The 57,671-nt window shown below is 65.1% G+C and carries 47 protein-coding genes and 3 pseudogenes (2 of these 50 only partly in view); 23 read left to right on the forward strand and 27 right to left on the reverse strand.

What is annotated here, in order from left to right; genetic code table 11:
- A protein-coding gene (locus FHW94_RS09125) for a nicotinate phosphoribosyltransferase (RefSeq protein WP_168555307.1) crosses the window boundary here: on the forward strand, nt 1-1,295 show its 3' portion. The gene continues 88 nt to the left of window position 1, outside the view; only the last 1,295 of its 1,383 coding nucleotides appear in the window; its start codon lies beyond the left edge, outside the window; it ends in the stop codon at nt 1,293-1,295.
- Nucleotides 1,296-1,595: 300 nt separating this feature from the next.
- On the opposite strand, the gene FHW94_RS09130 is transcribed toward FHW94_RS09125, so the two are convergent.
- On the reverse strand, nt 1,596-2,561 hold the full coding sequence (locus tag FHW94_RS09130; RefSeq protein WP_246865938.1) for a LysR family transcriptional regulator: 966 nt from the start codon (nt 2,559-2,561) through the stop codon (nt 1,596-1,598).
- A gap of 68 nt (nt 2,562-2,629) precedes the next feature.
- Here FHW94_RS09130 and FHW94_RS09135 point away from each other — a divergent pair, with 68 nt between their 5' ends.
- From FHW94_RS09135 to FHW94_RS09150, 4 genes are read left to right on the forward strand one after another with little or no spacing between them, the layout of a single operon-like run.
- Complete coding sequence (locus FHW94_RS09135; RefSeq protein ID WP_349237473.1) at nt 2,630-3,391, forward strand: SDR family oxidoreductase; 762 nt, start codon at nt 2,630-2,632, stop codon at nt 3,389-3,391.
- Between the two features lie 45 nt (nt 3,392-3,436).
- A complete protein-coding gene (locus tag FHW94_RS09140) occupies nt 3,437-4,039 on the forward strand; it encodes an NAD(P)-binding domain-containing protein (RefSeq protein WP_168555591.1) in 603 nt (200 codons plus the stop codon).
- 29 nt (nt 4,040-4,068) lie between these two features.
- Nucleotides 4,069-4,470, forward strand: a complete 402-nt coding sequence (locus tag FHW94_RS09145) for a nuclear transport factor 2 family protein (RefSeq protein ID WP_168555308.1) — start codon at nt 4,069-4,071, stop codon at nt 4,468-4,470.
- A gap of 28 nt (nt 4,471-4,498) precedes the next feature.
- A complete protein-coding gene (locus FHW94_RS09150) occupies nt 4,499-5,581 on the forward strand; it encodes an alkene reductase (protein WP_168555309.1) in 1,083 nt (360 codons plus the stop codon).
- Between the two features lie 515 nt (nt 5,582-6,096).
- On the opposite strand, the pseudogene FHW94_RS09160 reads toward FHW94_RS09150, so the two are convergent.
- Nucleotides 6,097-6,863 (reverse strand): annotated as a pseudogene (locus tag FHW94_RS09160) (IS5 family transposase).
- A gap of 84 nt (nt 6,864-6,947) precedes the next feature.
- Here FHW94_RS09160 and FHW94_RS09165 point away from each other — a divergent pair.
- Both FHW94_RS09165 and FHW94_RS23020 read left to right on the forward strand, forming a co-directional pair.
- On the forward strand, nt 6,948-7,346 hold the full coding sequence (locus tag FHW94_RS09165) for a hypothetical protein (RefSeq protein WP_168555310.1): 399 nt from the start codon (nt 6,948-6,950) through the stop codon (nt 7,344-7,346).
- A 184-nt stretch (nt 7,347-7,530) separates the two neighbouring features.
- A pseudogene (locus FHW94_RS23020) lies at nt 7,531-7,659 on the forward strand (IS3 family transposase); the annotation flags it as partial.
- A gap of 206 nt (nt 7,660-7,865) precedes the next feature.
- Here FHW94_RS23020 and FHW94_RS09175 read toward each other — a convergent pair.
- Genes FHW94_RS09175 through FHW94_RS09185 form a run of 3 tightly spaced genes read right to left on the reverse strand, consistent with a single transcriptional unit; the run spans nt 7,866 to nt 12,301 of the window.
- Nucleotides 7,866-9,335 (reverse strand): indolepyruvate oxidoreductase subunit beta family protein, encoded by a 1,470-nt coding sequence (locus FHW94_RS09175; RefSeq protein WP_168555312.1) that lies wholly within the window; start codon nt 9,333-9,335, stop codon nt 7,866-7,868.
- A 38-nt stretch (nt 9,336-9,373) separates the two neighbouring features.
- Entirely contained in the window at nt 9,374-11,518 is a 2,145-nt protein-coding gene (locus tag FHW94_RS09180; RefSeq protein WP_168555313.1) for an indolepyruvate ferredoxin oxidoreductase subunit alpha, read from the reverse strand.
- 6 nt (nt 11,519-11,524) lie between these two features.
- Nucleotides 11,525-12,301 carry a cyclase family protein gene (locus tag FHW94_RS09185; RefSeq protein WP_168555314.1) on the reverse strand — a complete coding sequence of 259 codons (777 nt, stop codon included), beginning with the start codon at nt 12,299-12,301 and terminating at the stop codon, nt 11,525-11,527.
- A gap of 102 nt (nt 12,302-12,403) precedes the next feature.
- On the opposite strand from FHW94_RS09185, the gene FHW94_RS09190 reads away from it, so the two are divergent.
- The 3 genes from FHW94_RS09190 to FHW94_RS09200 all read left to right on the forward strand — a co-directional run bounded on the left by FHW94_RS09190 (nt 12,404) and on the right by FHW94_RS09200 (nt 15,741).
- The gene (locus FHW94_RS09190; protein ID WP_168555315.1) at nt 12,404-12,868 is read left to right on the forward strand and encodes a MarR family transcriptional regulator; all 465 of its coding nucleotides are present in this window, start codon (nt 12,404-12,406) and stop codon (nt 12,866-12,868) included.
- A 100-nt stretch (nt 12,869-12,968) separates the two neighbouring features.
- Nucleotides 12,969-15,272, forward strand: coding sequence for a bifunctional salicylyl-CoA 5-hydroxylase/oxidoreductase (locus FHW94_RS09195; RefSeq protein WP_168555316.1), 2,304 nt, complete (start codon nt 12,969-12,971; stop codon nt 15,270-15,272).
- Nucleotides 15,273-15,312: 40 nt separating this feature from the next.
- Complete coding sequence (locus tag FHW94_RS09200; RefSeq protein ID WP_168555317.1) at nt 15,313-15,741, forward strand: thioesterase family protein; 429 nt, start codon at nt 15,313-15,315, stop codon at nt 15,739-15,741.
- Nucleotides 15,742-15,746: 5 nt separating this feature from the next.
- Here the strand turns inward: FHW94_RS09200 and FHW94_RS23695 are convergent, their stop codons facing one another.
- Nucleotides 15,747-18,314 carry a LuxR C-terminal-related transcriptional regulator gene (locus tag FHW94_RS23695; RefSeq protein ID WP_168555318.1) on the reverse strand — a complete coding sequence of 856 codons (2,568 nt, stop codon included), beginning with the start codon at nt 18,312-18,314 and terminating at the stop codon, nt 15,747-15,749.
- A gap of 327 nt (nt 18,315-18,641) precedes the next feature.
- Here FHW94_RS23695 and FHW94_RS09210 point away from each other — a divergent pair, with 327 nt between their 5' ends.
- The 4 genes and pseudogenes from FHW94_RS09210 (at nt 18,642) to FHW94_RS09220 (ending at nt 22,799) form a co-directional block, all read left to right on the forward strand.
- Complete coding sequence (locus FHW94_RS09210; protein WP_246865939.1) at nt 18,642-19,544, forward strand: LysR family transcriptional regulator; 903 nt, start codon at nt 18,642-18,644, stop codon at nt 19,542-19,544.
- A 79-nt stretch (nt 19,545-19,623) separates the two neighbouring features.
- Nucleotides 19,624-21,411 carry a M14 family metallopeptidase gene (locus tag FHW94_RS09215; protein ID WP_168555319.1) on the forward strand — a complete coding sequence of 596 codons (1,788 nt, stop codon included), beginning with the start codon at nt 19,624-19,626 and terminating at the stop codon, nt 21,409-21,411.
- A 711-nt stretch (nt 21,412-22,122) separates the two neighbouring features.
- Nucleotides 22,123-22,182 (forward strand): annotated as a pseudogene (locus tag FHW94_RS23700) (hypothetical protein); the annotation flags it as partial.
- Between the two features lie 47 nt (nt 22,183-22,229).
- Nucleotides 22,230-22,799, forward strand: coding sequence for an IS5 family transposase (locus FHW94_RS09220; RefSeq protein WP_246866045.1), 570 nt, complete (start codon nt 22,230-22,232; stop codon nt 22,797-22,799).
- Here FHW94_RS09220 and FHW94_RS09225 read toward each other — a convergent pair.
- Nucleotides 22,796-24,517 carry a hydantoinase B/oxoprolinase family protein gene (locus FHW94_RS09225; protein WP_168555320.1) on the reverse strand — a complete coding sequence of 574 codons (1,722 nt, stop codon included), beginning with the start codon at nt 24,515-24,517 and terminating at the stop codon, nt 22,796-22,798. The genes FHW94_RS09220 and FHW94_RS09225 overlap by 4 nt on opposite strands.
- Nucleotides 24,514-26,556, reverse strand: a complete 2,043-nt coding sequence (locus FHW94_RS09230) for a hydantoinase/oxoprolinase family protein (RefSeq protein ID WP_168555321.1) — start codon at nt 26,554-26,556, stop codon at nt 24,514-24,516. The genes FHW94_RS09225 and FHW94_RS09230 overlap by 4 nt, the downstream gene beginning before the upstream one ends.
- A gap of 201 nt (nt 26,557-26,757) precedes the next feature.
- Here FHW94_RS09230 and FHW94_RS09235 point away from each other — a divergent pair, with 201 nt between their 5' ends.
- Complete coding sequence (locus tag FHW94_RS09235) at nt 26,758-28,062, forward strand: cytosine permease (protein WP_168555322.1); 1,305 nt, start codon at nt 26,758-26,760, stop codon at nt 28,060-28,062.
- A 16-nt stretch (nt 28,063-28,078) separates the two neighbouring features.
- Nucleotides 28,079-28,453: a nuclear transport factor 2 family protein gene (locus FHW94_RS09240; protein ID WP_168555323.1), complete on the forward strand. Its 375-nt coding sequence runs from the start codon at nt 28,079-28,081 to the stop codon at nt 28,451-28,453.
- 14 nt (nt 28,454-28,467) lie between these two features.
- On the opposite strand, the gene FHW94_RS09245 is transcribed toward FHW94_RS09240, so the two are convergent.
- The 19 genes from FHW94_RS09245 to FHW94_RS09335 all read right to left on the reverse strand — a co-directional run bounded on the left by FHW94_RS09245 (nt 28,468) and on the right by FHW94_RS09335 (nt 50,396).
- On the reverse strand, nt 28,468-29,400 hold the full coding sequence (locus FHW94_RS09245) for a sugar phosphate isomerase/epimerase (protein ID WP_168555324.1): 933 nt from the start codon (nt 29,398-29,400) through the stop codon (nt 28,468-28,470).
- Complete coding sequence (locus tag FHW94_RS09250) at nt 29,397-31,082, reverse strand: GMC family oxidoreductase (protein WP_168555325.1); 1,686 nt, start codon at nt 31,080-31,082, stop codon at nt 29,397-29,399. The genes FHW94_RS09245 and FHW94_RS09250 overlap by 4 nt, the downstream gene beginning before the upstream one ends.
- On the reverse strand, nt 31,082-31,681 hold the full coding sequence (locus FHW94_RS09255; protein WP_168555326.1) for a gluconate 2-dehydrogenase subunit 3 family protein: 600 nt from the start codon (nt 31,679-31,681) through the stop codon (nt 31,082-31,084). Before FHW94_RS09255 ends, FHW94_RS09250 begins: the two co-directional genes overlap by 1 nt.
- A gap of 78 nt (nt 31,682-31,759) precedes the next feature.
- Nucleotides 31,760-33,859 (reverse strand): TonB-dependent receptor, encoded by a 2,100-nt coding sequence (locus FHW94_RS09260; RefSeq protein WP_168555327.1) that lies wholly within the window; start codon nt 33,857-33,859, stop codon nt 31,760-31,762.
- A 424-nt stretch (nt 33,860-34,283) separates the two neighbouring features.
- Nucleotides 34,284-34,721 carry a hypothetical protein gene (locus FHW94_RS09265; protein ID WP_168555328.1) on the reverse strand — a complete coding sequence of 146 codons (438 nt, stop codon included), beginning with the start codon at nt 34,719-34,721 and terminating at the stop codon, nt 34,284-34,286.
- A gap of 100 nt (nt 34,722-34,821) precedes the next feature.
- Nucleotides 34,822-35,115 carry a hypothetical protein gene (locus FHW94_RS09270; RefSeq protein ID WP_168555329.1) on the reverse strand — a complete coding sequence of 98 codons (294 nt, stop codon included), beginning with the start codon at nt 35,113-35,115 and terminating at the stop codon, nt 34,822-34,824.
- 167 nt (nt 35,116-35,282) lie between these two features.
- On the reverse strand, nt 35,283-35,690 hold the full coding sequence (locus FHW94_RS09275; RefSeq protein ID WP_168555330.1) for a RidA family protein: 408 nt from the start codon (nt 35,688-35,690) through the stop codon (nt 35,283-35,285).
- 30 nt (nt 35,691-35,720) lie between these two features.
- Entirely contained in the window at nt 35,721-36,212 is a 492-nt protein-coding gene (locus FHW94_RS09280) for a VOC family protein (RefSeq protein WP_168555331.1), read from the reverse strand.
- 114 nt (nt 36,213-36,326) lie between these two features.
- On the reverse strand, nt 36,327-37,739 hold the full coding sequence (locus FHW94_RS09285; RefSeq protein WP_168555332.1) for an FAD-dependent oxidoreductase: 1,413 nt from the start codon (nt 37,737-37,739) through the stop codon (nt 36,327-36,329).
- Entirely contained in the window at nt 37,736-38,038 is a 303-nt protein-coding gene (locus FHW94_RS09290) for a (2Fe-2S)-binding protein (RefSeq protein WP_168555333.1), read from the reverse strand. The genes FHW94_RS09285 and FHW94_RS09290 overlap by 4 nt, the downstream gene beginning before the upstream one ends.
- The gene (locus FHW94_RS09295; protein WP_168555334.1) at nt 38,035-39,258 is read right to left on the reverse strand and encodes an FAD-dependent oxidoreductase; all 1,224 of its coding nucleotides are present in this window, start codon (nt 39,256-39,258) and stop codon (nt 38,035-38,037) included. The genes FHW94_RS09290 and FHW94_RS09295 overlap by 4 nt, the downstream gene beginning before the upstream one ends.
- A gap of 2 nt (nt 39,259-39,260) precedes the next feature.
- Complete coding sequence (locus FHW94_RS09300; RefSeq protein WP_168555335.1) at nt 39,261-40,187, reverse strand: dihydrodipicolinate synthase family protein; 927 nt, start codon at nt 40,185-40,187, stop codon at nt 39,261-39,263.
- 160 nt (nt 40,188-40,347) lie between these two features.
- Nucleotides 40,348-41,793 (reverse strand): sodium:solute symporter family protein, encoded by a 1,446-nt coding sequence (locus FHW94_RS09305; protein WP_168555336.1) that lies wholly within the window; start codon nt 41,791-41,793, stop codon nt 40,348-40,350.
- Nucleotides 41,790-42,023 (reverse strand): DUF3311 domain-containing protein, encoded by a 234-nt coding sequence (locus FHW94_RS09310; protein ID WP_168555337.1) that lies wholly within the window; start codon nt 42,021-42,023, stop codon nt 41,790-41,792. Before FHW94_RS09310 ends, FHW94_RS09305 begins: the two co-directional genes overlap by 4 nt.
- Before the next feature lie 111 nt (nt 42,024-42,134).
- Nucleotides 42,135-43,052 (reverse strand): LysR family transcriptional regulator, encoded by a 918-nt coding sequence (locus FHW94_RS09315; RefSeq protein ID WP_246865941.1) that lies wholly within the window; start codon nt 43,050-43,052, stop codon nt 42,135-42,137.
- A 31-nt stretch (nt 43,053-43,083) separates the two neighbouring features.
- On the reverse strand, nt 43,084-45,669 hold the full coding sequence (locus FHW94_RS09320) for a glycoside hydrolase family 3 C-terminal domain-containing protein (protein WP_168555338.1): 2,586 nt from the start codon (nt 45,667-45,669) through the stop codon (nt 43,084-43,086).
- Between the two features lie 65 nt (nt 45,670-45,734).
- Nucleotides 45,735-47,987, reverse strand: a complete 2,253-nt coding sequence (locus FHW94_RS09325) for a TonB-dependent receptor (RefSeq protein ID WP_168555339.1) — start codon at nt 47,985-47,987, stop codon at nt 45,735-45,737.
- A gap of 282 nt (nt 47,988-48,269) precedes the next feature.
- Complete coding sequence (locus tag FHW94_RS09330; protein ID WP_168555340.1) at nt 48,270-49,193, reverse strand: fumarylacetoacetate hydrolase family protein; 924 nt, start codon at nt 49,191-49,193, stop codon at nt 48,270-48,272.
- 75 nt (nt 49,194-49,268) lie between these two features.
- Nucleotides 49,269-50,396: a cupin domain-containing protein gene (locus FHW94_RS09335; protein WP_168555341.1), complete on the reverse strand. Its 1,128-nt coding sequence runs from the start codon at nt 50,394-50,396 to the stop codon at nt 49,269-49,271.
- Nucleotides 50,397-50,513: 117 nt separating this feature from the next.
- Here FHW94_RS09335 and FHW94_RS09340 point away from each other — a divergent pair, with 117 nt between their 5' ends.
- The 7 genes from FHW94_RS09340 to FHW94_RS09370 all read left to right on the forward strand — a co-directional run.
- The gene (locus FHW94_RS09340; protein ID WP_168555342.1) at nt 50,514-51,470 is read left to right on the forward strand and encodes a carbon-nitrogen hydrolase family protein; all 957 of its coding nucleotides are present in this window, start codon (nt 50,514-50,516) and stop codon (nt 51,468-51,470) included.
- A 3-nt stretch (nt 51,471-51,473) separates the two neighbouring features.
- Nucleotides 51,474-52,136, forward strand: a complete 663-nt coding sequence (locus tag FHW94_RS09345) for a flavin reductase family protein (RefSeq protein WP_168555343.1) — start codon at nt 51,474-51,476, stop codon at nt 52,134-52,136.
- A 377-nt stretch (nt 52,137-52,513) separates the two neighbouring features.
- Nucleotides 52,514-53,368, forward strand: a complete 855-nt coding sequence (locus tag FHW94_RS23025) for a LuxR family transcriptional regulator (protein ID WP_210425495.1) — start codon at nt 52,514-52,516, stop codon at nt 53,366-53,368.
- Between the two features lie 113 nt (nt 53,369-53,481).
- Nucleotides 53,482-55,191: a thiamine pyrophosphate-dependent enzyme gene (locus tag FHW94_RS09355; RefSeq protein WP_168555344.1), complete on the forward strand. Its 1,710-nt coding sequence runs from the start codon at nt 53,482-53,484 to the stop codon at nt 55,189-55,191.
- Nucleotides 55,188-56,825 (forward strand): FMN-binding glutamate synthase family protein, encoded by a 1,638-nt coding sequence (locus FHW94_RS09360; RefSeq protein ID WP_168555345.1) that lies wholly within the window; start codon nt 55,188-55,190, stop codon nt 56,823-56,825. Before FHW94_RS09355 ends, FHW94_RS09360 begins: the two co-directional genes overlap by 4 nt.
- Nucleotides 56,826-57,212: 387 nt before the next feature.
- Nucleotides 57,213-57,569, forward strand: coding sequence for a ParD-like family protein (locus FHW94_RS09365; RefSeq protein WP_168555346.1), 357 nt, complete (start codon nt 57,213-57,215; stop codon nt 57,567-57,569).
- Nucleotides 57,566-57,671: the start of a zeta toxin family protein gene (locus tag FHW94_RS09370; protein ID WP_168555347.1), read on the forward strand. The gene runs 482 nt beyond the window's last position; only the first 106 of its 588 coding nucleotides appear in the window; its start codon is at nt 57,566-57,568; the stop codon falls past the right edge of the window. Before FHW94_RS09365 ends, FHW94_RS09370 begins: the two co-directional genes overlap by 4 nt.

The raw sequence follows: 57,671 nt of genomic DNA on the forward strand, positions 1-57,671 counted from the left end.
TCGAGGCGCGGCCGAACGACTTTGCCGACCGCGTGTTGTTCCTGGGGCTGCAACCCTACCTGATGGACTACCTCGGCCGTCCGGTGACGAGAGCCGACATCGAAGAGGCGGAAGCGATCTGCGCAGGCCACGGCGTGCCATTCAACCGCGCGGGCTGGGAAGCGATTGTGGCCGATCACGGCGGCTACTTGCCGCTGGATATTCGCGCGCTGCCCGAAGGCACCATCGTGCCCACCGGTACGCCCCTGGTGCAAGTGGAAAACACCGATCCACGCATGCCATGGCTGACCACGTTCGTGGAGACCGCCCTGCTCCGCGCGATCTGGTACCCCACCACCGTGGCCACGCTGAGCTGGCAGTGCCGCCAGATCATCCGCGCCGGGCTGGAAAGGACCAGCGAGGAGCCGGATGGGCAGTTGCCGTTCAAGCTGCACGATTTCGGTGCACGCGGCGTCAGCAGCGCGGAGAGCGCAGCGCTGGGCGGCATGGCCCACCTCGTCAACTTCATGGGCACCGATACCATGGAAGCTCTGCTCGCCGCGCGCCGCTACTACGGGGCGGACATGGCCGGCTTCTCGATCCCGGCCGCAGAGCACAGCACGATGACCAGCTGGGGCCGGGAGCGCGAGGAAGCGGCCTACCGCAATATGCTCGATGCTTTTGAGGGTGAAGGCCGCCTGGTGGCAGTCGTCTCTGACAGCTACGACCTTGATGCGGCGCTGCAAGGCATCTGGGGCGGCGCTCTGCGCGAAAAGGTGCTGGGCCGGAAAGGCACCGTGGTCATCCGTCCCGACAGCGGCGATCCGGTCGAAACGCCGGTGCGCACGCTGAAGACGCTGTGGGAGGCTTTCGGTGGCAAGGTCAATGCCAAGGGCTACCGGGTGCTCGACCCGCATGTGCGCATGATCCAGGGCGATGGCATGACCATCGCCACCATCGCGCAATTGATCGATCGCGTGGTCGCAGAAGGCTTTGCCATTGACAACATCGCCTTCGGCATGGGGGCCGGAATGCTGCAGAAGGTCAACCGCGACACCTTGCGCTTTGCCATGAAGGCCAATGCCATGCGCGATGCACAAGGCCTGTGGCATGATGTCTTCAAGAACCCTGCGACGGACCCCGGCAAGGCCAGCAAGGCGGGCCGCCAGGCGGTTGTCCTGCGCGAAGGCAGGATGGTTGCCGCACGGCGCGACGATACGGTGCCTGGCCAAGACCTGATGGTGCCGGTCTGGCGCAACGGCGAGATGCTGGTGCGGCACACCTTCGACGACATCCGCGCCCGGGCCGCAAAATGACCGGCAAACAAAACGTAAGGGCGCTGGTGGTCACACCGCCGGCGCCCTTGCCACCCCCCGGCGATCGGCTGCGCATATTCCTGGCGGGCAGCATTGATGGAGGGCAGGCGCCAGATTGGCAGGCCGACGTGATTACCGTGCTGGCCGATTGGCGATGTGGCCATCTTCAACCCTCGTCGCGCATCTAGGTCGTGAACTCATAAATGGCGCCCCGAGGCGGCAGTTTCCGACGCACAACCACCGGCCGGCTAGCGCCAACCAAGTTAGCCTTGGCACACAAAACAACCACAAGCCCGCCCACTATCCCAGACTGCCTGCAAACCGTTCTGCCAGACGACCAAGCTTGAAAGCCTCGGATACACAGTCAACGAACGCGCGGGTTTTGCCGGGCAGCAGCGTCCGCGAGGCGAAATAGATCGAGATCGCTCCCGCGTCGGCGTACCATTTCGGCACCAGTCGAATGAGGGCGCCGCTTTCTAGATCGTTGATGACATCGGCCACAACAAGCAGCGCAACGCCCAGGCCCAACAACGCGGATTGCCGCATCGCCGCCGGGTCATTGAAGACAAATGCCTCCTTAAGCTGGACTGGAATTTGCTCTCCAGCGGCGTCTCGCATGATCCAGTGCCGTACCCGTCCTGACTGGAGCGAGCGCATGACGATACCGTCCAGGTGAGCCAAATCAGCCGGGTTGGCGGGGAGGCTGCGTCCCGCCAAATAGGCCGGCGATGCCACCGCAATAATGTGAGCCGGGGCCAGATTGCGCGCCACGACGCCCGGGGACAATTCGAACCCGCCACCGATAGCGACATCGTAGCCTTCGGCGATGATGTCGACCTGCCTGTTCTCGAAATGCCATTCTGGACGGATGGCGGGATAGCGCGCGATGAAGGCGGGGAGAAGCGGCAGGATGTGCATGGTGCCCAAGGTCGGTGCCATACTCACCTTGAGCACGCCGGACGGCGCACCGCCGGCCCTCGCCACGCCTGCAATCGCCGCCTGTATGTCGCTCAGGCTTCCTGAAATCGCCTGTCGGAACGCTTCGCCCGCTTCCGTCAGCGTCAACCTGCGCGTCGAGCGGTGGAAGAGACGGACGCCCAGATTGCGTTCCAGCATGGCGACATTGCGGCTGACGGCAGCCGGAGTGATCGCGAGACGGCGGGCCGCTTCGGAAAAGCTGCCATGATCAGCGCTGCGAACGAAGGATTCCAGATTGGCGAGCGTCTCCATGGCTTCATCTTCAACCATCAATTGAAGATAATGCAAGCCATATACGGCTAATCGTTGATGTTAGCCTGGGTCATATTCCCTTCACCAACACAACTGGAGTGAAGATGATGACGACCACCTCCCAACCTCTCCTTGGCAAGGTAGCCTTGGTCACCGGCGGCACCCGTGGCATTGGCGCAGCCATTGTCCGCCGCCTTGCCCGCGATGGCGCAGACGTGGTGTTCAGCTATGCCGCTTCGGCGGATCAGGCTGCAGCCCTTGTGCAGGAACTCGAGGCCCTTGGTCGTCGCGCATTGGCCGTCCGCGCGGATCAAGCAGTCGCCGCCGAGGTCACTGCGCTCGTACGGGATGCACATGCCGCTTTTGGCCAGCTCGACATCCTCATCAATTCTGCAGGTGTCTTCGTCACCGGAATGGTCGATGATGCAGAGGCTGACCTTGCTGCGTTCGACCGTCAGATTGCGGTGAATGTAAAGGCAGTCGCGACAGCTGTTCGGGCGGCGGTGCCACTCCTCAGCGATGGCGGACGCATCGTCTCGATCGGCACGACCGGCGCTGTTCACGTCCCCTTTGCAGGCGCGGCGGACTATATTGCCACGAAGGCGGCGGTGGCAGCCTATAGCCGTGGTTGGGCACGCGACCTTGGTCCGCGTGGCATCACTGTCAACGTGGTGCAGCCCGGCGCGATCAATACCGACATGAACCCGGAAACCGGCGACTTTGCGGCCATGCTGAGCAGTCTTGCTGCGCTTGGCCGCTATGGCCAGCCGGAAGACATCGCCAATGCCGTCGCATTCCTGGCAGGACCGGACGCCAGCTATATCACGGGCGCCACGCTCAACGTCGATGGCGGCCAGCTCGCCTGAGCGCGCACTTCCCATCCACAATACGCACATCGAAGGATGAAAAGCATGACGAGCATCGGAATCATCGGTGCGGGGCAGATCGGCAGTGCCATCGCCCGCGCCCTGGCCAACAAGGGCATTCCCGCGTCGATCGCCAACAGCCGTGGACCAGAGAGCTTGCAGGATTTCCTTTCCGAAGTCGGCCCTACCATCACGGGCGGCACCGTCGCCGAGGCTGCCACGAAAGACATCGTCTTCGTCGCGGTAAACTGGTCGCGCCTGCCCGAGCTGTTCGCAACCCTGCCCGATTTTGCCGGACGGATCGTGGTGGATACCAACAATCCCATCGAGGCGCCGCTGTTCAAGCCGGTCGATCTGGGCGGGCTCGCCTCATCCGAGGTGGTGGCGGGGCTGGCGCGCGGTGCGAAGCTGGTCAAGGCCTTCAACCACCTACAGCCCCAACTCCTGTCCGGCGACCCGCACAGCGAAGGTGGCAGGCGCGTCTTGTTCTATTCCGGCGACGATGCACCAGCCAAGGGAGAAGTCGGCGCGCTCATCGACCGGCTGGGCTTTGCCGGAATCGATCTGGGTGCGCTCGCTATCGGCGCCCGCCTCGTGCAGTTTCCGGGGGGTCCGTTGCCCGCCCTCAACCTCGTCAAGTTTGGCTGACCTCCAGGCCGCCCAGAAAGGAATGTGCCATGACCGACACCACAGCCACACAACCCGCCGCAGAGCCAGACTATGACGCTCTGCTTCGCGCCAATCTTGAGCGCATCTTCAACGAGCGCGATCCAGCGCGACGCGACGCAGCCATCGCAGACCTCTATGTAGTCGATCCCGTCATGTACGAACCCGACGCCATCGTGGCAGGACGTCAGGCCATCTCGGACGTCGCCGGAAAGCTCCTCGACAACTTCGGCCCGGATTTCGCGTTCGTGCCGGAAGGCAAGGGTCTGGGCCATCACGGCATGGCAACGCTCCGTTGGCACGCTGGCACACCCGGCAATCCCGCAACAGTCATCGGCGCTGATACCGCAGAAATCATCGACGGTCGTATTGCCCGGCTCTGGGTGCTGCTCGATCTCTCTCCGAACAATTGAAACACGCTCTGCATAAGGACGTTTTCCCATGACCGATCTTTTCTCCCCGTATCGCCTGGGCCAACTCGCGCTTTCCAATCGCCTCGTCATGGCCCCGATGACCCGCAGCCGTGCGCAGGGCGACGGCACTCCCGGCGCGAGTGCCGCGATCTATTATGGCCAGCGCGCCAGCATGGGCCTGATCATCAGCGAGGGTACGCAACCGTCTGACGACGGGCAGGGCTATCTGACCACGCCCGGCATCTACACGCCCGCCCATGTCGCCGGTTGGCGCAAAGTCGCCAATGCCGTGCATGCCGGGGGCAGCCACCTGTTCATCCAGCTCATGCATGTCGGCCGGATGTCACATCCTGACAACACGCCGCATCACCGGCAGGCACTGGCCCCAAGCCCGATTGCGCCGGGCACGCCGATGTTCACGGCCAGGGGCATGCTGGATATTCCCGTTCCACGCGCCATGACGCAGGCCGACATCGACCAGACCATTTCCGATTTTCGGCATGCCGCGCGTAGCGCCATCGAAGCAGGAGCCGACGGGGTCGAGATCCACGGCGCCAATGCCTATCTAATCCATCAGTTTTTGGCGCCAAGCGCCAATGCCCGCACCGACCGCTACGGCGGACCGATCGAGAACCGCGCTCGCTTCGCCATCGCGGTTGCGGCGGCCGTGGCGGACGAGATTGGCGCCGAGCGCACGGGCATCCGCTTGTCACCCGGAATGGCGATGTGGGGCATTGATGAGGGGCCGGACAGCGCCGACCTTTATCGCCATCTGGTAGAGGAGCTCGACAAGCTCGATCTCGCCTATCTGCACATCACCCATAATGTGCCCGATGGCTTACTGCGCGAACTGCGAGCAGCGTGGCACCAGACCTTCATCCTCAATCGCCCCGGACGGGCGCGCGACACGATCGGTGCCGACATCGCGTCAGGCCTTGCAGACCTCGAATCATACGGCGTCATGGTACTGGCGAACCCCGATTTCGTTGAACGTGTCAGGGCAGATGCACCGCTCAACCAAGGCGACCGTGCGAGCTTCTTTGGCGGGAGCGATGCTGGCTATGTCGATTATCCATCGATGGGAAACGCCACCGAAGATCAGCACGGGTGACCTCCAGGATTCTCAATCTCGTGTCAGAACAACCATCATGACCAACTTCATCACCGGCGGCCTACGTCGCCCGCTATGGCATAGCGCAGTGCCACCGATCATGCTGAAGACTAAAGACTGAACACTACCCTGGCAGCCCGCCGATCAAGATCTTCGACGGCCTGCCTGCCGGACTTGCTGGCAACCGGGCGCAATTTTTCCGCGTCTCGAGTCGCATTTTAGGGTAGCCCGGCGCGCTGCCGGAGGGGGCACATGGCGGAGAGGGTGGAATCGAAAAAATCGTATAAGTAATTGTTTTGCAAATAAATAAAAAATCTTTCGCGCTTTACCCAACAATTCCGCCCCCTGATTGTCTATAATCGATAAATCACAACAACTTGTGCATTTTCCTCAGCCTTCAGACTGCCATGCCATCAGGCTCAGCAAGATCGCGATTTTCTGTTGGAAAGAACTTGGCCATGCTTCCTTCAAGCCGTTGACTCCAGTCTTTAGAAGCCATGGAAGGCGCCTAACAGCTAGGCCGTAGACTCATAAACTCGGAGCCAGAGGCGCATTGAGGCGAGTTGGACCATGGCGAGGAAGTTCTCGGCCAACTTGTCATAGCGGGTGGCAACCCGGCGGAAATGCTTGAGCTTGGAGAAGAAGCGCTCAATCAGGTTCCGCTCGCGGTAGAGCCAAGTGCTGAAATACGGCTTTGATCGGCGGTTGGACTTGGGCGGGATATTGGCGAACGCACCTCTTTCACGCAGAGACGCCCGGATGCGGTCGGCATCGTAGGCCTTGTCGGCCAGCACGATTGTTCCAGCACCGACATGATCGAGTAGGTCATCAGCAGCTTTACTGTCATTGCTTTGCCCAGCAGTCAGGCTCATCCGGATCGGGAAGCCTTGCCCATCGACGACCGCATGGATTTTGGTCGTGAGCCCGCCTCGGGAACGACCGAGACAATGATCTCGATCCCCCTTTTTGCCGTCGCGGCCTACTGATGGGCGCGAACGGAAGTGCTGTCGATCATCTGGATGTCGCCATCATGAGCGGCGGTGATGGCATCCATCATCCGGTCCCACACGCCAGCTTTACGCCATCGTGCAAAGCGGTTGTAGCAGGTGGTGCGCGGGCCATAGGGCTCGGGTAGGTCTCGCCACGGCGCACCAGATCGAAGTACCCAGAAAATACCGTTCAGCACGCGGCGATCATCGACGCGGGGGACACCTCGTGGCTTATTGGGCAATAGCTGCGCGATGACGCGCCACTCGAAATCGGTCAGGTCGTACCGGCTCATGCCGACACTGAATCATAAGTTAGCGCGATAGGGAAGGCATGCAGAGATGATTGCGGATGGCGTGCGAGAAGGTATGATGCTCATATGTGGCAGCTGGTTGTCTTTGCTTTAGCGTCTGCGGCTCCAGCCGAGCAACAGAACCTCACCTTCGATGGCGAAGCCTTCGGAGCGCGACGTTCTCTTACTTGCACTTGGTTCACCAACTTCGAGAACAGTCGGTTCGAGCAATGCCGGGATGCTGCGGGAAAATTGCTGCAAGATGGCGATGGCGCCTCGATCAAGTGCGTCCGAGGCCTATGCGAACAACTGGATGCGGCGGCCCGCAAGGCGATCGGATCGAAAAAGCCTGAGCCACCATGGGGAACTTTCACGGTGACGCTGGTCGGCCGCATCAGCCTCAACCCCCATGAGAAGCGCTACCTTGGGGACGCCACCAGAAACATCCTCATAGAGAAGCTCACAAGCGTTAGCTCGGCCAAATAGCCGCTCAGTTTATGGGTTCACGACCTAGCATCGCGATAACTATGCGGGCCAAGCGCAGCCGCCTTGCCTATAAAGAAGAGTCGGATCTGCCTTGGTCAAGACGCTGGCAGTACGATTCGCAGTAAGCCAGCGGGATTTCGCCATGATGGTACCAGTGGCGAGCCACTTTGCAGCAAAGACCTGCTCGATGGACTTCGTGGCCGACACGTTCGGCGCTTCCCGTCGGCTGCGCATCCTGGCGATCCACGATGGCGCCTGCCGCGAGAACCTGTGCCTGGTGAGGGACACCAGAAACTCGGGCGTGCAGGCAAGCATCTCGATTCTGCTGCTGCACTGCTGATCGCCGAGAACGGCAGGGTATCGCCCATACTGTTGGTCGATAGCCCTTACAGGCTCTCCAGCGAAATGGCCGCCTGTTCCCGATGCTACCGCAATTCGTTTGCATGGCCTTAGTGCTGGCCGCCGCGGCTTTAGCGCTGTTCTACCGGGACAGAAAAGCGGACTGAACGCCGTTGTCGCTCAGCGCGCCATCGCTTGCATGAGCGCGGTAGAGGTGTCGTCGGACAGCGCCAGGTCGCGCAGCCGGCGAATTTCTCCCGCACTGCGCGCTACCCGCCCATGTTCGGCCACGATGCGCTCATAATTGGCCAGACCGCGTTCGAATGTATCACCATAGCCTTTGATAAGGCGCTGGCACTTGACGAGCTCGAGCGCAGCCTCGCCGTCTCGCCGCAGTTCGGCCCGCACCAAATCGAGCCAGTGCTCGATGCGCGCCTGCTCTTCGGCGTAGCGCAGCGAGCGCCGGCGCAGAATACGCATGCTCGCCACCATATGCAGCACCAGGAACCAGCGCAGGCTTGTCGTTTCAACATGACGGCCTGCGCGGAAGAACCGGCCCAGCAGGTTTGACAAGCCCTGGCTGGCCAGAATGCGGCGGCCGATGCCTGCGGGCAGGGTTTCGCACACTTCCTGAAGGCGCGGGTGCATGAATTCCACGATCGAGACGACCTGGTCGGGCTGGGCCTTGATCTCGCCACGCACACGCGCGAAGCGGCTGCCCCGGATCTTGAGATCGGCCACCCGGATCGTGTCCTCGTAGGCCATCCACAGCGCCAGATGGCGTGCCGCTTCCGCCGTGACGGCATAGGGCGCCACGTCCAGCGCGGCGCAGGCCTCCAAGCGATCGAGATAAAGCGCAGCGTAGTCCGCGTCCTGATAGTCCATCAGCTTGGCCACGCCGTGCAGCGCATTGGTCCGCGCGGCATTCGGCAGCGTGCGGGTGATCCGCGCCGCCAGCACGCGGCCGCGATCGGTCGTCGGCTCGGGCGCGGCGTGGACCGGCGCATCGGGCACGGCAACGGGCCCCTGCGCCTGCTCGAACCCGTCCTGGAAACCGCGCAGATTGCTCTGCACGGCAATGCCGCTTTGCTCGATCGCCTGGCGGAAGGTTTCGACCCGGAACGGCAGGGCGCCGCTGCCGGCCAGGGCGCCGAACATCACCGCGCTGATCACGCTGCCCGATCGTTCGGTCGCCGCGTCCATGTCGAAGCCGACGAAACGCCTGGACCGCTTGTGCGCCGCCTCGATGATCTTGTCGCTATTGCCGCGCCCATCGCCCATCACCTGCTTCTCGCCAATGGCATAGATGCGGTGGGTGGAACCGATCAGCGTGGTGCGCGCGGCGGTGGAAAACCCGCGCAGCAAGGCGCGGCCCGCTTCCATGAGTTCGGACGCGATCACCACGTCCACGTCGCCCGGCATGGGCATCTGCGCAAAAACGGGCACGCGGCCCGAGCCATCGGGCCGCGCCAGTTCCACGTAATAGACGGTCGATCCCGTGCGCTGCGCCACGCCGGGCACCGACGTGCCCTGGGCCAGCCAGCCTTCGGCGCGGGCAACGTCCTGGACCCAGTCGGCCAGGACGCCCCCGCCCTGCCCGCCCAACGCGAGAATGGCGATGGTCAGGCGATCTTGTGTTGCGACGGACATGGTCATTCTCTTGCTAGGGGTGCCTGGGCGATGGCGTGTCAGAATGCGCGCGCGGCGCGGCCGCGTTCGGCGGCCGACTGCCGGCTGGCGATGATCGCGCCGCCGATCCGGGCCTTGAGCCGTTCCAGCCGGCCGGGATTGGCCACGATCTTCGCGCGGTAGAAGCTGGGGCAGAGCACGGCGGCATGGCTGATTTCGCCGCACAGACCGCAGCCCACGCAGGAATTCTCTACATGGGCCACTGGGTCCTGCCGCAGCGGGTCAGGGTTGGGCTTGATCGTCAGCGACGGGCAACCCGACAGGCGGATGCAGCTGTGGTCCCCGGTGCAGGTGTCGCTATCCACGCCAAAGCGTTCGCGCACGACCCGCTTGCCGGCCTTGAGCGCGGCAGCGGTGACCTTCTTTTCGCGGCGCTGCTTGTTGAGCATGCATTCCGACTGGGCGACGATGACCTTCGGGCCCTTTTCCGGCGTGGTCAGCGCCTCGCGCAGCAAGGACGTCATCCGCGCCAGGTCATACGTGCGGGTCGTTTCCCGAACCCATTTCGCGCCAACGCCACGAACGGCTTTGGTAATCGGATTGCGCGTTTCGCGACTGGCATTGTCGGCCCGCGACGACAGGATGTCCTGCCCGCCGGTGGCCGCCGAATAGCCGTTGTCGATGATCATCGTGACGGTGTCGTCCTTGTTGAACACCGCGTTGCCGATGCCGGACGTCAGGCCGTTGTGCCAGAACCCGCCGTCGCCCATGATGGCGATCGAGCGCTTGCCCCCTTCGCCGTCCTTGGGCTTGAATGCCGAAGCCCCCGCCGCGCCCAGGCCATAGCCCATCGTCGTGTTGCCGATGTTGAAGGGCGGCAGGATCGAGAACAAGTGGCAGCCGATGTCGGCCGAAACGTGCGAGGGGCCCAGATCGCGCTCCACCAGCTTCATCGCGGTGAAGATCGGTCGTTCCGGGCAGCCGGTGCAGAAGCCTGCCGGCCGCTGCGGGATTTCCTGGGCGACGGGCGCCTGCAGCGGATCCGGGGCGTCGGGGGCCGGCGCCAAGGCGGGTGCCTGATCCGCCAGGAACCGCGACAGGCCCTTGCGGATCACGTCGGCGGTATATTCGCCCGAGCGCGGCAGCATGTCCTTGCCCAGGATACGGGTGTCCAGCCCGGCGCGACGCACAAGCGTGTTGAGCTCGTGCTCGATGAATTCGGGCTGGCCTTCCTCGACAACCAGGACCGTACGCTTGCCCGCGCAGAACGCGGCTACTTCGTCGGGGATCAGCGGATAAGTGACGTTGAGGCAATAGATCGGCAGCTGCGCGGCGCCATAGGCATCGGCCAGCCCTAGGAGTTCCATCGCGCGGTTGAGATTGTTGTAGAGCCCGCCCTGGACGATGATGCCGATGCCCGCCTCGCTCTGTGCCGGCCCGAACCATTCGTTGAGCCGGTTGTCGCGGACATAGGCCACGCCGGCTGGCCAGCGCTGCTCGATCTTCTCCACCTCGTGGAGGAAGTTGGCGGGGGGCAGCACGATCCGGTCGGTATCGCGCACCGGCGCCGCGACCGCCTCACCCACGGTGAGCGGCGGGCGGCGGTTGTCCTTGGCCACGAACGAGCCGGTCATGTGGCACGATCGCACGCGCAGTTGCAGCATGACGGGCGTGTTCGACGCTTCGGAAAGGCGGAAAGCCTGTTCCACCGAATCCACGATGCTCGGCAGGTTGGGCCGGGGATCGATCAGCCACATCTGCGATTTCATCGCGAAGGCGTGGGTGCGCTCCTGCATGATCGAGGAGCCCTCGCCATAGTCCTCGCCCACGATGATCAGCGCGCCACCGGTCACCCCGCCAGAAGCGACATTGGACAGCGCGTCGGACGCGACGTTGGTGCCCACGACGGATTTCCACGCCACCGCCCCGCGCAGCGGATAGTTGACCGAGGCCGCCAGCATGGCCGCCGCCGTCGCTTCCGAAGCGCTCGCTTCGAAGTGCACTCCCAGATCACACAGCAGGTCGTTGGCATCGGCGAACACATCCATCAGGTGGCTGATGGGCGAACCCTGATACCCGCCGACATAGGCGACGCCCGACTGCAACAGGGCCTTGGTCACGGCCAGAATGCCTTCCCCGGTGAAGACTTCGCCTTCGCCCGCCGTCAGCTTGACCACTTCACGCTTGAACGACCGCTCCGCCATTCCGGGTTACTCCGCAACCAGCGCGAGCACGCGGAGCGGGCTGCCCGACCCGTCGCGGATCTTGAGCGGCGCGGCGATCACCACCGCGCCGGTCGCCGGCAGCTTGTCGAGGTTTTCCAGGCACTGCAGGCCGTACTTGCCCGCCCCGTGCAACAGAGTATGCGCCGGATACATCGGGTCCAACAGATGCGCCTGCCCAGCATCGGTACCGATTGTCTCGACGCCGAAGCCCAGCACGTCGCGTTCTTCGACGAGGTAGCGCACCGCGCAGACGTCGGGGCCCGGCGTATGGGCGCCGTCCTCGCGGCGATTTGTGTAGCCTTGCGCATCGCGCTTGGACCAGTCGGTGCGGAACAGCACCCAGCCGCCGGCGGGAATCGTGCCGTGCTCGGCTTCCCAGGCCTTGATGTGTTCGGCCTTGAGCAGGAAATCGGCGTCGACCGCACATTGCGCGGAGAAATCGAGAACGACGGCCGGCGCGACGAGCTTTTGCGCGGGCACCTTGTCCACCGTGTTGTCGGCCAGATCCTTGCCCGAAACCCAGTGCACCGGCGCATCGAAGTGGGTGCCGGTATGCTCGCCCACCGTAAAGTTGTGCCAGTGCCAGGCCACGCCGCGTTCGTCATACCGGGATATTTCCGTGCGCGAGAACGCTGCCGTCTGGCCGAATGGTTCGGGCAAGACCAGCAAGGGCGTGTCTTCGGACAGCGTCTGGGTCAGGTCCACGACAGCGATGTCGCCTGTGGCAATAGCATGTGTGAGGGCAGCGAGAACGTCAGTCATGGACTCGGGCTCCTTTTCGGACCATTACCCCAAAGACTATCCCCTTAACTTGCATATGCAACTAAAATGTTTTTGACCGCTGACTGCCGCTTGGAGTTTTGAATGAGTGAGGATCTGCGCCCCTTCGGCAATCCCGGATCGGAAAAATTCCGTCTCGATGCCTACCCATTTTACCTACTGAATCGCGCGGCCAGCCGTTACAACGTGGTCATAGAAGCGGAGCTGCGCACCGTAGGCATCGATATTCCGACCTGGCGCGTGCTGATGATCTTGGGCGAAAAGGCTCCACTCGCGATCGGCCAGGTGGCCAAGTCTGCCGTGATCAACCTATCCACGGTCATGCGCATCGTCGAGCGCATGGCCAAGGCGGACCTTTTGGTCTCCGCCCCCAGCGAACAGGACGGTCGCGTCACCGAGCTGGAGCTGACCGACCGGGGGCGCGAAGTGCTGGCCGCGGCGCGCAAGGTGACTGCGCCGCTCTACGACAAGATCATCAAGGGCTTCTCGGCAGCAGACTTCGCGCGCATGCTGGACATCCTCGCGAGGCTGCATGACAACTTGAATTGAAGCCGCCGCGATCGGCCGCAACGCCGGCGCAGAGCATCAATTAAACTTGCACATGCAAGTTTATCGATGTACGCCTGGGATCTACCCAGGAGGCGTGATCATGCGTATCGCTTGTCTCGGCGGCGGACCCGCCGGCATCTATTTCGCGATCTCGATGAAGTTGCGCGACCCCTCGCACGAGATACACGTCTTCGAGCGCAATCGCTCTGGAGACACGTTTGGTTGGGGCGTGGTATTCTCTGATCAGACACTGGCCAATCTGCAGGCGAACGACCCGGTGAGCGCGGCCACCATCGCCGACAGCTTTGCCCACTGGGACGATATCGACGTCACCGTGGGTGGAAGTACGGTAACGTCCTCGGGACACGGCTTCATCGGCATCGGCCGCAAGCGCCTACTCCAGATTCTGCAGGCGCGCGCGGCGCAGCTTGGCGTCGTGACGCATTTCGAAGCACAATTCGATGCCGACCTTTCGCGCTATGCCGATTTCGCCCTGATCGTTGCCGCCGATGGCGTCAATTCCATGATCCGCGCCGCCAATGCCGACAAGTTCGACGTCGACATTGAAACCCGGCGCAATACGTTCTCGTGGCTGGGCACCACCAAGCTGTTCGATGCCTTTGCCTTCATCTTCGAACAGACCGAGCATGGCTGGATCTGGGCGCACGCCTATCGCTTCGATGCCACGCATTCCACCTTCATCGTCGAATGCGCGCCGGAAACCTGGCGGGGCCTGGGCCTCGACACGATGGAGCAGGCCGAATCGATCGCGCTGTGCGAGAAGATCTTTGCCCGCCATCTCGACGGTCACCGGCTGATTTCCAACGCCACGCATCTGCGCGGGTCGGCCGCATGGATCAACTTCCGCCGCGTGATCTGCCGGCAATGGTCGTTCGACAATGTCGTCCTGCTGGGCGATGCCGCGCATACCGCGCACTTCTCGATCGGGTCGGGCACCAAGCTGGCGCTGGAAGACGCGATCAAGCTGGCGCAAGTGCTGGACCGGCCCGGGATCATCGGCCGCGAGGAACTGGCCGCTGCGCTTGCCGAATACCAGGCGGAGCGCCATGTCGAGGTGCTCAAGATCCAGAATTCCGCCCGCAATTCGACCGAATGGTTCGAGACGATCGACCGCTACCTCGGCTTCGACCTGCCCCAGTTTGCCTATTCGCTGATGACCCGCTCGCAACGCGTGAGCCACGAGAACCTGCGCCTGCGCGACCGCACCTGGCTGGAAGGCCTAGAGCGCTGGTTCTGGGCGGGTAACGAAGGGCGCAACACCCCCGTCCAGCCGATGTTCACGCCCTATGCCCTGCGCGGGCTGACGCTGCCCAATCGCGTGGTCGTGCCCGCGATGCTGACCTATTCCGCCGATCCGGACGGCTATGCCACGGACTTCCACAACGTGCACTATGGTGCGCGGGCCCTGGGCGGCGCGGGCCTGGTGGTGACGGAACTGCTCGCTGTGAGCCCTGAAGGCCGCGCCACGCCGGCTTGCCCCGGCCTGTGGCACGAAGGCCAGACCGAGCGCTGGGCCGCCATCAATGCCTTCGCGCATCAGCATTCGGCGGCGAAGACCTGCGCGCAGATCGGCCATTCCGGCGCGCGGGCGGCCTGCCGCGTTCCGGGCGAAGGCGTCGGCTACGACGTGCCGCTGGCAGAGCCCTGGACCACGGTTTCGGCCAGCGCCCTGCCATGGCGCCAGGGTGGCTTGGTCCCTCGCGCGCTTGCGCAGGACGAAATGGCCGGCATCGTCCAGCAATTCATCGCCGCCACCGAGCGCGCCCATCGCGCCGGTTTCGATATGCTGGAACTCCAGGCCGGGCACGGCAGCCTGCTGTCCAGCTTCATCACCCCGGTAATGAATCGGCGCGACGACGCATTCGGCGGCTCGCTCGAAAACCGCATGCGCTTTCCGCTTCAGGTCGTGGCCGCCGTGCGCGCAGCCTGGCCGGCGGACAAGCCGCTGGCGGTGCGCCTCTCCGCCAACGACTGGGTAGGCGAGGCGGGCGTCACGCCAGCCGAAGCGGTCGTCATCGCGCGGCTGCTCGGCGAAGCCGGCGTCGATATCGTCGATGTCTCGGCCGGCGAAACCGCGCCCGAGGCGCGCCCGGTCTATGGCCGCATGTTCCAGACGCCCTTTGCCGACCAGATCCGCAACGAAGCGCGCATTCCCACGATTGCGGTGGGCAACATCGCGGACGCTGACCAGGTCAATTCGATCCTCACCGCCGGCCGCGCCGATCTCGTGGCCCTTGGCCGCGCGCACCTGTTCGATCCGGTCTGGACGCTGCGCGCGGCCGTTGCCGCCGGCCACGAAGCGCAGCCGGTGCCATTGCCCTACGTGACCGGCCATGCCATGGCCCAGCGCGCCGCGCAGGCGCCTGCGGCCGTCCGCGCCTGAGCGCCATCGTCCCATCTCATCCGGTCCGGAACACTGACCCATGCCTTTCACCACCCGCGCACAAGTCCGTTTCGCAGACGTCGATCCTGCCGGCATCGTTTTCTATCCGCGCTACTTCGAGATGCTGAACGGCGCGGTGGAGGACTGGTTCGAGCAGGATCTCGGGATGGATTTCAAGACGATGCATCTTGAACACCATATCGGGGTGCCCACGGTCAGGCTGGAAACCGAATTCTTGACGCCGAGCAGCCTGGGCGACCGGCTGGACATCACGATCGCGCCCCGGCAGCTGGGCCGTACCAGCTGCGCGCTGTCGATCGAATTTGCGGGCAACGGCGTGACCCGGCTGCGCGCGCAGGTCGTGCTGGTGTGCATGGACCTGCACAGCCAACGCCCCATCGCCTGGCCCGAAACTTTGCGCACGGGGATCGAGCGAGGCCTGCCCGCGGCGATCGCGCCTGCGGCCTAAGCCTGTCAGATCAGCCGCCGGCGCAACGCCTCCGCGACGGCGGCCGAGCGCTTGTTGACGCCCAGCTTGCGATAGATATTGCCCAGGTGGAACTTGACCGCGCTCGCCGAGAGGCCAAGGTCGCGGGCGATCACTTTGGTGGAATGGCGCAGGGCGATCCCACGCAAGACGGACAGCTCGCGCGGTGCGAAGGCGATGCCGCCCGATGCATCGAAAGCATGCGCCGCGACGGTGCGCACCACGCCGGCGCAAAAACTGCGCACCCCCCGCCCCGCCGCGCGATAGGCCGGCACTGTCTTCATCGCATCGACCACCGGCAGCAGCGCCGGGCCCTGCTCTGCAAACGGCAGTACGATCCCTTCCGGTTGGGCCATCACGATCGCTTCGTAAAGGCGCTCGGCTGCCGCTTCGACGCGGTCCTGGTCGAACAGGCCCAGCGCCTGGATCACGAAAACGCGGATCGTCGTCACCGCGCGCCCGCTGTCCAAGGCCTGACGCTCCAGCCGATCCGCCACCGCGCGCAGCGCTTCGGCATCCTTGGCCAGCAGCGCGTCCTGCGCCTGAAGCAGCGCGGCCTCGTCGCGCGCGCGCCAGCCGACGCGGCTCGTGGCGATCGTGTCGGCCAGCGCCGGCACCAGATCGCGGCCCTGACGCCTATCCGCCACCACGCCCGCGTGCAGGATGCGGCAGAAGTGCTCGATATCGCCCAGCCGGCGCCCACGCATCAGGCGCATCGCGCGATCGAGCAGTTCCAGCGCGCGGGCATGGTCGTTGTGCATCAGTGCCGCCCGCGCGCCCACGCGATAGCCGATGACGAAGGCATCGGGCCAGCCGTCGTGCGCCTCCAGATCGCGCAGCGCCGCATCGATCCGGTCAAACAGGCCTTCGGTTCGGCCGCGCTCCAGCTCCACCTCGCACAGCACGCATTCCCCAACGGCCCGCAGCCCGACGTCATCGGGCAGGGTGCGCGCAAACATCGCGCCGGCTTCGGTCGCCAGGCGGCTCGCCCGGCTCAGCTTGCCTTGCGCCAGGGCAATCATCGCATCGACCAGCATGGCCGAACCAAGCCCGTAATGCGCCGTAGCGCTTTCGTATTTGCGGCACGATGCCTCGATCTGTTCCTGCGCCAGGGCAAAGCGGCCCTGGCGGAAATAGTGCAGGCTGCGCAGCGCATAGACGAAGGCGGCATTGATCCGGTCGTTGGTATAGGTCGACCAGAAGAAGCCCTCGGCCAGCTGGGCCTCGGTCAATTGGGTGTGCGAATGGAACGCCAGCACGTGCTGCGCGATGATGAAATCGGCATAGACCCGCGATTGCGACGGTGATTGGTAGGCCAGTTCCTCGGTCACATATTCGCGCGCTGCGTCGAGCAGGCGCCGCGCTTCGGGGAAATGCCCCTCCTTCATCAGCATCACCGCCTGGGTTATGGTCACCTGGCCGGACTGCGCCGCCTGCGGCTGCTCGGCAAAGTCGGGCAAGAGTTGCGACAGGGTATCCCGCACCCGCGTGTAGCCCGATGCGCCGAGCAATTCGCCGCTGGTAAAGGCTTCAAACGCCAGCCGCGCCAGGGCCTGGTCGCCGCAGTCCCGCACCAGCGCCATCGCCGCATCGGGCGCGCGCCGTTCGACGTGATAGTGCAGCGCCTCGCGATAGGCCTGCGCGCGGTCTGCCGGCTTGCCCTTGTCCAGTTCGCGCCGGGCAAACCCGCGCAGCAGCGCATTGGCGGAAAACCCGCCGTCCACGCCGCGCCGCACGCTGATCAGCGGCGCCAGCTGGCCCAGTTCCATCAGCACGGGAAACGCAAGGCGCGGTGCCAGCAGCCGGCCCAGGTATCGCTCGTCGACCCATTCGAGCATGGCCGTCTGCGTCAACGCCAGTTTGGCGTCCACGCTCAGCGCCTGCCAGATGCCTTCGCGCATGGCGGCTTCGAGCAGACCGCCGGCATGGTCGAGCACGGCCTCGACCGAACAGGGCCCGTCAATATCCGTCGCCACCGCTTCGGCCAGGGGCCAGCCGGAGGCAACCCCGGTACCTGGCCCAGCGGCAAGGTGCATCGCGGCATAGGCAGCCGCCTCGGCCGGATCGAACAGGAATTGCGCCGGGTCGAGGGAGCGGGTCAGATGGGGCGAGCGCACTTGCGCCAATAGCGCCGCGCAGGGGCGGCGCGAAACCAGCCAGACCTTGAAGCGTTCCGGCGTCCACAGCAGCAGCTGGCCGAGCGCCTGCCCCACGGGTTCGACATCCAGCGCGTTGGCATCGATCAACAGGATCAGCGGCCGCCCGTTCAGGCCGGCCAGAATCTGCCCGATGGCATCGGCCGTCGGCAAATCGCCACTGGCACCCACGGCCTGCGCGATGGCCCGCTCGAATACGCCGCCATCGCCCAGATCGCCGGCCCGCAGCGTCAACCAGCGGAACGAAGCCGCGCCTGCGGCTGGTCCGCGGACGTGGTTCGCGAGCAGCGTGGTCTTGCCCAGGCCCGTGGGCCCGAAGACCTGCACGATCCGCTCGCGCCCATCCGTCGCCAGCAGGTCGGCAAACCGCGCCAGGCGCACATCGCCGCAGATCGGCACGGGCGGCCGCGCGTGCTGCGGTGCAGCAGGCCATTCAGCTTGGTTTCCCCCGGGACCGGCTGTCTCCAAAGCTTCATCCGCTGCCGCTACCCGAACGGGAAGACCGCGCCCGGTCATGGCGTCTGGCACGCAAATGGGGGCAGGAGAATCCGCATGGGGCGGACACTAACGCCCCGGCGCGCGGCGCTGCAAGCGCGCGCTGGGCCGTGACTGGCCGAATATGCACGATCCTGTCCATTCTGGCCCGTGCCTGCCGCCCGGCGCACCCGCTATCCTGCACTGCGGCAGACGCGTTGCCGGGCAATGCGTGGGGTGATGGAGGCGCCGATGTTGATGGATGTGGCAATGCGCTATTTCTACGAGGCCGCGAACCAGGGCTCGATGCGGCTGGCCAGCGAGAAACTGGGCGTCGCCGTCTCCTCGATCAGCCGGCAGATCGTCCAGCTGGAAGGTTATCTCGGCGTCAACCTGATCGAGAAAGGTCGGCGCTCGGTCAAGCTCACCGAGGCGGGCGAGCTGACTTACGACTTTCACCGCACCCAGATCGCCGAACTGGACAGCCTGCGCACCAAGATCCAGGACTTGCGCGGCGTGCGCAAGGGCTCCATCCGCCTGGCGGTGGGCGAAGGTTTCCTGTCGAGCGCGTTCTTCCAGACGATCGACGCGTTCCACAGCAGGAACCCCGGCCTGCGCATCGAAACCCATGTCGGCTCGACCAGCGAGATCGTGCGCATGGTCCAGGAGGACGAAATGCACATCGGCCTGGTGCTCCAGATCGAGCCAGAACCCAAAGTGCGGGTGCGGCTCTCGCTGGCCCAGCCGCTGATGATCATGGTCCATCCCTCGCACCCGCTGACGCGCAAGAACACCGTCACGATCGCCGATCTGGCCCAGCACGACTTGTGCCTGCCGCCCCGGGGGTTTCGCATCCGCCAGATTGTGGGCCAGATGGAAGCGGTGGCGGGCATCCATCTCGAACCCGCGCAGACCACCTCCTCGATCGCGATGATGCGCGATCTTGCGGCCGAGGGACGCTTTGCCACCGTGCTGCCGCAGATCGCAGCGTTCGGGGAAGTGTCCACCCGCCGGCTGGTGGCCATCCCGTTCGAGGAGACCGAGGCCGATCCCGTCTCGGTCCACCTCATCACCCGCCTCGGCCGCCATCTGGAAGGCGCGCCCGCCAAGCTGCTGACCGTGCTCGAAGCCAAGATGCGCAGCTGGACGCACTGATCGCGCAACGAGATCGCCCCGCGCGCGCAATGAACGCGGCCTAGACTGCGAGGCGGACATGCGCGAAAAGGACGAGAACGTGAAGCCCGCATACTGGCCATCCGAACGGCGCGCGCCGCTGCCGCCCGTCCAGCCCTGGAGCGGCGCCAGCGAAGCGCTGATCCGGCCCGAAGACGATCCCTGGGTCTCGCCGGCGGAACGCTCGGATTTCGATACGACCCCAACGTATTCCGAAACCCTGGCATGGCTCGCTCGGCTGGCAGACGCGTCACCGCTGGTCCGCCTCTACGATTACGGGCTTTCGGCCGAAAGCCTGCCGCTGATGCTGGTGGTGGCCAGCACCGATCATCGGCGCATCGCAGCCCGCTTGCAGGGGCAGCGGCCGGACCTCTCCGCAGCAGCGGAACCGATCCGCGTCCTGAGCGAATGCGGCATCCACCCCGGCGAGATCGACGGCAAGGATGCCAGCCTCATGCTGCTGCGCGACATCGCGCTGGGCGGCAAGACGGACCTGATCGTCGGCTGCGACTGGTATTTCGTGCCAGTGCTCAATCCCGATGGCCACGAACGACGCTCTGCCTATAGCCGCCCCAACCAGCGCGGGCCCAATGTACAGGGCTGGCGGGCGTCGGCGCAGGGGCTCAATCTCAACCGCGATTTCGTCAAGGCACAGTCGCCGGAAATCCGCGCCATCCTGCGCCTGCTGGCCAAGATCGACCCCGACCTGTTCATCGACATGCACGTGACGGACGGGCTCGATTACCAGTACGACATCACTTTCGGTTTCCAGGACCCGCTCTATTCCGCCTCTCCGCAAATCAGCGCCTGGCTGGAGCAGACCTATCGCCCACAAGTGGATGCGCATATGCAGGCGCAGGGCCATGCTCCCGGCCCGCTGATCCTTGCGGCCGACGACCGCCGGCCGGAGCTGGGCCTGATGCTGCCCGCCTTCCCGCCCCGCTTCTCCCATGGATATGGAGACTTGCGCCATATCCCGACGGTGCTGGTGGAGAACCATTCGCTCAAAACCGTGCGCCGGCGTGTGCTCGGCACTTATGCGCTGCTCGAAGCATCGCTGCGCGCAGCCGTGATGCATGGCGCAGACTTGCGCGCTGCGCTGGCGGCCGATCGCGCCCGGCGCGAGCCGGAGCCGATCCTGGCCTGGGACATGGCGCACGAGCCGGTGCGCACGATCACCTTCCACCCCATTGCCTCGAAGTTCTACGAAAGCCCGGCATCGGGCGCGCAGGAAGTGCGCTGGCTGGGCACGCCCCTGCCGCCGGTGGAAACGCCGGTGTTCGGATCGACACCCGCCACCCGCATCCCCCGCCCGCGCGGCTATTGGGTGCCCGCCAGCGAATTCGACGCGCTCGACCGCCTGCGCGCCCACGGCATCGCCATGGACATCGCGCCCGACTGGATCGAGATCGAAGTCGACATGCTGCGCCTATGCGACCTCGAAGTGGCCGGTGCCGTCTCCGAACGGCGCGTTACGCTCAAGGCCGGCGTGGCGCAGATCGAGCGACGCCGCGAACGCTTTGCGCCAGGTTCCGCTTTCGTTACCACGGACCAGCCGCTGGGCGACCTCGCCATCCACATGCTGGAGCCGACCTGCGCGGATTCACTGTTCGCGCAGGGGCTGATCGCCGGAATGCTCGACCCGGTCGAATATCTCGAAGCCTATGTCGTGGCGCCGATGGCCGAGGAAATGCTCGCCACCGACCCGGACCTGCGCGCCGAATTCCAGGCAAAGCTCGCGGCCGACAACGCCTTTGCCGCCGATCCAATGGCGCGGCTTAAGTGGTTCTATCTGCGCTCCCCCTACCGCGACGAGCGCCACATGCTCTACCCCGTGGCGCGCTGCTGACCGGGGCCTAGGCCAATTCAACAGCGGTTGATTGGCCGAAACGGCCGGGAACGCCTCAAACAGCGTGACCTCGGATCAAGTCCGGGGTCCCGCTATTTCCACGCGCAACGCCTAGGCGGCGTGGACAAATTCCACGGCACCCTCGCGCTGAGCTATAACCGCGGCGTTTGCCAAAATCGCCGTTTGATTTAGAATTAGCGAGATGCAATTCCCAACGCTCCGCATTGACGTGTCCTCCCGCGTGATCGGCGTGTGGGCGCTGGCGCTGGCGCTACCCGGTCTGATGTTTGGCTCTCTCATCGTTGTGATAGCTACATTCTCTGTGCCCTTTTTGATTGCTGCCGCTGTCCTTTCCTTCTGGTTTGGGGACGCGATCCTGCGTCGCCCGATACCTTGGTCTCTGGCAGCGATAGCCGGTCCGCTATTTGGCGGCTGCGTGATTTTTGGCCGGGCAGGCTTGTTGTCTCTGGTCATAGCCGTACCAGCAGCCTGCTATTTCGTTGCGTCGCTTCGCATCATTCCACCGACACAAAGAGACCAGATTGACGTAGCCTCCCGTCGCTGATTCTAAGCAGCTTTTTGGAGGCAGGCTTGAGCAGGGGTGATCTAACTGAGGCGGAATGGCGCGTTCTGAAGGACTTGCTGCCAATCGAGCCTGAGAACCGTAGCCGAGGCAGGCCGCCTGAGTAGAACCGCTCCATCATCAATGGCATTCTCTGGCGGCTCCGCTGCGGAGCGCCATGGCGCGATGTCCCGCCCAAGTATGGCAGTTGGACCACCATCTATCGCCGGTTCTGGCGGTGGAGTGAGGCCGGGGTCTGGGAGGCCGTTGCCGTAACGTTGGTCGAGATCATGGCCGACAGCGGCCACTACAGCATCGACAGCATCACAGCCCGCGCCCACGTCTCGGCAGCGGGCGGAAAAGGGGGACTCATCGACGCGCTCTTGGCCGCTCGCGGGGCGGGTTCACCAGTAAACTTCACTGTCTGGCTTATGCCCTTGGTCGGCCAGTCGCGTTCCACCTGACGGGCGGCGAGGCCGCAGATTGCAAGGCGTATGATGATTTGATCGACCTGCCTGAGCAGGCACCTGACGCATTCCTTGCCGATAAAGGCTACGATGCCGATGCCATCCGCGCCGATCTTGTCGAACGAAAGATCAAGGCCGTCATCCCTGGCCGGTCAAACCGCCGTGTGAAGATCGAGTATGATCGAGCGCTCTACAAACAGCGCAATCGGAAACAGCGCAATCAGATCGACCGCATGTTCGGCCAACTCAAGATCAACCGCGCCATCGCCACCCGCTACGACCAGCTTGCCAACAGCTACCTCGACATGGTCCATCTCGCCACCGCCAGATACTGGATCAAATTTGTCCACGCCGCCTAGGCCCCACGCAGCGCCTCGGTCTCGGCCTCGTCCACTGCGTCTTCGGCGATCGCCACCTTGTAGACCGCTTGCGCTGCCTCGCGCGACACATAACCATCGCGCACGTCTGCCAGCACCGCTGCGGGGTCGCGCTCCACCGCCCGGCCATAGCCCGCGCCGCCCGCGCCGCGCGCGATGGCGCGGTCTCCCACTGCTACGGGCATGCGATAGGTGCCCACGCGCTTTTCCTCGGGCGTCCCGAGGCGCACGATCATCTCGTTGGTCTGCGGCTGTTCGCCGCCGGCCAGGGCCCAGGGCTTTTCCTTGGAGCGCTTGGTGATCGAGAGGAATTCGCCGTCCTGGGTGAAGCGAATCACTCGCTGCGTGCCCATGCCGCCGCGCTGCCGTCCGGCGCCGCCCGAATCCTGCTGGATTTCGAACTGCTCCATCATCATGCCGGTCTTCATCTCGATCACTTCGATCGGCGTGTTGCGCACCAGACTGCCGGAAATGTGGTTGGTGGCATTGATGCCGTCGAACCCGGCGCTGCCGCCCCAACCCACCGGCTCGTTGTTCGACACGGCGTACATCGCTTTGGTGACGGGGTCGGTACCAATCATCATGAAGCCCAGCGTGTCCCCACCCGAACAGGCCGCGATGCGCTCGGGCATTCCCTGCGCCAGCGCCTTGTAGACCAGTTCCAGCGCCAGGTGGGCCGGCCACTGCGTGAACGTGGCGGCGGGATAGACCGCGTGGAACAGGTTGCCTTCGGGCGCGATCACCTGAAGCGCGCGGAACGAACCGGCGTTGTTGCGCTGGGCGGCCGACGTCAGGGACTTGAGCACGAACTTGCAGACCGTTTCGGTCAAGCCGATCGGAATGTTGATCGGCCCGCGCACCGCCGGCGACGAGCCCGAGAAATCGCAGGTCAGGCCATCGTCGTCGATCGTGACTTTCACGTGGATAGGCACCGGATCATCGGTGATGCCATCGTCATCGACCACGTCGCTCGCTTCCCAGGTGCCGCGCGGCAATTCGGCGAGGGCGCGGCGGACCAGCGCATCGCTGGCCAGCTTGATGCGGGCGACCGCTTCGTCAAACGCGGCGCGGCCGAACTTGGCGAGCACGGCGTTGAGCCGTTCCACCCCGGTGCGCGTTGCCGCCACTTGCGCATCGAGATCGCCCATCACCGGGCCGGGCATGCGCGAATTGAACTTGATGATGTCGATGATGTCCTTCACCGGCGCGCCATCCTTGTAGATGCGGGTGCCGGGAAAGATCAGGCCTTCCTGGTGCATGTCGGTGGAATCGAGCACATAGCCCGGATCCTTGGCGCCCAGGTCCATCCAGTGCGCGCGGATGCAGGTATAGGCAAAGGGCTTGTCGTCCCCTGCGGCAAAGACTGGCGCAAACAGCGTGGCATCCAGCGCGTGCGCCGAATTCCAGTAGGGATAGTTCATGATGAAAATGTCGCCCGGACGCATCGTCTCGGCGCCGGCAAAGGCCACGCCCTTGCGGATCGCATAATCATTGGCGCCGAGGAAAAACGCCAGGCCCGGCGCATCGGCGATCAGTTCCAGACCGGCGTCGTAGATCGAGATGCCGAAATCCAGGACCTCGTAGATCACGGGATTGAACGCGGTGCGGATCAGCGTGCGGCGCATTTCCTCTGCGGCCGAAACGAGATAGCTGCGGATGACTTCGATGGTGGCGCCATCGAGCGGTGCGGGCTGGTTCACGCGATCCCCCTGCTGGAGATGATCAGATGGCCGTATTCGTCCACGGCAACGGTCTGGTCGGAATGGATGACGGTGGTGGTCGTGCCCTCTTCCACGATGGCCGGGCCATCGAAGCGGTGGCCCGCGCCCAGACGCCCGCGTTCGTAGACGGTGAAGGCGGTGCGCTGGCGAAGCGCGAAGCAGAACGCATTGCGCGTGCCCGTGCTCGCTGCGCTGGTCGGACCTTGCGCCGTGGCGATCAACGGCAGCGTCGGCTTGGGCATCACCGCACTGGCGCGCACCCGCAGCGTCACGATCTGCACCGGCCCGGCGATCGCATGGCCATAGCGTTCGCGATGCAGATCGTCGAAGCGGGTGCGCAGCGCGGCCAGATCCTCGCCTTCGCCCAGTTCGATTTCCAGCGCATGCTCCTGCCCAGCATAGCGACATTCCACCAGGCGCAGGTAGCGGCGCTCGGTGTTGCTGCCGGTCTGGCCTTCCAGCTGTCCGCGCGCTTCTTCCACAAGTGTTGCAAACTTCGCTTCGATCGCCTCTCGCGCGGCGGGTTCGAGCAGGCGCAGTTCGGTCAGCGCCACATCGGTGACGATGTCCGACATCAGCATGCCCCAGGCCGAGAAGACTGCCGGGGATTGCGGCACGATCAGTTCGGCGTTCATCACCTCGCGCGCGATGAGCGGGGCGATCATCGGCCCGGCGCCACCGAACGCCAGCATCGAGAAGTCGCGCGGATCGCGGCCCCGCTCCACGGTGATTTCGCGAATGGCGCCGGCGGTGCGGGCCACCAGCACGTCGAAGATGCCGGCGGCAGCGCGGTCGATATCGATGCCGAGCGGTGTGGCGACGCGATCCTGCATGCCCTGGCGCGCGGCCGGCACGTCAAGGTCCACGGTGCCGCCCAGGAACGTCGCGGGATCGAGGAAGCCCAGGATCAGCGCGGCGTCGGTGGTGGTGGGCTCCTGCCCGCCCCGGCCATAGGCGATGGGCCCGGGCTGAGAGCCCGCGCTTTGCGGCCCCACCTGGAGCAGGCCTTCCTGCACCCAGGCAATCGAACCGCCGCCCGCACCGATACAGCGGATGTCGAAGATCGGGATCAGGGCCGGCAGGTCGGCCAGCGGCGCCTCGTGCATGACCAGCGGCTCGCCATCCTCGATCACTGCGGCATCGAGCGAGGTGCCGCCATAATCGAGCGTCAGCACCCGGTTGCGTCCGATCGCCCGCGCCAGCTGGCCCGCGCCGATCAGCCCACCCGCCGGCCCCGACAGCACGGTGTAGATCGGCGCCTGGCGCGCGGTCTGCGCGGTCATTGCGCCGCCGGCAGACCGCATGATCAGCAGTTTGCCCGCAAAGCCCGCATCGACCAGCCCGCTTTCCAGCCGGCCGACATAGTCGTTGAAGATCGGGTTGATATAGGCATCGACCACGGCGGTCGCCGTGCGTTCGTACTCGCGATATTCGCGGGTGATCGCGCTGGAGGCCGAGACCGCCAGTTGCGGATAGGCCGCGCGGATCAGCGCCGCCGCGCGTGCCTCGTGCGCGGGATTGCGATAGCTGTGCAGGAAGCAGATCGCCACCGAGCGAATGCCGGCCTCCACCAGCAGGCGCGCCGCATCGAGCACGGCGGCTTCGTCCAGCGGCTCGATCTCCATGCCCTGCGCATCGATCCGCCCGCCCACGCCATGGCGGTGCCGGCGCGCCACGATGCTGGGCGCGTGCTGATAGCGATAGTCGTACATCGAAGCGGCGGGCACATCGGCGCGGCCGATCTCGAAGATGTCGCGAAAGCCGGCATTGGTGATGATGCCGGTTTCCACGCCGCGCCGCTCGATCACGGCGTTGAGGCCGAGCGTGGTGCCGTGCACGAACAGCTCCGTATCCGACAGCGCCACGCCCAGCCGGTCGAGCGCGGCCAGTACCCCGCGCACGGGTTCGTCGGGCGTGGTCGATGCCTTGGCCAGCCGGGTCGTGCCGGTTTCGGAATCGAACAGGATCGAATCCACAAATGTGCCGCCGATATCGACTGCCACACGAAATCTCTTCATGCACGCGCTTCCCGGATCTGGATGAATCCCTCGAATGCCGCGATGATATTGCGCAAACGGACCAAGAAGCGCCGATGTCGTTGCATCTGACGCAAGACCCGCTGCCCACCCTTGCCGCGGCCCACGCATCTGACACGATCGGGGGCACTATTCCCTTGGCCGGCCATGCTTTGGCGGCCGCCGGAGATCGATCGAATGCCCATGTTGAAGAGGATTGCCAGCATCGTCGAGCGCAATCCCGAGCGTCCCCCCGAAGCCGGCGCGCTGCGCAGCTGGCCGTTCCTGACCATGGTCCTGGTCGGGGTTTCGATTTCCGTGCCGTTCTTCGCGTTCGGCGGCACGCTGGGGCAACACGCCGATTTCCCGACCGTGGCCGCCGGCATCGTCATCGCCAGCGCGCTGCTGGGCCTGTGGGGCGTGATCACCGGGCATATCGGGCTGGTGGCGCGGCTGCCCACGGCGATGATCATCCAGCGCACGTTCGGACGGCACGGGTCGATCGCCATCGTGGCGATGATGGTGCTTTCCTCGTTCTGCTGGTTCGGGCTGCAGACGCAAATCCTGGTCAAGAGCCTGGCGGCCATCCTGCGGACGCAACTGAGCTATCAGCTCGACGAGCGGATCGGCGTGGTCCTGGTCGGCGCGCTGATCGCCTCGACCGCCGTGATCGGCGTCAAGGCCATGGGCAAAGTCGCGGTGGTCAGCGTGCCGCTGCTGCTCCTGGCCACGCTCGTGCCGCTCGGGATCGGGCTGGATCGCCACGGTCTGGGGCCGCTCCTGGCGATCCGCCCGATAGCCGAGCCCATGGGCCTGGGCATGATCGTGTCCACCGTGATCGGCGCCGAAGTGTTCGGCTGCTCGATCAACCCCGATCTCAGCCGCTTTCTCAAGACCTCGCGCGACAACGTGACGGCGATGACGATCAACTATGCCGTGGCCTTCCCGCTGCTGCTGATCCTCGCCGCCGCGCTGGGCACGATCTACAACAACGCCGATCTTGTCGCGACGATGCTGGCGGCGGGCATTGCCCTGCCCGGCAGCCTGATCATCATCCTCGCCACCTGGACCAGCAACGACAAGAACCTCTATGCCTCGGCACTGGCGCTTTCGGCGCTGTTCCCGAAAGTGGAACGCTGGCAATTGGCAGCCCTCGCCGGCATTCTCGGCACATGCCTCGCGGCCGCCGACATTCTCGGCCATTTCATCGTCATGCTCACGTTCATGGGCCTGCTGATCGCGCCCATGTCGGGCGTCTATGTCGCCGATTTCCTGCTGCGCCGCAGCCGCTACACCGACGTCGACGCGCCGGTGCCCGCGTTCCGCGTACCACAGATGCTGGCCTGGCTGTTCGGCATTGCCGTCGGCGTTTCCACGCTGCCGGTGGCCAATGTCGGCCTGGGTCTTGCGGAAATCACCCACGCCCCCACCATCGATGCCCTGCTGGCCGCGATGGTGTTTCTGTTCGCAGCCGATCGCGTGTCCCGCGCGCGGCCAGCCATCGCCTGACCATCACGGAGCGACCATGACCAGCACGCAAAGCCCCATCGCCCGCATGTTCGCGTGGTGGAACGAAGCCTATCGCCAAGACGCCTTCACGCCGACCGGCTTTGCGCAGCACTTCACCGAAGATGCGCCGTTCCTGGTCGATGGCGGTCTGCGCGGCACCGGGCCCACAGAAATCAGCGCCCATTTCGCCCGTATCCGCCAGGCAACCGATACGGTGGAATTGCAGCCGCCCATCGCCTTGCTCAGCGACGAGACGCAGGGCTTCGTCCACTATCGCTGCACCTTCACCGCCGACGGCCTCGCCGGTTCGGAAGTCTGCATGGCCCACGCGCGCTTCCGCGACGGCAGGATCGCGCGTTTCGAAGTGATGGGCCGACCCGAGGAGAACTGACGGCGCGCCCGCGATTACATCAGCGGCGCCAGGTACTTCTGGGCATCGGCCGCGGTGCGCAGCGGGTCGGTCGGCACGTCGTATTCCACGAAGAAGTGCTCGACTCCCGCGCGTTCGGCCGCCGGGATGATCCTGCGGAAATCGACCATCCCCGTGCCGGGATCACGCACGCTGCCGTCTGCGGCAATGTCCTTCATGTGAACCATGCGGAACCGACCCGGATTCCGCGCGAAATAGCCGCGCACATCCACCCGGGCCTTGGTTGCCCAGGCCAGGTCGAGTTCGAACTTCAGCCTGGCCGGGTCGGTATCTTTCAGGATCAGGTCATAGGGCACATCGCCGCCCAGCTTGCGGAATTCCTGGTCGTGGTTGTGGTAGGCCAGCTGGAACCCGCGATCGTGCGCGGCATCGGCGGCGCGGTTGAGCGCGGCAATCAGTTGCTTGATCTGCGCCAGCGATTGCAGCTGCGATGGCCAGGTGATCTGCCAGGTGATGTATTTCTGTCCAAGCGGGCCGGCCTGCTTGGCGCAGGCATCGATCAATCCCTCAACACGGGTAAAATCGAAGGCTTCGATGAACTTGCGCTCGAACGTCGCCCGGTCGATCCGGCCGGCCACACCATCGTCGAACACTTCGTAGAGGCCCGGCGGCATGATGTGCTGCGAGGGCGAGACCAGGCCATGCCGGTCGAACACCGCGCGCACGAAGGCGGGGTCGCGTCCGAAGCTGCCCAGCGTCTCGACTTCGCGATAGCCCATCGCCGCCACTTTGGCGATCGTGCCTTCGAAGTCGGCATCGAGCAGGGTCATCAGGGTATAGAGCTGGATGCCCAGCGGGCGCCGCGGCGGGCGAGCCAGCGTCGCACCGCCGCCCAGCAAGGCCGCCGCTCCCACTGCGGCAGTCCCGCCGATCAGGCTGCGGCGCGACATCGCGAAGGGGTTCATCATAGCGCTCCTTGCTTCATCTGGTCCGCGGCAAAGGCAGCGGCGCGCGCGGTCAGCGCCATATAAGTCAGCGACGGGTTCTGCGCGGCCGAAGCGGTCATGCAGGCGCCATCGGTCACAAAGACATTGGCCGCGTCGTGGCAGCGGTTGTGCGCATCGAGCACGGCCTGCGCCGGATCGGCCCCCATGCGCGCGGTACCCATTTCGTGGATGGCCAGGCCGCCGGGCCCAAGGTCGGCGCTGGTGACGATGTCGGTGCCGCCCGCGCTCTCCAGCATGGCCTTGGCCTCGGCCGCCATGTCCTGGGCCATGGCATGCTCGTTCGCGTGCCAAGTAAATGCCACGTCGAGCAGTGGGCGGCCCCAGCGATCCAGTTCCTTGCCCAGCGTGGCACGGTTGTCGGCATAGGGCATGCATTCGCCCATCGCCCCGATGAACATCTGCCACGGCCCCGGCCTACGCAGCCGATGCTTGAGCGCAGGGCCGATGTCCTCGCCCTCGCCGCCGCGCGTCCACATCTGGCGCGAGGCGCTGCCCTGATAGCCATAGCCGCGCCGGAACGGCCGCTCATCCGCGCCGCCCTGGTCCGACAGGTTCTGGAAGCGGGGAATGTAGATGCCGCTCGGGCGGTTGCCCAAGGGCATGCGGTCGGTAAAGCCGGGGATCGTCGCCAGGCCGAACGGCCCCATGACATGATCCATCAGATAGCGGCCCAACGCATCGGACCGGTTTGCGAAACTGCGCCCGCTGGCAGGATCGCGCGAATTGAGCAGGATCTGCGTCGTCCCCAACGTGGAGGCGTTGAGGAACACCACGCGCGCGCCCAGCGTCGTGCGCGCCTTGGTCTTGGCGTCGATCACCCGCACGCCGGTCGCCCGCCTTGTCGCGGGATCATAGACCAGCGAATCGACGATAGCATCGGTCATGATCTTGAGCCGGCCGGTGGCGCGCGCGGCGGGCAGCGTGGAACTTTCGCTGCTGAAATAGGATCCCGTCGAACAGCCGCGAATGCACGGGCCGCAATAGTGGCAGGGCTGGCGATCGCCGAGCGGCCGGGTGAGCACCGCGCTGCGCTCGTTGATCATCGGGCGCCCGGCGAACTTCTCGGCAAGGACCGCCTTCACATGCTCTTCCACGCAATTCATGCCGTGCGCGGGCATGAATTCGCCATCGGGCAGCGTGGCTATGCCGTCACGGTCGCCGTTGACGCCGATGAAGCGCTCGACATGCGCGTACCATGGCGCCAGATCGTCGTAGGTAATCGGCCAGGCAATGCCATGCCCGTCACGCCCGGCCTCGCTGAAGTTCAGCGGGCTGAGGCGGAACGACGCGCGGCCCCAGGTGATCGAACGGCCGCCCAGATGATAGCCGCGAATCCAGGCGAATTCGGCATCCGGGTGCGTCGCATAGGGATTGTCGACGTCATCGACGAACCAGTGGTCGTTGGCATCCGAAAGACCGGCCAGTCGCGATTGCACCGGCTTGCGCGCGGCATAGCGGCGGCGGTCGCCAAAGCCGCGATAGGGCAGCTGAAACGGCGCGAGATGTTCGGTGATATAATCGGTGCCAGCCTCCACATGGCGCCCGCGCTCCAGCAGCAAGACCGAAAAACCACGCTCGGTCAGCTCCTTGGCAGCCCAGCCACCCGAAATACCGGAACCGACGACGATGACGTCCGCGTCCATCACGCCGCTCCCTTCGCCGCAGGGGCGATCGCCGGCGGCGCGGCATCGGCGGCGCGCGGCCCCGGATCAAGCGAGAGCGAAATGCCCCAGACGTTGAGCGCGGGCGCCGGCCCGCCTGCGCCAAATGCGGCGCAGGCGTCATAGGCGCCAGGCACGAGGTTGAGATCAAGCTCCTCGGTCGCGCCGATCTCGCTGGTGTAATAGCCATAGACGGTCAGCTTGCGCAGCGTCGGCGCCTTGAACCGCCGCCCGTCGTAAAGCGCCACGGCCGGATCGCCGCCGGCCGCGAACGCTGCCATGACGAGATCCAGCTCGGCATCGCAGCGGCGCTGTTCCTCCGGGCTCATCCAGTGCTGGTGCATCATCTCGATAAAGCCGGTAACCCCGGCTTCCTTTGCCCCCCGCGTGGTGTCGGCCGGAATGATCAGGTCCACCAGGCGATCGAGCGCCGCATGGCGCGCAGGCGCAAAGGGGGTGTAGGCCGGCGGCGCCAAGGCAGAGGGGGCCGCATCGGCCGCCATGGCATGATGGTCATGCCCCGCCATCGCCCGCGCCGCGCCGGGCGCAACCAGCGCCGCGGCGGCAATCCATTTGAGCATTTCTCTACGATGCAACGGCAATACTCTGCTGGGGGAAAAGGCCGGCGGCGGGGAAAATCACCGCCGGCCTGAACCCGATCAGAACTTCACGCCCAGTTCCACGCCATACTGGCGCGGCGCGTTGTAGCTGGCCAGCGTGGACGTGCCATAGGCGTGGGCGCCCACCGCCATCGGCGTGCGCTCGTTGCTGAGATTGCGGCCGATCGCGGAGAGCGACCAGGCCCCGCGCTGCAGCGTGACTTTGGCATTGAAGAATGTCTTGGGCCCGGTTTCGAGCGAATTGGCCACGTCCCAATAGACATTGCCGCGGTGCGCCATGTCACCGTGCACGACCAGCGTGAATGCGTCCGACAGCGGCGCTTCGTAATCGATCCCCGCCTGGGCGGTGAAGCGGTAGATCTGCGGAATGACGTGGTCGTAATAGGTATCGGGGTCTTCGGGCAGGTACGATTTGATCTTCACGTCGGAATAGCCGACTGAACCCGACAGGCTGAGCCCGCGGGTGGGCCGGATCGTCAGTTCCGCCTCGGCACCCAGGACCTGCGTCTTGTTGATGTTCGAAATCGCGGTGTAGATGCCCACGCCTTCGACCACGCGCGAGGTGGAGAACTGTTGCCCGCGGAAATCGGTGTAGAACAGCGCCCCGTTCAGCGTCACCATGCTGCCGGCCAGATTGCTCTTGAAGCCCAGTTCGTAGTTGTCGGCCGTTTCCGGCTTGTAGGTCAGGAACATCTCCGCGCTGCTCGGGTTGAAGCCACCCTTGCGATAGCCACGCGAATAGCTCGCATAAGTGAACAGGTCGGGCGACCACTTGTACGATACCGAAGCCTTGCCCTGCGGTTCGGAGAACTTCTGCTTGAGCTGCTTGGGCCCGGTCGAGGCGGGATCGAGATCGTCGTAGGTCTGGTGCTCCCAGTCGTAACGGAAGCCGCCGGTCAGCTCGACCCGGTCGGTGATCTGGTAGGAAACCTGCCCGAACAGCGCGAAGGTCTTGTAGGTCCGCTTGGTATCGCTGTGCGAGAAGAACACCGGCGGATTGCCGGCATAGCCATAGTTGCTGGTGTAGAAACGCCGCTCATCCTGGTAATAGCCACCCACGTTCCACTTGAGCGGCCCGGCGCCGTTCGAAGTCAGGCGCAGTTCCTGCGACCAGGTTTCGTCGAGGAAGAAGACGTTCTGCGTATAGTTGTCGGCCGCCGAGAAATCGCCGTCCGCCGTGGTGTAATCCCGCCCGCGCGAATAGGCGGTGATCGCCGTCAGCGTGGCGAAATTGGGAATGGTCCAATCGCCCTTGAGCGAATAGGCGCGCAGTTTGGTCCGAACGATGCCCGGCTGGTTCTCGCTGGGATTGGGCACCGTATCGCGGAAATCGACATCGGGCACCGGAGCCAGCCACAGGCCGCCGACCTTGCTGTCGGTGGTCGAGGCGCTCAGCGCCAGCGTGAAGTCCGCGGTCGGCGTGAAGATCAGCGATCCGCGCGTGGTCACGCCCTCGCCGAAATCGGCATTGAGCGGGTTGGCCAGGTTCTTGATCAGGCCATCGCCTTTGTAAGCCGTGGCACCGAACGTGAAGTAGAGCTTGTCCTTCACGATCGGGCCGGAAATGCTGCCGATCGCCCGCTTCTCGTTGCCCGAGAGATATTGCGCCGAAACACTGCCGGTGAAATCGTTGGTCGGCTTGCGCGTCACGATATTGATCGCGCCGGCAATCGCACCGCCGCCATAGAGCGTGCCCTGCGGCCCGCGCAGGATCTCGATCTGCGAGACGTTGACCAGTTCCTGCTGGAAGAACATCTGGCCGGGCTGGACCACCCCGTCCACCACGGTGGCAAAGGGAAATTCGCCGTCGCGGCCCAGGGTGGTGAAGCCCCGGAACGATACCGTCTTGTACCCCGGATAGAGCCCGTCGAGCACGACGAGGTTGGGCGTCAGGCGCACGGCGTCCTGCAGGGTGCGCAAGTCCGAATTGGCGATCTTGGCGGCGGTGACCACGCTGATCGGGTCGGCCACGGTCTGCGCCGTCTCGTTGCGCTTGCGCGCGGTGACGGTGATTTCATTGGGCGCGAGCGTGTCGGACGCGTCTGCCTGCGGGGCTGCCTGCGCAAGGGCGGTCGTCGGCGCGAGAGTCGCGGCCGTGAGGGCCGCTGCCGATATCGCTGTCAGATAGTGCATCTTCATGATCAAAACCCCCATGAGCCAATTCGGTCGGCACCACCGCACCGGACGGCACGTGCCACGTGCTATTGCTGCTCCTGCCTGCGCCGTACGTCTTGCCGCGCACGGTCGCATCGCTTGCGGCACGGCGCGCCTGCTTCGCGCGCACCGGTTGAACCGCTGCCTGGGTGTGATGGTCACAGCAATGGCACGCGGGATCAATGCGATCGCCATCCCGCTTTCATTGTCGCTGGCGCAAATTAGGTCGTGGGGATCAAGGCAGGCTGCCGCTTTAGGAAAGTGCCCGCGTCCGGGTCGCCGAGTGAATTTATGGGCACGCGGAGGCGCGGAGATCCTATTTGTCCGGAATCGCCCATACCCGGTCATTTCGCGCGGCAATCAGGCTGCCTAATTGCGGACATCGAGCCCGATGTCCGTTTGAGTACTGTCAGCTAAAAATGCTGGCATCAATCGGCCGGCCACGACTTGCAAACCATTGGTTAGCGTCATGGCGAAACAGCATTCCGGTTGCAGTAATGAGCAATAATAGTCTAGCAATGTGCACCGCAATTCCCAACACACCATGAAGAAAAAGAGCTCTAGTGAAATAGCCCCCGGCCATTGCTGAGACGATGGGAAAAGAAACTAAGTCAGCTACCAGAAATAGGGTCCAAATCCACTTGGCTATTTTGCTGGCACGAACGGAAATGAAAAACCAGAGGCAAAGCCATAGGATGATTGGGACACCAAACGACAGGAGCGCGTAGGCCGTTGTGCCGGGATTTGTGGCAAGCACCTGCCACGTTTCAAGCGCACCTAGCGGCAAGCTGAGCGCCAACGCCGTTAGAAACAGCCGGTCAAACCAACGGATTGAGATAGGGCGCATTCGGGGAGCATATCGGGTCCCGCTCGCTTGTCCATGTTCGCCCCAATGACGGTCGCTGGCGGCATGGCCGCGCGGTCATAAATGCCGACGCTGGACGCCTTCATTCAATACGCTCGCAAAACTCGACGACGCTCGACGCGATGATCTCGTCCGTTTGCCTTTGATGATCCCAATATCTCACTGACCCGTCGCAATGCCGGAGGAGGAAGTTGCCATAGATGTCGGCTCCGATGATCGACACCTCTTTGCCGCGCCACCATGACGCATCGAGTGGCCTCCAATCACCTGCCCGAATTAGAAAGGCGAGGGTCAATTTTCTGTCGGAGTTGATCGGGTAGGTGCGCTTCCAAAAGTTGACGAATGCACGCTCGACAGCCTCAGCATCTTTTCTCATTGTAGCAACGCCCTTCGACCGATGGTCTGACCCGCCATCACGATACCAATTACAGGCGGATTTCTCCGATTTCGACCTGAAACCGGACCAAGCGCTATCCACCACTTGACGACAAAGGCACCGTCGCCGTGCAACGGTGCCTTCGCGCGCAAGAACAGGGGTTGGCGTTACGCCCGAATGGTGGCGATCGCTTCGATCTCGATCAGGAATTCGGGCATGGCCAGCGCCTGGACGCCGACGATGGTGTTGGCGGCGGGCATGGCACCGCCATAGAACGCGCCCAGTTCGGGACCGATCGCGCCCAGCATCGACACGTCGTAGTTTACCACGAAGGTGCGCAGGCGCAGCACTTGCGCCGGGCCGATGCCCAGCGAGTCCAGCACGGCCTTGATATTGGCCAGCGCCTGGCGCGTCTGAAGGCCCACGTCGCCGACGCCGACCACGGTGTAATCCTTGTCCCAGGCGACCTGCCCGGAGAGATGCACCGTGCCGGTGGCCTCATCCAGGGTGGCATGGGAAAAGCCGTATTGCACGCTGGGATAGAGCGTTTCGGGATTGATGCGGGTGCTGGTCATGTCGAATACACTTTCGCGAGGTTGCAACGATCAATCGACCAGTTCGAGCTGGTGGCCCCACGGGTCCTGAATATAGAGGTTCTTCTTGCCGGCGAGCGGGCCTTCGCTGATCTCGATCACTTCCATCGGCGTGCAGCCATGAGCGGCGAGATAGCGCGCGGCCTTCTCGACATTGTCGACCTTGAGGCCCAGGTGATGGCCACCCCAGTCGCAGTTGCGCGGCAGCACGGCGCCGCGATCGGCGGGCTTGTCGTATTGCACCAGCTGGAAATTGAGATTGGGCGTCAGCTTGAGCATGATCAGCCGCAGGCAGGCGCCCGGCACGTTGACGTGCGCGGCCATCCAGTCGCGGCCATCGGCGCCCACCGGAATGTCGGCCGCGTCGATCGGCCCCATGCGGAACAGTTCGCTTGCGCCGAGCACGTCGATGTAGAATTTCGCCACGGCATCGGCATCCTGGACCGTCCATGACACATGGTCGGCCTCGATGAAGACGGGACGGTCAAGGGCGGGCTCGGTCATGCGCATCTCCGGGCTGGGAACGGCTGTCAGCCTAAGCCGGGCCTTGTGCGCTGCAATGGCGGGCCTTGAACGAAAATGTTGCGCGCCGCGCAACATCCCGGGCCCGCGTGCCGCTTATGCGGGCCCGTCCAGCATGTCCGCGATCGAAACCGCGCGGGCGGGGAAGCGCGCGCGAAACCCGGCGACGTCGCGCTCGGCACTGCCGCGCGCAGCGGCAATGCGGCGGATCAGCGCATGTTCGCAGCTGCGCCCCTGGCACAGGCCCATGCCCGCGCGGCAGCGCAGCTTGATCGCGCTGGCACCATAGGCCTGGCCGAGATGACCGGCATCGGCAATCGCGGCATCGACCGCGCCGGCGGAAACATCCTCGCAGCGGCACAGCAGCGTTTCGCCCGCTGCCTCGGGCAGAAAGGCACACGGATCGGCAACCGCCCGCAGCAGGTCGATGAAGCCCTGCATCCGCGCGCGGGCGCGGCGCACCTGGCGCATGGCACGCTGCGCCGCCGGCTCGCCCAAGGCGCCGGCATCGCGCGCCATGCCGATCCCGGCCAGGGCGCCCTCTGCCATGGCGGCATCGCTGCCCGCCACGCCGGTCGTCTCGCCCGCGACATAAAGACCAGGCACGCTCGCGCGCATCGCATCATCGTGCACGGCTTCCCAGCCGCCGGCCGGACCGGACCAGCGCACCCGTGCGCCGATCTGCCGCACGAGATCGGCTTGCGGCAGGAAACCATAGCATTGGGCAGCAACATCGCAGGCCAGGGCCTCCTCGCCGTGGGTGCCGGCAATCACCACCCGCATCACGCCCTGGTCCGATCCTTCGCAGCGCACGACAGGCGCGCCGAAACGCACCGGCACGCCAGAACGTCGCAGCGCGGCAAGGCCGGCTGCTGCCGCCAGCAGCGGCGTGGGCGTCCACAGCGCGCGGGCCAGATGCGCCAGCGCGGCCTTGGCGATCACGGCAAAGGGCTGGGCAAAGCAGACCGCATCCACCCGTCCGCCCGCCGCCACGATCTGCTGCGCCAGCACGATCATCAGCGGATGGGTGCCGAACAGCACGATACGCTGGCCGGGCAGCACCTGCTGTGCCTTGACCAGGGTCTGCACCGCGCCCGCGCTCATCACGCCGGGCAGCGTCCAGCCCGGCAGCGCCACCGGCATGTCATAGCAGCCCCCCGCCACCAGCACGCGCCGCGCCCGCACGTCGCGCAGGCCCTCGCACCCATCGGACAGGGAAAGGACGAAACCGTCCGCCTCGGGCGCAATGCCCAGCACCGAAACGCCGCCCCGCCAGTGGAGCGCCTTGTCCGCCGCCACGCGCGCGAGCAAGGCGCGCGCCTGGCGGTAGGGCGCACCGTCCAGCCAACCGGCCACCGCGAACGTGGCGGGCGGCTGGCGGAGGATCTGGCCGCCCGGCCGCTGCTGCTCGTCGACAATGCAAGTGGAAAGCCCGGCCGCCATTGTGCGCTCGGCCGCAGCCAGCCCGGCGGGACCGCCGCCGACGATCGCCACGTCGTAGGCGCTCATGCCGCCGCCTCCGGATCGCGGGTGGTGATGCGCAGGCCCGGCTCGACCGGGACAAGGCACGCCCGCAGCCGGCGCCAGGGCCCGTCTCCGCGCGCGATCCACACGGTGCATTCAGCGCAAGTGCCCATGTTGCAGAACATCCCGCGCGGCCGCCCCCCGCGATCGTCGCGAAACCGCCGCGTGTCCGAAGCCAGAACGGCCACCGCGACGGTTTCACCCGGATGGGCGCGCAAAGCGACACCGTCGATCAGGACCGTGATCGACGCCGGGCGCACGACATTGTCTTCGATCCGCTTCATGGCAGCACCGCAAAGGCATCGAGGTGGGCAAAGCGGCGCGGCTGGAACAGCGCCAGCGGCCCGGCCCCGATCCCCTGCGCGCTTCCTTGCGCTATCGTCTGCGCGAGCAGGCGCGCCAGCACCGGGCCCAGCGTGAACAGCGAGCCGCCCGCCGCGACGAACAGGCCTGGCGCCGCTGCAATCTCGCCCACGATCGGCAGCTGGTCGGCCGAAATGCAGGTCGTGCCCGTCCAGGTCCGCAGCAGCGCGCGGCGCTTGAGCAGGGGCATGACGCGCGTCGCCACGGCCAGGTTGGCGCGCAGGTTCGCTCTGTCCATAATCGCGGGCTGGTCCAGATCGGGCGTGCCGTCCGCGCGCTTTGCCAGCCGGGAAGCCCAGCCGCCGCCGATCAAAAGGTTGCCGTCCTCGGTCTGCTTCATCGACAGCCGCGCGCCGACATGCTGGATCAGGTAGGGCAACACCGGCTCGGTCCGGTCGGTCACGCTCATCATCAGAGGCGCGGCATAGAGCGGCACGTTGAGCCCGAGCAGCCCGGCCAGGTGCGGCACCCGGTGCCCCGCCGCCAGCAGGACGCGCGGCACCTGGACGGCAAGCGCGCCATCGGGCCCGTCGAGGGTGACACGATAAGTGCCATCGCGCGCCATGGCCATGGCGGTTACCGCCGTGCCGGTGCGGATCTGCGCGCCCTGCGCCTGGGCACCAGCGGCATAGGCATCGACCAGAATGCGTGGATTGGCATGGCCTTCGCTTTCCAGCCAGGCCGCCCCGGCCAGCGCCGGCGAGAGACAGGGTGCCCGCGCGCGCAGCTGCGCGGCATCGAGCAGTTGCGTATCGAGGCCCAGCGCGTTCTCGCGCGCCACCTTGAACGCGAGCAGGTCCATGTCCGCTTCGGTTTCGGCCACCATCAGCCCGCCGTGCATGGCCACGTCGAGCGGGCGGCCCAGCAGGTTTTCCAACCCGCGCCATTCCTCGATCGCCAGGCGGTTGAGCGTGACGATGCGCGCGCCGTCGGCGGCAGCCTGCTCCCCCTGTTCCAGGAAGCGGCGCTCGATCTGGAAATGCAGCGAGCCGGCGTTCTGCCCCGAAGCGCCGGCATTGGGATGCCCGCGCTCCACCAGCAGGACCTTGAGCCCCAGCCGCGCCAGATGCCAGGCCGAAGCCGCACCGACGAGGCCGCCCCCGACGATCAGGATATCGAAGCTGGTGGGTACGGCCGCCATGGTCAGATCATATCGAGCTTTCGCAGCGTCGCGGCAATGCTTTCGCGATCGGCCTGGCTCACCGCCAGCAGCGGCTTGCGCACCGCGCCGCCGGGCAGGCCCATGGCATCGAGCGCCGCCTTGAGAATGGCGGGGCCCGAACCGAACCGGCCGATCAGGTCTGGCGTGTACCATTCCTCCATCAGCACGCGGTCCTTGCGCCCGCATTCGCGCGCGCCCTCCACGTCGCCGGCCCAGAGCTTGTCGTAGAAGCCGGTCTGGTTGCGCCCCAGCACGCCGCCCGCGCCCATCGTGCCATCGCCGCCGTGGACGCGCAGCATGGTCAGGCCCAGTTCGTCCATCGGGAAGCCGAACACGCGCACCTGCTCGTGCAGCGCGAAGAAGGTTTCGGCAAAATGCGTGAAGCGCGGCGTCGATTGCTTGATCGCCACCACCGCGTCGATCTCGGCCAGGCGGCGCAGCAGATCGAGCGGCATGTCCACGCCCGTGCCCGGCGGCCAGTTGTAGACGCAGATCGGCAGATCGATCGCCGCGCCGATTTCCTCGTAGAAGGCGACGATTTCTTCGCCGCGCGGGCGGATATAGGGCGGCGGCGTGATCAGCACGCCTTCAAAGCCGCAGGTCGCTGCATGCTGGGCATAGGCGATCGTCTCACGCGCGGTGAAGCTGGAACAGCCGGCGATCAGCGGCAGGCGCTTGCCCATCTGCGCGCCGGCCACGGTGAACAGGCGCGCCCGCTCGGCCGGGGTCATGCTGGTCCACTCGCCGGTCGTGCCGGCCAGCACCAAGCCATGCATGCCCTGGTCGACCAGCCATTCGAGCAGCAGGCCGATACCCTGATCGTCCAGGCCCTCTTCCCCGAGGAACGGCGTCGTGATCGCAGGGATGTACCCCCGCCAGTTGACCCGCGACCGCTTGCTGACTGCCATTCTTGCGTCCTTGTTCCTGACCTGCGCCGCGCCGGCCGAGCTTTTTTGAATCTCGGCTCGGTTGCCCGCTTTCATCACGACCGATGCCAGCGGGTCAGGTTTCCAACAATGGCGCGTATCGGGCGAATGCGTTGCATCGTGCGCAACGTAAGCGAAGCGCTCAGGCGGACGGCGCAGGAAGTGGCCTGCACAACGAGACGGCCACCGTCACCACGGCATTGGCGATCAGCGCCACCAGCCCCATTTCCCAGTGCGGAAACCACCGGCCGGCCAGCGTTCCCAGCATCGGTACCCACAACACGGCATAGCCGGTCACCAGCCCGGCCAGCACCGCCGCCGCGCTGGTCCGGCGCAGCAGGAATGCGCAATAGACCCCCGGCGCCAGCATCCCGATCGCCGCATAGGCAGAGAGCCCGATCTCGACCAGCGAGCCGCCGGCGCCGAGCGTGAGGTAAAGCGCGATGCCGGCAAACCCGATCATCGACAGGCGCGATACCAGCAGTTCGCGGCCCTCGTCCATCGCCGGCACCAGCGGGCGCACGATGTTGCGCCCAAAGATCGCCCCGCAGGTCAGCAGCAGCACGCCGCCCGGAACCAGCGCCAGCAGCGATGCCGTGCCGGCTAGCAGGCCAAGCATCCAGGCCGGATAGCGTTCTCCCACAAAGGCCAGCAGCAGCGCATTGGGATCGCCGCCGGGCGCCTGCGTTCCGGCGAGCAGCGCGGCAAAGCCCAGCAGGATCACGAAAAAGTACGAGAGCGAATAGATCGGCTGGAATACCGCATTGCGGCGGATCGTGTCGCCGCTGTCGGCCGAAAAGCACAGCTGGAACATGTGCGGGAAAATATAAGTCCCCAGCGCCACGTTGATTGCCGAGGTCATCAGCCAGGTGACGTCAAGCCCCAGTTCTGGCTTGAGGCCGGGAAAGCGCACCGCCTGGGGAAAACGCTCCGCCACGGCGCTGAACACGCCTAGGATCGAACGCTCGCCCACCGCGTCCGCGATCGTCGCTGCCAAGGCGATCACCACGATCAGCATGAGCACGTCCTTGACGCCGGCGGCAAAGGCGGCCGAACGCAGCCCGGCCAGGAACACGAACAGCAGCATCAACACGACCGCGACAAGCGCCGCCGCCGCCGGGCTGACTTGCGGCCCGGCGGCAAGCCGCACCACCAGCGACAGCGCGGTCAGCTGAATCTGGACATAGACCACCAGCGCCACCAGCCCGGCAGCGGCGACGCACACGCCCAGCCAGCGCGCACTATAGCGGTGCGCGAAGAAATCCGCCTGCGTCACCAGGCCGTGCCGGCGGCCATAGGCGTGGATCAACGGCGTCAGCCAGTATCCCACCGCCGCCGCCAGCGAAACCGAGCAGAACGCCAGATAGGCCGGCGCGCCATAGGCCCAGGCAAAGCCTGAAATGCCCAGCACCGCGAATGTCGTATAGATTTCGCCGGCATTGAGGAACCAGAACACCAGAGTGCCCAGCTTGCGCCCGCCTAGCGCCCAATCCTCCATGCTGCGCGCGCGTTGCTGCCGGCGGCGGCCGTAGAGCATTGAACCGGCCACGGTGCCGCCCACGATCAGCAGGATCAGCGCCAGGATCATGCGCGTGCCCCGCCCTTGCGATCGATGCGATAGCGCAGCGCCAGCACCAGCGTGGCGAACACGATGCCCGCCATCTGCCAGGCCATGCCGAACGGCAATCCCAGCGGCCGCAGGCTCACCCCATTGGCCCAGGGCGCCAGGCCGAGCTGCCACACGAAGGGCAGCAAAAGCAGGCAATCGGCTTTGCGCAGGCCGCCATCGGCGTTCGGGTTGTCCACGGAATCTGTCATGCTGGCGGCCCTGGTTGTCTCGCGATCAGCCTGACCAAGCCGGCCGTTGCATTCAATGACGAATTCTGCGCGCAACCGTTGCGATCAAACGAACGTTCGCGCGCCGTCGGTTCAGCTCTCGCGCCGCACCGGCTTGTTCCACTGGCGCAGCTGCGCCTCGATCCGCTTGAGCAGCCGCAGCGGCGCGCCTTCCAGCTGGCGGCCGGAACGCAGGACCAGACTAGTGGTCGTTTCCTCGATCGAATCGTCGGAGATCGGCACGCTCACCATCGTGCCTTCGATCAGTTCCGACCACACCGAAATCTGCGGCAGGATGGCCAGAGCCGTCCCCGCGCGCACCGCGTCCTGCATCACATGGATGGAATTGGAGGTGATCAGCGGCTGGAGATAGACTTTGGAATTGGCTTCGGCGGTGCCCAGGATCTGGCGGATGCGAAAACTCGCTGGCGGCAGGCAGAGCGGCGCGGTCGCCAGCTCGGCAATGGTCACGGTGGATTTCTGGGCAAAGGGATGGTCGGGCCGCATGATTGCCATCAGCGGCTGCGCGATCACCGCGCGCACGTGGATTTTCATGTCGTTGGGGGTGGAAAACACCAGGCCGAAATGCGCCTCGTCATCGGCGATCATGCGCAGGATTTCCTGCGTCGAGCCGGTCAGGATATCCAGCCTGATCTGCGGGTTCTGTTCGGAAAACTGGCTGACCAGCCCGGTGAAGGACTTGCCGGCAAAGCCTTCGCCGATCGCCGCGGTGACGTGGCCGGTGCGCACCGACCGCAGTTCCTCCAGCTTGGAACGCAGCGCCTCGCGATCGGCCAGCTGGTTGCGATAATGCGCGATGACGATCTCGCCCGCATGGGTCAGGCGTACGCCGCGCCGCCCCTTCTCGATCAGCGCCAGGCCATATTGGCTTTCCAGTTGGGCGATCTGCCGGCTGATCGAAGAGGGCGCTACGTTGAGCCGGTCGCCCGCCGCCCGCATCGAGCCGGCATTGAGCGCTTCCAGCAGGTACCGCATTCCGGCTTCGGACAACGCCCTCTCCTTTCATGCCGGCCATAGCAGGTCAGCGCGCGGGATCGAAGTCCCTCACCAGGCGAATGTCCCGCGAGCTCGCGCCCACCGCGATCCGGTACGTCCCCTTGGCCATGCGCCAGTCTTTCGCGGCTTCGTCCCAATAGGACAAGTCACGTGACGCAAGCGGAAACGACACCGTCGCCGCCTCACCCGGTGGCAGCGAGACGCGGGCAAAGCCCTTGAGCTGGCGCGGGGGTTCGCCCGCCGCCGCCGGCATCGCCACATAGAGTTGCGCCACTTCGTCGCCCGCGACGCGCCCGGTGTTGCGCACGTTCACGCGCACCGTCCAGCCCTGCCCGTCGCGCACCAGCGTCAGGCTGGAATAGCCGAACGTGGTGTAGGACAGCCCGTGGCCGAACGGATAGAGCGGCGCGATCCGCTTGGCATCGTACCAGCGATAGCCGACCAGGATGCCTTCGTCATAGCGCGCGGTCGTGCCGATGCCCGGATAGCGCGCGGGCTGGTCGGTGGGGCCATGGGTTTCGTCGGCCGGAAAAGTCACCGGCAGCTTGCCCGACGGATTCGCCTTGCCGGTGAGCAGCGCGGCGATCGCATCAGCGGCCTGCTCGCCGGGATACCAGGCCGCAAGGATACCGGCGACTTTGTCGCGCCAGGGCATCAGGACTGGGCCCACCGTGTGCAGCACCACCACCGTGTTCGGATTGGCGGCAGCAACGGCCTCGATCAGCGCATCCTGGTCGCCCGGCAGCCGCAGGTCGGTGCGGTCCGCCCCTTCGGAGACGTGATCGGCGACGAACACCACCGCCACCTGCGCCTGCTTCGCGGCTGCGACGGCTTCGTCGATCAGCGTGCTGTCGGGCGCCTGCCAGCCCAGCCGCACTTCGTTGGCCGAAAGCGTCGGCGCGTTGGAATAGGCGAGGTCGAGCGCAACGGGCTTGCCCGCGTCCAGCCAGACGGTGCCGTGGGTGACGAGGCGGAAGCTCTGCTTGGGAATGGTGACGACGCGCTGGCCGTCGATGGTCAGCGCCATTTCGCCCCCGCCGTTCAGCGAAAAGCGATAAGTGCCGGCGCGCCGCGGGATGAAGCGCGCAGTCCAGCGCGCCGACCACAGCGCCGGCAGCCCGGCAACGCCCGCCTTGGGGCCTGCCTCGGCATAGTCGATCGTTGCTTCCTTGCGGGTGACGACCGGCTGCCCGCTCCAGTCCGGCGACGCGTAATAGCGCGCGGTCAGGTCGTGAAACGCGCTGGCCGGCATGGCCGGCAGCGGCGCAATGCCCAGAGTGCCACGGGCATAGCGCACCGTAACGCGCGGTCCCAGCGCCGCTTTGAGCGCATCGAGCGGCGCGCGCACCCCGCCGATGTCCTCGGTCTTGACGAAACCGCCATAGCGTTCGGACGTCTGCACATTGGCGCCGGCATCGTCGCCGATCACCGCCACGCTCGCGACTCTCCCCGGCCGCAGCGGCAAGATCCCGCGCGCGTTGCGCAGCAGGACGGTGCCTTCCTCGGCGATCCGCTCCGACAGCGCCAGATGCGCCGGATCGCGCACGTCGGCATTGGCATTGCCGGTTACCGGCCGATCGACCAGGCCCAGGCGGAACATCGGCGTGACGATCCGCGCCACCATGCCGTCGATGTCTGCCTCGATGATGGCACCGCGCGCGCGTGCCGCCTTGAGTTCCTTCACGCCGTAGAATTCGGCGAAGCCGAACGGGCTCACCCCGCCCGGCATCGAGATATCCAGCCCGGCCTTGACCGCCGCCACCGTGCTGCGATGGGCAAAGTACCAGTCCGCTACCACGAAGCCGTCAAAGCCCCAGGTCTTGAGCTGGCCCAGCGTTGCGGGGTTTTCGCAGGCATAGCGGCCATTGACGCGGTTGTAGGCGCACATGATGGAGCCGGCCCTGGCCGACTTCACCACGGACTCGAACGCCGGGAAATAGATTTCGTGCAACGCCCGCTCGGGCACCAGCGCGTCGGTCGCTGCATAGGCCGGGCCGTCGCCCAGGCGCAGCCATTCCTGGTTGTTGGCCACGAAGTGCTTGGGCGTGGCGATCACGCCCACGGACTGGATACCGGCGGTGATCGCACTGCCCAGCTGGCCGGCCAGATAGGGATCCTCGCTCAAGGTTTCGGCCAGGCGGCCCCACTTGGGCGTGCGGATGATATTGATCGTGGGCGCGAGGACGACATTGCGCCCTTTCCCGGCATGCTCGGTGCCCAGCGCCTGGCCATAGGCCTGCATCAAGGCGCGATCGAACGTCGCTGCACCCATCACCGGCGCGGGAAACTGGGTCACGCCTTTCATGCCGTTGCCAACGCCCGCCGGCCCATCGCCCATGCACAGGCTCGGCAGGCCCAGCCGGGCAATGCCGCTGATATGCCCGACACAGGCATTGACGCCCGTGCCATTGGCATCGAGTTCCGTATCGCCCTGGAGCAGCCGCAGCTTCTCCTCGTCCGTCATTGCCGCAACCACCAGCGCGGCCCGCTCTTGCGGCGTGCGGGTAGCGTCCAGCCAAGGCCGATCCCCGCCGCCACCCTCTGCCGCCGCCCACGCGGGCGACGCGCAAAGCGCAGCACTGAGAATGGTACGGGCGATCCCGGAAAGCATGGCTTTCCGGGATCGGGCAACCAACTGCGACCCGTAGGGAGAGAACGGGGTGGTTGCCGCCATGGTCAGAACTTGACCATGGCCGAAAGGCTGACGGTGCGGGGACGATTGGTATAGTATCCCAGCGGATAGACGCCCGGGACGATCTCGTTGAAGTTGATCGTCGTCTGGTCGTTGAACAGGTTCGTGACGTTGAGGTTGACCGACCAGGGCCCCTTGTTGACGCCGGCGCGCAGCCCCACCAGCCAATAGGAGGGCAGCGCCTGGTAGTTGCTGATCGTCGAATTGAACTTCGTGGCCGTCGAACCCTGGTAGCTGGCATCGGCACCGACCGACCCCATCAGGCCCGAAGCGTCGATCGGCGCGGTATAGGCAATGCTGGCCGAACCCGTCACTTCCGGCACATAAGGGATGCGGTCCCCCTTGCGGCCGGTGCTCGCCACGGGATTGTCCCGTGCCAGCTTGGCCGTGTTGTAATTGCCCGACAGGTTGATTTCCAGGCCGTGGATCGGATGCGCCTCCAGCGTCATTTCGAAGCCCTTGACCGTGGCCTTGCCACCGTTGCCGGTGTATCCGAAGGAAACCGTCCCGTCCGTCGCTTGCTCCGAAACCTGGATGTTCGTCCAATCGATGTAATAGACCGCACCGTTCAGGAACAGCTTGCGATCGAGCAGCGTGCTCTTCACGCCCCATTCGTAGCTCCAGAGCGAGTCCGAGCCATAGCCATCGGGAATGACGACATTGGCCAGCGCGGCTGCGGTCTGGTCGTTGGTGCCGCCCGAACGATAGCCCTGCGCGATCTGGATGTAGGTGTTGACCTGGCTGCTCAGCTTGTAGGCCAGGTTGAAGCGGCCGATCAGGCCGTTGTCCTTGGTGTGGAGCACGGGGCCAGCGCCCGCGCCGGTGCCGCCGCCGAACGCGACATTGGCCACCGAGACCTGCTCCAGCTTGAAATCGAACAGGCGGCCGCCGGCGGTGAACGTCAGGCCGGGCACGAATTCATAGCTCGCCTCGCCGAACAGCGCGCGTTCCTTGATGCGCGTATCGACCGTGCGATCGAGGAACTCGCCCGCGTTGGCCGGAATGTTGCCGGTCGAGTCCGCCTTGGGCCAGGCGCTGTGGTAAAAGCGGTTTTCGTTCTGGAAGAACCCGCCGACCAGGATCTGGAACGGCCCGTCAAAGCTGGAGGCGAAGCGCAGCTCACCGCTGTCCACCCGGCGGTGCTTGTCCTGCTTGAGCGCGCTGAGACCGGTGGTGCCATAGGGCAGGCCCAGGAACGCCTGCGCCGCCAGCGACGCGTCGCGCACGAAGCTGGTGTCGCGCACGAAGCGCGATACGGTGCCGGTGAAGGTGCCGAACGGCTGCTTGTAGTTGACCGTCGCGTTGTAGATCTCGCTCTGGTCGCCATAGGGCGCGCGCACCTGGTCGGCCTGGTAATGGGCGGGCAGCGCATTGCCGTCGTAATCGAGCTTGTTGTAGTAGTTCTTCGCGTCCTGGTGCACGTCCTGGTACATCGCCATCAGGTCGACGGTCAGGTCGGGCGTCGCCTGCAGGCGCGCGGAAAGGCGGCCGGCCTTGCTCTTTTCAGCGTTGGCGCCTTTCTGGAAGCGGTTGTCGATCCAGCCGGGCAGATCGGCATAGAAGCCGGAGGCCCGCACCGCGAAGACGCCCGGCACGATCGGCAGGTTGACCGCGCCATCGGTCTGGAGGCCCAGCGAGGCGCCCTTGGTGGCGCGCAGCGCGGACTGGGCATAGCCGCTCACTGCGTCGACGTCAGCCTTGGCGGTGATGTAGCGGATCGTGCCGGCCATCGAGGACGCGCCGAACGTCGTGCCCTGCGGGCCCTTGAGCACTTCGACCCGGCTGATATCGAACAGCTTGATGTCGGGCGCCTGGCCGCCGCCGTCCTGCGAGTTCTCGCCGGTGATTACCGTCTCGTCGAGATAGAGCCCCACGGTGCTCGCCCCGGCGGAGTTGATACCGCGGATCACATAGCGCTTATCGCCCGGACCTTCGTCCTGGACCGAGAGCGCAGGCACCGCATGATAGAAATCGGCAAAGTCGATCGCGCCCTTTTCCTTGAGGGCTTCGCCACCCAACGCCTGGACCGCGATCGGCGTGTTCTGGATGGTGGATGACGTGCGCTTGGAGGCGGTGACGACGATGTCGCCGCCGGTGCTTTCGGTCGCGCCGGCGGCTGCGTCCTGCGCCAGGGCGGGCGTCGCGCCCAATATGCAACATGGCACGCAACACAAGGCGGTGCCGGCCAGGAAACCGGAAACGGACAGCGTGCGCGACCTGCTCTGCTTGATGCTCATGGAATCCCTTTCCAGATTTTATGCTTTTACCCGGCGCGACAGCAAGTGTCCCCACATTCACCGGACAGGGCAAAGCTCCCATGCGCGCGCTTGCGCTTCAATGCAGGCCAATCGCGAACTTCGTTGCGAACAGAGCAACGCACTCTGGGCGTCAGTTGCCGCCATAGGTGCGCCGTGCCACGTCTTTTTCCAAAACGGGCTCCATTCGCGCCGCAATACCGGCGTCACAAAAAAGAAGGGGGCCAAAGCCCCCTCCCCTTGCGCGATTCTGGTGGAAAGGCTTCAGGCCTTGACCACCGGATGGCGCAGCGTGCCGATGCCTTCGACCGTGGCGACGATCGTGTCGCCTGGCCAGACCCACTCCTGCGGGTCCATTCCGGCGCCCACGCCCGCCGGCGTGCCGGTGGCGATGATGTCCCCCGGCTCCAACGTGATGCCCTGGCTGATGTCGGCCACCAGCTCGTCCACCTTGAACAGCATGTAGGTGGTGTTGCTGCGCTGCTTTTCCACGCCATTGACGGTCAGCCACAGGTCCAGCGTCTGCGGATCGGGAATCTCGTCGGCCGTCACGATCACCGGCCCCATCGGCGCATAAGTATCCTGGCCCTTGGAATAGATCCACTGGCCGGCGCGGCGATTGTCGCGCGCGCTCATGTCGATGCACACGGTGTAGCCGAACACATGGGCCAGCGCGTTCTCGCGCGCCACGCCCTTGGCGCGGGTGCCGATCACGGCGGCCAGTTCCACTTCCCAATCCAGCTGCTGCGTGATGGCGCCATCGTGGCGGATCGGTTCGCCCGGCGCGATGACGGCCGTCGGCGGCTTGGAAAAGATCACCGGCTGGCGCGGCAACTCGGGCGAGGTATCGAGCGACTTGGCGCTTTCGGCGACGTGCTCGGTATAATTCAGCCCGATGCCGAAGATGTTCTTGCGCGGGCGCGGAATGGGCGCAAGCAGCGTGACGTTGACGAACGGGATGGCCGTGCCCAGTGGCAACAGACCGTCGGCCTCGGCAATCAGCTTGCTCGCCAGGGCCACCGCCTGCGGACCGAGGTCGATGAATTCCAGCATGGTCGCGGGAAAGGGCACGCCCATTTCCGCGCCGAACGCTTCGAGATCGAGGACATGTTCGCCGCCCTGGGCCAAGACGAGCGCGCCGAGGCGGGCTTCGGCTTCGACATGGGCGCGATAGGTTACAAGTCGCATGGGAAATCTCCCTGTTGGATCAGGTGCAAAGGCTGCGAATGGTTTCGGCGCCATCTGCGCCGGCCGGTTGTGGCGTCAGGCCAGTACGGGCTGGTGCCCGCCGTTTTCGGCCAGGGCTTCCTCACGATAGAGGCCCAGCGCGCGCATCACGGGCAAGTCGTTGAACGTGAACAGGCAGGCGTCCTCACGGTCGGAAGCATTGGCATGTTCGTGCCAGGCCCAGGCCGGCACCACGAAAATGTCGCGCTCCTGCCAATCGAAGCGCTGGCCGTTGATGATCGACCAGCCGCTGCCCTTGGCGCATTGGTAGACGAAGCTGCCGGTCTGGCGGTGCGCCTTGGTCCGCTCGCCGGGGCGCAGCATCTGCATCGAAGCGCCGATCGTCGGCATCACCGGGCCGCCGGTATGGGGGTTGACGTATTCCATCATCACCCCGTCATAGGGTGAACCGTCGGTCACCCGCGCATAGTTAGAGAGGGCCTCGTAGGTCGGCGCCCATTCGTATTTCAGCAGCGGCGAATAGGCCTTGGACCAGGCCATGCCCGCCGGGCGCAGGCCAGTGCCGGCCCAGGTGGCGGTAGAATCATCGACCGGGTGCGAGACAGCCTGCTGCAAGTCCGGATGGACTTCGTAGAAATTGGCTTCCAGCGCGTTCATCAGCGGAATGTCGAGCCCGTCCTGCCAGATGCAGGCGGTGCCGTCCTCGGCCACCCCATGTTCGTGCCAGGTGCCGTTGGGCGTGAGCACGAAGTCATTGGCACCCAGCGTCATCTTGTGCCCGTCCACATTGGTGAACGCGCCCTTGCCCTCCATGATGAAGCGCAGCGCCGAGGCCGAATGGCGGTGGCTCGAAGCCAGTTCGCCCGGCCCCATTACCTGTAGACCGGAATAGAGCCAGCCGACCGCCGCCACCACATCGGCCCGCCCCGGATTTTCCAGATAGACCACCCGCCGCCCGGCTTGCTCGGGTGTGACAAGGTCGAGAGCGCGCATCACGTCGTCACGCAATTCACGATAGCGCCAGATATAGGGGATTGAGGTCGAGACCGGCTGCCACGGCTCGATCTTGTTGGCCACCGTCCAGAGCGCCCCAGTGCCCAGTTCGCGCAGTCGCCCGTAATAGGCCACCAGTTCGGGCGTATCGGCCACATTGGCGCGACCGATCATGTCCTCACGGTACTGGTCGTAACTTTCCGTGGCCATGGTCCGCCTCTGCAACTGGTTTCCAGAGGCCTAAAATAATTTGGAGAAACTGTCAAATGCAAGTATTATCGACTGCGAAGAGACCAGATTTCCTGAGTTTTCCAATGCGGAGCGCCAATGAATCAGCCCTCTTGCCACGCGGCCCCATTCAGGGCCGCCGTCGTCCAGGCCGCCTCGATTCCTACCGATTCCATGGCCTCGGCCGCCAAGGCCGCCGACCTCGCGCGCCAGGCTGCAGCCGGCGGCGCCAGCCTGATCGTGTTTCCCGAAGCCTTCCTGGGCGGCTATCCCAAGGGCGCTTCGTTCGGCACGCCGGTCGGCATGCGCAAGCCACAGGGCCGTGACGATTTCCGCGCCTATCACGCCGCCGCCATCGATCTGGACGGACCGGAAGTGGCGCTTTTGGCCGAAGCGACAGCCGAAACCGGCGCTTTCGTGGTGATCGGCGTGATCGAGCGTGATGGCGGCACGGTCTATTGCACCGCGCTGTTCCTCGACGGCAAGAAGGGCTTGGTGGCCAAGCATCGCAAGCTCATGCCCACCGGGGCCGAACGCCTTATCTGGGGTTTCGGCGACGGGTCGACCCTGCCGGTCATAGACACGCCGCTGGGCCGGATCGGCGCGGTGATCTGCTGGGAAAATTACATGCCGATGCTGCGCATGGCGATGTACGATCAGGGCATCACGCTCTATTGCGCGCCAACCGCCGACGATCGCGACAGCTGGGCCGCTACGATGCAGCATGTCGCGCTCGAAGGCCGCTGCTTCGTGCTCTCTGCCTGCCAGCACATCACGCGCGGCGCCTATCCGGCCGATTACGACTGCGCGCTGGGTGACGATCCCGCCACCGTGCTGATGCGCGGCGGATCGTTGATGGTCGATCCGCTGGGCCAGGTGCTGGCCGGCCCGGACTTTTCCGGCGAAACCATTCTCTATGCCGATATCGAGCCCGGCCAGGTCGTGCGCGGCAAGTATGATTTCGACGTGGTTGGTCACTATGCGCGCCCTGACGTTTTCGAACTGGCAGTCAATGTCGCGCCGCGCCGGGCGGTTTCGCGTATCGGCGGGGAATAGGTCATGGAATTCGATTTTGCCAAAGTCAGCGCCGCCGATCGCTACAAGCTCATGGGTTCGTCGATCACCCCGCGCCCCATCGCGTGGGTCACCACTGTCTCCGGGTCAGGCCTGCGCAATGCCGCTCCATACAGCTTCTTCAACATGATGGGCGCCGATCCGCCGCTGGTCGCACTGGGCATGATGCGCCGGCCCGACGGCAGCTACAAGGACAGTGCTGCCAATATCCTGGAAACTCGCGAATTCGTGGTACACCTCGTCTCCGAGACCGACAGCGCGGCGATGAACTTTACCTGCATCGACGCACCGGCCGAATTCGACGAACTGACCGCAGCCGGTCTGCCCACACTGCCTTCCAGCGCGGTCGCCGTACCACGCATCGCCAGCGCGCCCGTTGCGATGGAATGCCGTCTCCATGAAGCGGTCGAAGCCGGGTCCACTACCATCGCCATCGGCAAAGTGCTTCGCTTCCATATCGACGATGCCTTCATCGACCCCGAGCGGCTGCACGTCGACACATTGGGCATGAACCTCGTGGCCCGCGTTCATGGTGCCGGCTGGTACGCACGTACCACCGACCTGTTTCAGATGACCCGCCCCACTTTCGAGCAATGGGCTGCCACGGCGGAGGAAGAGGACCGGGATATGGCGACACCCCCGCGTTAAGGCCGCGGCCAATCGATCCAGCCAGCCAAACGGCCCTTGTCTTTCCACAATGGTCGCTGTGCCAGTGGCCATTACCAAGCGCGCAAGATCGGATACCAATGGACAGGCGTGTTTCACCAATTCGGTTCTTATCGAAACCCCGTTCTTGCTGATTTTTTCTTTTCCGACACCATGATACGATGCGCCCGCGCAACCGTAGGGAGAACAGGCGATGCCACGCCGAACTGCTCGCCCGCCGTGATAAGTTCGATCGGGCATAGCAAACGTTTCCTGCAACTGGGCAGCACGGCAGTGTGGAACTTTGCCGACAATGCTCCTTTTCAGGCGATCACGATTGGAGCTTGGGCAGCCGATCCGTGCCATCGCGCGGTCAAGTCATGCCTTTGCATCTCACCGAGGAATTGTCCCACGACATCACCCAAGCGTTTGATCTTTCGAATTTGCATAGCGTCGTGCAGCGGGCCAGCAGGCGCATGGGCTTTGACCATTTCGCGCTCAATTTCGATCTTCATCAGCATCACGCATCGCCCGATGGCGTGCTGCTGCACGACTATCCCGATACCTGGGCGCAAGTCTATGTGGCGTTCGACCTGGCCGGCCAAGATCCGGTAAGGCGAGCGTGCGACAAAAGCCTCACCGGTTTTGCCTGGCGGGACCTGCCCCATCTCATCCCCATGACCAAAGGCCATCGCCAGATGCTGGCCATAGGTCGCGAGCTCGGCCTTGCCGATGGCTATACCATCGGCCGGCATCTTCCCGGCGAATCAAGCGGCTCCTGCAGTTTCGTCGTGCGCGCCGAGCGCAGCCTGCCACAAGGCATGCTGATGGTTGCCGAGCTGCTCGGCGCTCTCGCCCTCGCCGCAGCACGCCGCCTCACCGTCGGACCAGCCACGCCGCCGCCGGTCCGGTTCACGGATCGCCAGCGCGAGTGCGTGCTGTGGGCAGCGCGCGGCAAGACGGCCTACGAAACCAGCATCATTCTAGGGATCAGCGAGGAAACGGTCATCCAGCACGTCAAGATGGCGCGTGAATGCAGCGCGCTGCATTCGCGCTCCGAACTGACGTCCTTTGCCCTGCGATTGCGCAAGACCATCTACCCTACGGACCCGGCGCTATCGTGGAGCTACGCCTACCAGCACCGCGCCGATGTCGAAAACCGTCTCAAGCAGGCGGGCCTACGCATTGCCGCCTATCTCAATACCGTACTCGATCCAGTGGCCACGGAACCATAAAGGAACAGCAGGTTCCAGCCGGTGGCCCAATGGATTTTTTGCACCATCGCGTGAAGCCAAAGCATGGCTTGCGCGTTCGGGCACAGGACAGCAGCCAACAGCAGGAACAGCCTATGACCACCGTCGCCGATGTGATCGTGAAAACACTCGAAGCGGCGGGCGTCGAACGCTGCTACGGCATTCCGGGCGACACGCTCAACCACATCACCGATGCCATCCGCACGAGCGGAATGCGCTGGGTCCACGTCCGACACGAGGAAGCCGGCGGCTTTGCCGCCGGGGCCGATGCGATGCTGACCGGCAAGCTTGCCGCCTGTGCCGGATCGTGCGGCCCGGGCAGCCTGCATTTTATCAATGGCCTGTTCGAATCCCACCGCAATCGCGCCCCGGTCGTGCTTATTGCCAGCCAGATCGTGCGGGACGAACTGGGCTTCGACTTTCCGCAGGAGGTCGATTTCAAGGCGGTCTATGCATCCTGCAGTGTGTTCTGCGAGGAAATTCGCACACCGGGACAGGCCCGGCGGATGACCGCGATGGCAGCGCAAGCCGCACTGGCCAAGCGCGGTGTGGCGGTGCTGATCGTGCCTGCCGACGTGTCGAGCGCGAAGGCCGCAGACGAACCGGACTTTGCCGTGCATCACGCCACTCCCGTCGTTCGCCCTGCGGACGCGGAACTGGATCGCCTTGCAGCGGCCCTCAACAGCGGCCGGCGGATCGCGATCTACGGCGGCTCGGGGTGCGAGCAGGCACATGATGCCGTCGTCGCGCTGGCCGACCGGCTGCGGGCGCCGGTGGTGCGGACATCGCGCGCCAAGGACTTTCTCGAGCACGACAATCCCTTCGATGTCGGCATGACCGGCATCTTCGGCAGTGAGTCCGGCTATCACACGCTGGTCTCCTGCGACGTGCTGCTGCTCCTGGGCTGCGACTTTGCCTGGCGGCAGTTCTATCCCGAAAAAGCCACGATCCTGCAGGTCGACCTGGATGGCACGCACCTCGGCCGACGGCATCCGGTCGATATCGGCGTTGTCGGCGACATCGCGCCGACACTCGAGGCCCTGCTGCTGCGGATCGCGCCACGCGACGACAATGCCTTTCTCGACGAATGCCTCGAACACCACCGCAAGGCACAGGCGGCACAGGCGAAGCACGCCACGGTCGGCAAGGGCGGCGCGATCCACCCGCAATATCTGACCGAGACCATTTCGCGCCATGCCGCGCCCGACGCGGTGTTCACCGCCGACGGCGGCTCACCCATGGTCTGGTCGCTGCGCCACATTGCCGCAACCGGCCGGAACCGCACGGTGGTCAGCCTGACCCACGGCACGATGGCCAATGCCATGCCGCAGGCGCTGGGTGCCAAGGCGGCCTTTCCCGATCGGCAGGTCATTGCCCTGTCCGGCGATGGCGGCCTTGCCATGTTGCTCGGAGACCTGCTGACCGCCGTGCAGGAAAAGCTGCCAATCAAGGTCATGGTCTTCAACAATGGCGCACTCGATTTCGTGGAAATCGAGCAGAAAGTCGAAGGCTTGCTTGACGCCTATACGGAACTGGTCAATCCCGACTTCGCGCGCGTTGCCGAAGCGATCGGCTTTCGCGGGCGGCGCGTGGAACATGCCGAAGACCTTGACGCTGCTGTACAGGCCTGGTTGCAGGAGCCGGGTCCGGCGCTGCTCGACGTGGTCACCGACCGTTATGAACTGGTGATGCCACCGGCGGTCAAGCCCGGGCAAGTCGCGGGTATGGCGCTCTATTCCGCCAAGGCCGTGCTGGGCGGACGTGGCCGCGATGTGGTCGGGATCATCCGGAACCTGATCGCGTGAGCGGGCGCCCTACCCTCACCCAAGCGCTGTGGCGCGATCATGCGCTGTCGCGCAATGTGTTGTTGTTCGTGGCGCTGGCCGGAACCATCGGGTCCATTGCGGCAGGCCTGGACCATCCCCGCGCGTGGTGGTTGCTGTTCCTGTTCGTGCCCTTGTTGCTGATCACGGTGATCGACCTGGCGCAGACCCACCATTCGCTGCGCCGCAACTATCCCGGTTCCGCGCGCCTGCGTTGGTTCTTCGAATGGCTGCGCCCGTTCCTGCGCTCCGACATCGTCGAAAGCGATCTCGATGGGCGGCCGTTCAGCCACGACGAGCGCGCCCTGGTCTATGCCAGAGCCAAGGGCGACGTCTCGACCCATCCGTTCGGCACCGAACTCGACGTCTATTCCGAGGAGTACGAGTGGCTGCCCCACTCGATGGCGCCGACCCGCCAGGCCGAACGCTACACCCGCGTCACTGTCGGAACCGATCAGTGCAGCAAGCCCTACCGGGCAGCGCGGCTGAACATTTCCGCGATGAGTTTCGGCGCGCTCAGCGCCAATGCCATCGAAGCGCTCAACCTGGGGGCAAAGATCGGCGGCTTCTATCACGACACCGGTGAAGGCGGCCTGTCCCCCTACCATCTCAAGCATGGCGGCGACATCGTATGGGAAATCGGTTCGGGCTATTTCGGCTGCCGCGACGCCAAGGGCCATTTCCACCCCGAGCATTTTCGCGAACGCGCCGGCGATGATGCGGTCGTGATGACCGAGATCAAGCTCAGCCAGGGGGCCAAGCCCGGGCATGGCGGATTGCTGCCCGGTGCCAAGGTCACCGCTGAAATCGCGAAAATCCGTGATGTTCCCCAAGGCGAGGATTGTCTCTCGCCAGCCTATCACACCGCCTTTTCGACCCCGCGGGGCCTGCTCGAATTCGCTGCCCGGATGCGGGAGCTGTCGGGCGGAAAGCCGGTCGGCATCAAGCTGTGCGTCGGCTATCCGCACGAACTGTTCGCGGTCGTCAAGGCCATGGTCGAGACGGGGATACTGCTCGATTTCATCGTCATCGACGGGGCCGAAGGAGGCACCGGCGCTGCCCCGACCGAACTTTCCGACCGCGTGGGCATGCCGCTGCGCGAAGGGCTGATGCTGGCCCGCAATGCACTTGTCGGCACCAACCTGAAGGGCCGGGTCAAACTGGCTGCATCGGGCAAGGTCAATTCCGGCGCTGCGATCGCGATGAACGCGGCGCTGGGCGCCGACTGGTGCAACGCCGCCCGGCCGTTCATGTTCTCGCTCGGTTGCGTGCAATCGCTGCGGTGCCACACCGATACGTGCCCGACGGGCATCGCCACCCAGTCCCTGGCGCGCCAGCGCGGGTTGGTCGTGCCGGAAAAGGCCGAACGCGTCGCCCGGTTCCAGAAGGCAACCCTCGACGCCTTGCATGACATGGTGGTTGCAGCCGGTCTGAACACGCCGGACGAATTCACCCCCGACAGCCTGCGCCAACGAATCAATGCATCGGAGATGCGCTCGTTCGACGAGCTCTACCCGTTTGTGGCTCCGGGTGAATTGCTCGACGGCGCGCGCGATCCCCGCCTTGCCGCATGGTGGCGCCAGGCCGACCCGGAAAGCTTTGCCAGGCGGGCATGACGCTATGCCGACAGCTTGGCCCAGAACTTCCTGGCCTTGATCCAATGAGGCGCAATGCGGCTGTGGGTCGGTGTTTATCAATCTGCGGCCTTCAGCCGACGCTGCTCGATCAGTCGCGCTTCGCCAGATAGATCGATAGCCTACAAGCATTCGCTGATGCTGCTCCTTCAGGCGCTGCCACGACCCACACGCGCATCATACGATGCCCGATGAAAGGAGACATCCAGCGCATCATTTGGCATCAGCTCGCCCGCTGATTGCCCTTTGCCGACCGAAGGCGCGCCGCAATCGCCGAGTTCCCGAACTCTTGGGCATGCACTTTCGAACTGCGTGATCAGCCTTGAAAAGGAGGTAGCAAAATGCTACCTCTACGTGCAGAGGTGAGGTATGGCCCAGTCGATCAAACTTGCCGATGACATCATGAAGATCGTACGCCGCGAATCCGAACTGCAAAGCCGGTCGGTCGCTGGCCAGGTCGCGCATTGGGTGCGCATTGGTCGCGCGATCGAGCTGTCCGGTCATTTCGATCATGCCAGAATCACCGCGGCCCTTGCAGGGCAAATCGAGACCACGGCACTCACCAGTGAGGAAAAGGAGGTCTGGCTCGACAGCTTCGTCGAAAAGATGGGACAGCCCGGGCCTGACGAAAAATCCTATTTCGCTGGTCGGCGACAGCTTGGTCTCGGCGTCGGCCTCGATGCCGCTGGCAATCTCGTACGCGGGAAGACTGCAAGCGAGGAATGAAACCGACACTGATCGTACTTGCCGGGCCGAATGGCTCCGGGAAGTCCACGCTCTATCAGGCTCGTGTTGCCCCCAGCTTCGCCGGCCCGTTCATTAACGCAG

This window comes from Novosphingobium sp. SG720 (genome assembly GCF_012275365.1).
GTDB classification, from domain to species: Bacteria; Pseudomonadota; Alphaproteobacteria; order Sphingomonadales; family Sphingomonadaceae; genus Novosphingobium; species Novosphingobium rhizosphaerae.

Excerpts from the sequence above, each read along its gene's own strand:
- FHW94_RS09135 (WP_349237473.1), top strand. The coding sequence starts at position 2,630 with ATGATGACGACCACCTCCCAACCTCTCCTTGGCAAGGTAGCCTTGGTC.
- FHW94_RS09140 (WP_168555591.1), top strand. The coding sequence starts at position 3,437 with ATGACGAGCATCGGAATCATCGGTGCGGGGCAGATCGGCAGTGCCATC.
- FHW94_RS09145 (WP_168555308.1), top strand. The coding sequence starts at position 4,069 with ATGACCGACACCACAGCCACACAACCCGCCGCAGAGCCAGACTATGAC.
- FHW94_RS09150 (WP_168555309.1), top strand. The coding sequence starts at position 4,499 with ATGACCGATCTTTTCTCCCCGTATCGCCTGGGCCAACTCGCGCTTTCC.
- FHW94_RS09165 (WP_168555310.1), top strand. The coding sequence starts at position 6,948 with ATGTGGCAGCTGGTTGTCTTTGCTTTAGCGTCTGCGGCTCCAGCCGAG.
- FHW94_RS09175 (WP_168555312.1), bottom strand. The coding sequence starts at position 9,335 with ATGTCCGTCGCAACACAAGATCGCCTGACCATCGCCATTCTCGCGTTG.
- FHW94_RS09180 (WP_168555313.1), bottom strand. The coding sequence starts at position 11,518 with ATGGCGGAGCGGTCGTTCAAGCGTGAAGTGGTCAAGCTGACGGCGGGC.
- FHW94_RS09185 (WP_168555314.1), bottom strand. The coding sequence starts at position 12,301 with ATGACTGACGTTCTCGCTGCCCTCACACATGCTATTGCCACAGGCGAC.
- FHW94_RS09190 (WP_168555315.1), top strand. The coding sequence starts at position 12,404 with ATGAGTGAGGATCTGCGCCCCTTCGGCAATCCCGGATCGGAAAAATTC.
- FHW94_RS09195 (WP_168555316.1), top strand. The coding sequence starts at position 12,969 with ATGCGTATCGCTTGTCTCGGCGGCGGACCCGCCGGCATCTATTTCGCG.
- FHW94_RS09200 (WP_168555317.1), top strand. The coding sequence starts at position 15,313 with ATGCCTTTCACCACCCGCGCACAAGTCCGTTTCGCAGACGTCGATCCT.
- FHW94_RS09210 (WP_246865939.1), top strand. The coding sequence starts at position 18,642 with ATGTTGATGGATGTGGCAATGCGCTATTTCTACGAGGCCGCGAACCAG.
- FHW94_RS09230 (WP_168555321.1), bottom strand. The coding sequence starts at position 26,556 with ATGAAGAGATTTCGTGTGGCAGTCGATATCGGCGGCACATTTGTGGAT.
- FHW94_RS09235 (WP_168555322.1), top strand. The coding sequence starts at position 26,758 with ATGTTGAAGAGGATTGCCAGCATCGTCGAGCGCAATCCCGAGCGTCCC.
- FHW94_RS09240 (WP_168555323.1), top strand. The coding sequence starts at position 28,079 with ATGACCAGCACGCAAAGCCCCATCGCCCGCATGTTCGCGTGGTGGAAC.
- FHW94_RS09245 (WP_168555324.1), bottom strand. The coding sequence starts at position 29,400 with ATGATGAACCCCTTCGCGATGTCGCGCCGCAGCCTGATCGGCGGGACT.
- FHW94_RS09250 (WP_168555325.1), bottom strand. The coding sequence starts at position 31,082 with ATGGACGCGGACGTCATCGTCGTCGGTTCCGGTATTTCGGGTGGCTGG.
- FHW94_RS09255 (WP_168555326.1), bottom strand. The coding sequence starts at position 31,681 with ATGCTCAAATGGATTGCCGCCGCGGCGCTGGTTGCGCCCGGCGCGGCG.
- FHW94_RS09260 (WP_168555327.1), bottom strand. The coding sequence starts at position 33,859 with ATGAAGATGCACTATCTGACAGCGATATCGGCAGCGGCCCTCACGGCC.
- FHW94_RS09265 (WP_168555328.1), bottom strand. The coding sequence starts at position 34,721 with ATGCGCCCTATCTCAATCCGTTGGTTTGACCGGCTGTTTCTAACGGCG.
- FHW94_RS09270 (WP_168555329.1), bottom strand. The coding sequence starts at position 35,115 with ATGAGAAAAGATGCTGAGGCTGTCGAGCGTGCATTCGTCAACTTTTGG.
- FHW94_RS09275 (WP_168555330.1), bottom strand. The coding sequence starts at position 35,690 with ATGACCAGCACCCGCATCAATCCCGAAACGCTCTATCCCAGCGTGCAA.
- FHW94_RS09280 (WP_168555331.1), bottom strand. The coding sequence starts at position 36,212 with ATGACCGAGCCCGCCCTTGACCGTCCCGTCTTCATCGAGGCCGACCAT.
- FHW94_RS09285 (WP_168555332.1), bottom strand. The coding sequence starts at position 37,739 with ATGAGCGCCTACGACGTGGCGATCGTCGGCGGCGGTCCCGCCGGGCTG.
- FHW94_RS09290 (WP_168555333.1), bottom strand. The coding sequence starts at position 38,038 with ATGAAGCGGATCGAAGACAATGTCGTGCGCCCGGCGTCGATCACGGTC.
- FHW94_RS09295 (WP_168555334.1), bottom strand. The coding sequence starts at position 39,258 with ATGGCGGCCGTACCCACCAGCTTCGATATCCTGATCGTCGGGGGCGGC.
- FHW94_RS09300 (WP_168555335.1), bottom strand. The coding sequence starts at position 40,187 with ATGGCAGTCAGCAAGCGGTCGCGGGTCAACTGGCGGGGGTACATCCCT.
- FHW94_RS09305 (WP_168555336.1), bottom strand. The coding sequence starts at position 41,793 with ATGATCCTGGCGCTGATCCTGCTGATCGTGGGCGGCACCGTGGCCGGT.
- FHW94_RS09310 (WP_168555337.1), bottom strand. The coding sequence starts at position 42,023 with ATGACAGATTCCGTGGACAACCCGAACGCCGATGGCGGCCTGCGCAAA.
- FHW94_RS09320 (WP_168555338.1), bottom strand. The coding sequence starts at position 45,669 with ATGCTTTCCGGGATCGCCCGTACCATTCTCAGTGCTGCGCTTTGCGCG.
- FHW94_RS09325 (WP_168555339.1), bottom strand. The coding sequence starts at position 47,987 with ATGAGCATCAAGCAGAGCAGGTCGCGCACGCTGTCCGTTTCCGGTTTC.
- FHW94_RS09330 (WP_168555340.1), bottom strand. The coding sequence starts at position 49,193 with ATGCGACTTGTAACCTATCGCGCCCATGTCGAAGCCGAAGCCCGCCTC.
- FHW94_RS09335 (WP_168555341.1), bottom strand. The coding sequence starts at position 50,396 with ATGGCCACGGAAAGTTACGACCAGTACCGTGAGGACATGATCGGTCGC.
- FHW94_RS09340 (WP_168555342.1), top strand. The coding sequence starts at position 50,514 with ATGAATCAGCCCTCTTGCCACGCGGCCCCATTCAGGGCCGCCGTCGTC.
- FHW94_RS09345 (WP_168555343.1), top strand. The coding sequence starts at position 51,474 with ATGGAATTCGATTTTGCCAAAGTCAGCGCCGCCGATCGCTACAAGCTC.
- FHW94_RS23025 (WP_210425495.1), top strand. The coding sequence starts at position 52,514 with ATGCCTTTGCATCTCACCGAGGAATTGTCCCACGACATCACCCAAGCG.
- FHW94_RS09355 (WP_168555344.1), top strand. The coding sequence starts at position 53,482 with ATGACCACCGTCGCCGATGTGATCGTGAAAACACTCGAAGCGGCGGGC.
- FHW94_RS09365 (WP_168555346.1), top strand. The coding sequence starts at position 57,213 with ATGGCCCAGTCGATCAAACTTGCCGATGACATCATGAAGATCGTACGC.